47 protein-coding genes and 1 tRNA gene are annotated in these 45,348 nt (G+C 68.3%); 32 read left to right on the forward strand and 16 right to left on the reverse strand.

What is annotated here, in order from left to right:
- Positions 1-506 precede the first annotated feature (506 nt).
- Both M3195_RS16265 and M3195_RS16270 read right to left on the reverse strand, forming a co-directional pair.
- Complete coding sequence (locus tag M3195_RS16265; protein ID WP_251589103.1) at positions 507-1,739, reverse strand: ATP-binding protein; 1,233 nt, start codon at positions 1,737-1,739, stop codon at positions 507-509.
- Positions 1,740-1,906: 167 nt separating this feature from the next.
- Positions 1,907-4,735, reverse strand: a complete 2,829-nt coding sequence (locus M3195_RS16270; RefSeq protein ID WP_251589104.1) for an FAD-binding and (Fe-S)-binding domain-containing protein — start codon at positions 4,733-4,735, stop codon at positions 1,907-1,909.
- Between the two features lie 67 nt (positions 4,736-4,802).
- Between M3195_RS16270 and M3195_RS16275 the strand changes: the two genes are divergently transcribed.
- The 8 genes from M3195_RS16275 (at position 4,803) to M3195_RS16310 (ending at position 12,827) form a co-directional block, all read left to right on the forward strand.
- Positions 4,803-5,474, forward strand: coding sequence for a GntR family transcriptional regulator (locus M3195_RS16275; RefSeq protein ID WP_251589105.1), 672 nt, complete (start codon positions 4,803-4,805; stop codon positions 5,472-5,474).
- Between the two features lie 209 nt (positions 5,475-5,683).
- Positions 5,684-7,129 carry an APC family permease gene (locus M3195_RS16280; RefSeq protein ID WP_251589106.1) on the forward strand — a complete coding sequence of 482 codons (1,446 nt, stop codon included), beginning with the start codon at positions 5,684-5,686 and terminating at the stop codon, positions 7,127-7,129.
- Between the two features lie 39 nt (positions 7,130-7,168).
- Positions 7,169-7,927 (forward strand): DeoR/GlpR family DNA-binding transcription regulator, encoded by a 759-nt coding sequence (locus M3195_RS16285; protein WP_251589107.1) that lies wholly within the window; start codon positions 7,169-7,171, stop codon positions 7,925-7,927.
- 16 nt (positions 7,928-7,943) lie between these two features.
- Entirely contained in the window at positions 7,944-9,440 is a 1,497-nt protein-coding gene (locus M3195_RS16290; protein WP_251589109.1) for a GMC family oxidoreductase, read from the forward strand.
- Entirely contained in the window at positions 9,440-10,459 is a 1,020-nt protein-coding gene (locus M3195_RS16295) for an SIS domain-containing protein (protein WP_251589111.1), read from the forward strand. The genes M3195_RS16290 and M3195_RS16295 overlap by 1 nt, the downstream gene beginning before the upstream one ends.
- Before the next feature lie 7 nt (positions 10,460-10,466).
- Positions 10,467-11,378: an ROK family protein gene (locus M3195_RS16300; RefSeq protein WP_251589114.1), complete on the forward strand. Its 912-nt coding sequence runs from the start codon at positions 10,467-10,469 to the stop codon at positions 11,376-11,378.
- Between the two features lie 86 nt (positions 11,379-11,464).
- Positions 11,465-11,815 carry a hypothetical protein gene (locus M3195_RS16305; protein WP_251589115.1) on the forward strand — a complete coding sequence of 117 codons (351 nt, stop codon included), beginning with the start codon at positions 11,465-11,467 and terminating at the stop codon, positions 11,813-11,815.
- A gap of 37 nt (positions 11,816-11,852) precedes the next feature.
- The gene (locus M3195_RS16310; RefSeq protein WP_251589117.1) at positions 11,853-12,827 is read left to right on the forward strand and encodes an NAD-dependent epimerase/dehydratase family protein; all 975 of its coding nucleotides are present in this window, start codon (positions 11,853-11,855) and stop codon (positions 12,825-12,827) included.
- Here M3195_RS16310 and M3195_RS16315 read toward each other — a convergent pair.
- Positions 12,824-13,222, reverse strand: a complete 399-nt coding sequence (locus M3195_RS16315) for a VOC family protein (protein ID WP_251589119.1) — start codon at positions 13,220-13,222, stop codon at positions 12,824-12,826. The two genes, M3195_RS16310 and M3195_RS16315, sit on opposite strands and share 4 nt — an antisense overlap.
- Positions 13,223-13,384: 162 nt before the next feature.
- Between M3195_RS16315 and M3195_RS16320 the strand changes: the two genes are divergently transcribed.
- Positions 13,385-14,209 (forward strand): sugar phosphate isomerase/epimerase family protein, encoded by an 825-nt coding sequence (locus M3195_RS16320; RefSeq protein WP_251589121.1) that lies wholly within the window; start codon positions 13,385-13,387, stop codon positions 14,207-14,209.
- On the forward strand, positions 14,206-15,330 hold the full coding sequence (locus tag M3195_RS16325; protein ID WP_251589123.1) for a Gfo/Idh/MocA family protein: 1,125 nt from the start codon (positions 14,206-14,208) through the stop codon (positions 15,328-15,330). The genes M3195_RS16320 and M3195_RS16325 overlap by 4 nt, the downstream gene beginning before the upstream one ends.
- 54 nt (positions 15,331-15,384) lie before the next feature.
- Here M3195_RS16325 and M3195_RS16330 read toward each other — a convergent pair whose 3' ends face one another.
- The 4 genes from M3195_RS16330 to xylA all read right to left on the reverse strand — a co-directional run bounded on the left by M3195_RS16330 (position 15,385) and on the right by xylA (position 19,733).
- Positions 15,385-16,002, reverse strand: coding sequence for a TetR/AcrR family transcriptional regulator (locus M3195_RS16330; RefSeq protein ID WP_251589125.1), 618 nt, complete (start codon positions 16,000-16,002; stop codon positions 15,385-15,387).
- Positions 16,003-16,055: 53 nt separating this feature from the next.
- On the reverse strand, positions 16,056-16,994 hold the full coding sequence (locus tag M3195_RS16335; RefSeq protein ID WP_251589128.1) for an NAD(P)-dependent oxidoreductase: 939 nt from the start codon (positions 16,992-16,994) through the stop codon (positions 16,056-16,058).
- Between the two features lie 259 nt (positions 16,995-17,253).
- Positions 17,254-18,540, reverse strand: a complete 1,287-nt coding sequence (gene xylB / locus M3195_RS16340) for a xylulokinase (protein WP_251589129.1) — start codon at positions 18,538-18,540, stop codon at positions 17,254-17,256.
- A gap of 5 nt (positions 18,541-18,545) precedes the next feature.
- Positions 18,546-19,733 carry a xylose isomerase gene (xylA, locus tag M3195_RS16345; protein WP_251589130.1) on the reverse strand — a complete coding sequence of 396 codons (1,188 nt, stop codon included), beginning with the start codon at positions 19,731-19,733 and terminating at the stop codon, positions 18,546-18,548.
- A gap of 86 nt (positions 19,734-19,819) precedes the next feature.
- Here xylA and M3195_RS16350 point away from each other — a divergent pair, with 86 nt between their 5' ends.
- The 3 genes from M3195_RS16350 (at position 19,820) to M3195_RS16360 (ending at position 22,561) form a co-directional block, all read left to right on the forward strand.
- A complete protein-coding gene (locus tag M3195_RS16350) occupies positions 19,820-20,989 on the forward strand; it encodes an ROK family transcriptional regulator (RefSeq protein ID WP_251589131.1) in 1,170 nt (389 codons plus the stop codon).
- A gap of 12 nt (positions 20,990-21,001) precedes the next feature.
- The gene (locus M3195_RS16355) at positions 21,002-21,616 is read left to right on the forward strand and encodes a VanZ family protein (RefSeq protein WP_251589132.1); all 615 of its coding nucleotides are present in this window, start codon (positions 21,002-21,004) and stop codon (positions 21,614-21,616) included.
- Between the two features lie 81 nt (positions 21,617-21,697).
- Positions 21,698-22,561 (forward strand): AraC family transcriptional regulator, encoded by an 864-nt coding sequence (locus M3195_RS16360; protein WP_251589133.1) that lies wholly within the window; start codon positions 21,698-21,700, stop codon positions 22,559-22,561.
- Between the two features lie 491 nt (positions 22,562-23,052).
- Here M3195_RS16360 and M3195_RS16365 read toward each other — a convergent pair whose 3' ends face one another.
- The 7 genes from M3195_RS16365 to M3195_RS16395 all read right to left on the reverse strand — a co-directional run bounded on the left by M3195_RS16365 (position 23,053) and on the right by M3195_RS16395 (position 29,440).
- Positions 23,053-23,742, reverse strand: coding sequence for a Pr6Pr family membrane protein (locus M3195_RS16365; protein WP_251589134.1), 690 nt, complete (start codon positions 23,740-23,742; stop codon positions 23,053-23,055).
- Between the two features lie 373 nt (positions 23,743-24,115).
- Positions 24,116-24,727, reverse strand: coding sequence for a hypothetical protein (locus tag M3195_RS16370; RefSeq protein ID WP_251589135.1), 612 nt, complete (start codon positions 24,725-24,727; stop codon positions 24,116-24,118).
- Between the two features lie 23 nt (positions 24,728-24,750).
- Positions 24,751-26,109: a glycosyltransferase family 2 protein gene (locus M3195_RS16375; protein WP_251589136.1), complete on the reverse strand. Its 1,359-nt coding sequence runs from the start codon at positions 26,107-26,109 to the stop codon at positions 24,751-24,753.
- 255 nt (positions 26,110-26,364) lie between these two features.
- The gene (locus M3195_RS16380) at positions 26,365-27,054 is read right to left on the reverse strand and encodes an archaeosortase/exosortase family protein (protein ID WP_251589138.1); all 690 of its coding nucleotides are present in this window, start codon (positions 27,052-27,054) and stop codon (positions 26,365-26,367) included.
- Positions 27,055-27,212: 158 nt separating this feature from the next.
- On the reverse strand, positions 27,213-27,386 hold the full coding sequence (locus tag M3195_RS16385) for a hypothetical protein (RefSeq protein WP_251589139.1): 174 nt from the start codon (positions 27,384-27,386) through the stop codon (positions 27,213-27,215).
- An 87-nt stretch (positions 27,387-27,473) separates the two neighbouring features.
- Positions 27,474-28,694, reverse strand: coding sequence for an Ig-like domain-containing protein (locus M3195_RS16390; protein WP_251589140.1), 1,221 nt, complete (start codon positions 28,692-28,694; stop codon positions 27,474-27,476).
- Positions 28,691-29,440, reverse strand: coding sequence for a GntR family transcriptional regulator (locus tag M3195_RS16395; RefSeq protein ID WP_251589141.1), 750 nt, complete (start codon positions 29,438-29,440; stop codon positions 28,691-28,693). The genes M3195_RS16390 and M3195_RS16395 overlap by 4 nt, the downstream gene beginning before the upstream one ends.
- Positions 29,441-29,562: 122 nt before the next feature.
- Here M3195_RS16395 and wecB point away from each other — a divergent pair, with 122 nt between their 5' ends.
- From wecB to M3195_RS16435, 8 genes are all read left to right on the forward strand, one after another.
- On the forward strand, positions 29,563-30,705 hold the full coding sequence (wecB, locus tag M3195_RS16400) for a non-hydrolyzing UDP-N-acetylglucosamine 2-epimerase (RefSeq protein WP_251589164.1): 1,143 nt from the start codon (positions 29,563-29,565) through the stop codon (positions 30,703-30,705).
- 107 nt (positions 30,706-30,812) lie between these two features.
- A complete protein-coding gene (locus M3195_RS16405) occupies positions 30,813-31,634 on the forward strand; it encodes a S1 family peptidase (protein WP_251589142.1) in 822 nt (273 codons plus the stop codon).
- A gap of 78 nt (positions 31,635-31,712) precedes the next feature.
- Positions 31,713-32,384 (forward strand): GntR family transcriptional regulator, encoded by a 672-nt coding sequence (locus M3195_RS16410; protein ID WP_251589144.1) that lies wholly within the window; start codon positions 31,713-31,715, stop codon positions 32,382-32,384.
- A gap of 2 nt (positions 32,385-32,386) precedes the next feature.
- Complete coding sequence (locus M3195_RS16415; protein WP_251589145.1) at positions 32,387-33,070, forward strand: GntR family transcriptional regulator; 684 nt, start codon at positions 32,387-32,389, stop codon at positions 33,068-33,070.
- 50 nt (positions 33,071-33,120) lie between these two features.
- Positions 33,121-33,213: a hypothetical protein gene (locus M3195_RS17160; RefSeq protein WP_251589165.1), complete on the forward strand. Its 93-nt coding sequence runs from the start codon at positions 33,121-33,123 to the stop codon at positions 33,211-33,213.
- A gap of 136 nt (positions 33,214-33,349) precedes the next feature.
- Positions 33,350-33,583 carry a hypothetical protein gene (locus M3195_RS16425; protein ID WP_251589146.1) on the forward strand — a complete coding sequence of 78 codons (234 nt, stop codon included), beginning with the start codon at positions 33,350-33,352 and terminating at the stop codon, positions 33,581-33,583.
- A gap of 88 nt (positions 33,584-33,671) precedes the next feature.
- Positions 33,672-34,301, forward strand: coding sequence for a GyrI-like domain-containing protein (locus M3195_RS16430; RefSeq protein WP_251589147.1), 630 nt, complete (start codon positions 33,672-33,674; stop codon positions 34,299-34,301).
- Positions 34,302-34,368: 67 nt separating this feature from the next.
- Positions 34,369-35,166, forward strand: a complete 798-nt coding sequence (locus tag M3195_RS16435; protein ID WP_251589148.1) for a DUF1206 domain-containing protein — start codon at positions 34,369-34,371, stop codon at positions 35,164-35,166.
- A 6-nt stretch (positions 35,167-35,172) separates the two neighbouring features.
- On the opposite strand, the gene M3195_RS16440 is transcribed toward M3195_RS16435, so the two are convergent.
- On the reverse strand, positions 35,173-35,820 hold the full coding sequence (locus M3195_RS16440) for a LysE family translocator (protein WP_251589149.1): 648 nt from the start codon (positions 35,818-35,820) through the stop codon (positions 35,173-35,175).
- Positions 35,821-35,874: 54 nt separating this feature from the next.
- Between M3195_RS16440 and M3195_RS16445 the strand changes: the two genes are divergently transcribed.
- The 9 genes from M3195_RS16445 to M3195_RS16485 all read left to right on the forward strand — a co-directional run bounded on the left by M3195_RS16445 (position 35,875) and on the right by M3195_RS16485 (position 43,709).
- Positions 35,875-37,197: an aminotransferase class V-fold PLP-dependent enzyme gene (locus M3195_RS16445; RefSeq protein WP_251589150.1), complete on the forward strand. Its 1,323-nt coding sequence runs from the start codon at positions 35,875-35,877 to the stop codon at positions 37,195-37,197.
- Positions 37,194-37,628 (forward strand): Fe-S cluster assembly sulfur transfer protein SufU, encoded by a 435-nt coding sequence (gene sufU / locus M3195_RS16450; RefSeq protein WP_251589152.1) that lies wholly within the window; start codon positions 37,194-37,196, stop codon positions 37,626-37,628. Before M3195_RS16445 ends, sufU begins: the two co-directional genes overlap by 4 nt.
- A gap of 46 nt (positions 37,629-37,674) precedes the next feature.
- Entirely contained in the window at positions 37,675-38,619 is a 945-nt protein-coding gene (locus tag M3195_RS16455; RefSeq protein ID WP_251589154.1) for a GNAT family N-acetyltransferase, read from the forward strand.
- 27 nt (positions 38,620-38,646) lie between these two features.
- On the forward strand, positions 38,647-39,288 hold the full coding sequence (locus tag M3195_RS16460; RefSeq protein ID WP_251589156.1) for an NADPH-dependent F420 reductase: 642 nt from the start codon (positions 38,647-38,649) through the stop codon (positions 39,286-39,288).
- Positions 39,289-39,355: 67 nt separating this feature from the next.
- A complete protein-coding gene (locus tag M3195_RS16465; protein ID WP_251589157.1) occupies positions 39,356-40,015 on the forward strand; it encodes a GntR family transcriptional regulator in 660 nt (219 codons plus the stop codon).
- 61 nt (positions 40,016-40,076) lie between these two features.
- A complete protein-coding gene (locus M3195_RS16470) occupies positions 40,077-40,286 on the forward strand; it encodes a heavy-metal-associated domain-containing protein (protein ID WP_251589158.1) in 210 nt (69 codons plus the stop codon).
- Positions 40,287-40,293: 7 nt separating this feature from the next.
- Complete coding sequence (locus tag M3195_RS16475) at positions 40,294-42,528, forward strand: heavy metal translocating P-type ATPase (RefSeq protein WP_251589159.1); 2,235 nt, start codon at positions 40,294-40,296, stop codon at positions 42,526-42,528.
- A 72-nt stretch (positions 42,529-42,600) separates the two neighbouring features.
- Positions 42,601-42,846, forward strand: a complete 246-nt coding sequence (locus tag M3195_RS16480; protein ID WP_251589160.1) for a hypothetical protein — start codon at positions 42,601-42,603, stop codon at positions 42,844-42,846.
- Positions 42,846-43,709: a hypothetical protein gene (locus M3195_RS16485; protein WP_251589166.1), complete on the forward strand. Its 864-nt coding sequence runs from the start codon at positions 42,846-42,848 to the stop codon at positions 43,707-43,709. Before M3195_RS16480 ends, M3195_RS16485 begins: the two co-directional genes overlap by 1 nt.
- A 1-nt stretch (position 43,710) precedes the next feature.
- Here the strand turns inward: M3195_RS16485 and M3195_RS16490 are convergent, their stop codons facing one another.
- Complete coding sequence (locus M3195_RS16490; protein WP_251589161.1) at positions 43,711-44,409, reverse strand: phosphotransferase family protein; 699 nt, start codon at positions 44,407-44,409, stop codon at positions 43,711-43,713.
- A gap of 90 nt (positions 44,410-44,499) precedes the next feature.
- Between M3195_RS16490 and M3195_RS16495 the strand changes: the two genes are divergently transcribed.
- Positions 44,500-45,084 (forward strand): asparagine synthase, encoded by a 585-nt coding sequence (locus M3195_RS16495; RefSeq protein ID WP_251589162.1) that lies wholly within the window; start codon positions 44,500-44,502, stop codon positions 45,082-45,084.
- A 66-nt stretch (positions 45,085-45,150) separates the two neighbouring features.
- Positions 45,151-45,223, forward strand: a tRNA-Arg gene (locus M3195_RS16500).
- Positions 45,224-45,348: the final 125 nt, after the last annotated feature.

Consider the following 45,348-nt stretch of genomic DNA (forward strand, 5'->3'; position numbering starts at 1 on the left):
CACGGCTTTGATCAGGATCTCGTACTTGGCCACCGTTCACGATGTCCTGAGACATCCCCGCGACACCAGATGAACTGTTCACGATGTCCCGAGACACCCGTTCACGATGTCCTGAAACCAGACACCCTCGTCTCCGCAGAGAATCCCTCGCTTCGGCGGGGGATTTCTGCGTTTTCGGGCTGTGAAATCCCCGGCCCCGAAAACAGCGATCCCCCTCACGGTTCGGGCCGTGAGGGGGATGCGGTATCTCGCTGTGTATGGGGGGCGAGCGGACGCTGTCCTGACATGGGATCCCCATCCCGCGTCGCCGATCCCCAGAACGGCCGGAAGCATTCGCTCCGTCGTTGGAGACGTTTCACCTTCCCATGCATCCGCATGGGGTTGCGCAATCTTTGTTCGCATCCACCAATCGAACGTCTAGCCGCGGCACTACTTGTGTCTAACCTCTACTAGCCAAAGGTCTAGGGTGCGGCTGTACTATCGACCAGCAGCCGCGACCTCCGCGCTCAGCTCCGCGGCCAGTCGCTGGTCAGGTACGCCTCGACGGCGCGATGCCGAAACGTGTACGGCTTGCCCCGGTCGATGATCCCGCGCACGGTGTCCAAGCGCTGCGCCGTCGGCCCGACCTCGGTCACCTTCGAGAAACCCATCGCCTCTGCGATGCGCGTAGCTGTGCGCTCGCTCGTGGGAAGGCCGGCCATCGCCTGCAGGAGCTGTCGCTCGCGCGGGGGAAGTCGCTCGAGTATTCGCTCGACATGCGCGGTGGCCTCGCGCTGTGCGCCGCGCCACCCCTGTCGGACCTGCGCCGCCGTGATGGTGGAAGAAGTGCCGGCGTACCATGCCTGCTCCCCGGCGAGTTGGAACAGGAACGGCTCACCGCGGCAGAGGTCGACGATCGCGGCGGCGGCGCCGGGCTCCATCCGCACTCGGCCCGCACTGCCCCCCGCATCGGCGACCTGCCATCCATCGAGCACGAACTCCTGCAGTGCTTCCGCGAGATCCTCGTCGTCGATCGCGGAGAGGGTGGTCGTCTTGAAGCGACGCGCGAAGGTCGCGCCCTTGCGTGCACCTGCCATGTCTTCGAAGTCGGGGAGACCCGTCAGGTAGACCGCGATCGGCAGCGAGCGACTGACTCGAGCACCGCCCGGCACCTCGACCTCGATCTCGTGGGACAAGGCGTCGCCGAGAGCGATGAGCAACTGGGAGAGCGCCTTCTCGTCGGTGATGTTCTGCACCTCGTCGATATGGATGAGTGCCACCACCCGTCCGTTCGCGACTGCCGCGGTCCCGACTTCCACAAGCAGTTCCGTCAACGCCGCGTACGGCTCGCGGCCGTCCGCCCCACGGAGGGTGAGCGAGATGCCGGAGACCGCGACGGCCTGCACGCGGGCGATCGCGTCGTTGATCCGCTTCTCCCGGGCGGAGGGGAGTCCGGCAGCGTTCGCGAGACCGAGCACCGCCTCGGCGACGAGCTTGAGCGGGTCGGCACCCGCCGGGATGCGGAGCTGCGGGGTGGCCCAGTCGCCGGCGCGAGCGGAATCTTGGGCGATGCGTCGCACGAGGCTCGACTTGCCCAGCCCGGGTTCACCGAGAATCGTCCGGCCGCGTTCCGGGAGTCCTGCTAGTCGGCGAGGCCGCACGACGTCGCGCCAGTCACTCAGCTGCTCGGTGCGGCCGGCCCAGACCTCCGGAATCGTGTCGGAGCCGGGACTGAAGGGATTGTCGAGAGCAGTGCGCACGGCGATAACATTATCAGCGATCGACCACCTTGATAAGGTTATCAGGCCGGGTGCCCAGAACCTCTCACGCAGATGGTCGCACAGGCACCTCAAGTGGCACCTCTTGCGGGAATTCGCGCGGAATCGCGGCAGGAGATGTCAACTCGACGGCGAGACCGAGAGCATGCTCAGCGGGTGATCTCCTCGAGCACCTCGATCACGTGGCGGTACGGTTTCCCGGTGGCCCGGCTCATGCCGAGCTCGCACGTGCGGTTGGCGGAGACGTACGCGTCGAACCCGCCCGCGCGCTCGGCCTCCGCGACCTCCGCGGATTCGACGGCGGTGGCGCTCGCGGTGAGCTCGGGGTGCAGCATCCCCCGGTCGCCGGCGAACGCGCAGCATCCCCATCCCTCCGGGATGAAGACGTCGTCGGCGACGGCGTTCGCGATCGCCGCGAGGTCGCCGTTCGCTCCCAGTGCCGTCGTGGAGCACGTCGGATGCACCGCGATGCGCGGCAGCTTCTGCGTGACCGCGAGCTTCGGCAGCAGCTCTCGAGCGACGTAGGTCGTGGCGTCCTCGATCACGATCCCCGCGTACTCCGGATGCTCCTCCGCGCGCTTCGTCAGCATCACGCGCAGGCCCTCGGTGCAGGATGCCGCGTCGCACACGACCGGGATCTCACCGCTGCGACTCGCCTCCCACAGGGCGGCCAGAACGCGGTCGACCATTCGCTCGTACCCCGCCAGGTGTCCCTTCGACTTCCACGGGGTGCCGCAGCAGAGTCCGCCCGCATCGGCGGGGATCGCGACCGACACCCCAACGCGGTCGAGCAGCGTGCGGACGGCGTCACGGGAGCCGATGCCGTGGTCCTCCGGACCGAACATGGTGCCGACGCAGGCGCCGAACAGCACGACCTGCGCGTCGGTGGGGCGCTGCTCCTTCGGCGCCGCCGATCCGCCGCGGGGCAGCGCCGCATCGTAGAGCGGCACGACGTCGTCGCCGAGGATGCCGCGGCCGATCGCCGTCACGCCGCGCACCAGGGGTGCAGGCAGGGCGTCGGCGACGGTCAGCGCGACGCCGCCCAGGCGGGTCACAGCGCCCCATCCCTTGGCCGCGGCATCCCACGCGGCGTTCTCGATCTTCGAGGCCTCCTCGGCGCGAAGCCTGCGCACGAGGTCGCCGGTGTTGATGTCGACGGGACAGGCGACGGCGCACATGCCGTCGACCGCGCACGTCTGCACGCCGTCGTAGTCGTAGTCGGCGTGCAGATCATCGAGGAGCGCCGTGTCGCCCTGCTCTTCGGCCCACGCCATGTCGCGCCTCAGAACGATGCGCTGACGTGGCGTGAGCGTGATGTCCTTGCTGGGGCAGGTGGGCTCGCAGTACCCGCACTCGACGCAGCGATCGACCTCCTCCTCCACCCGCGGCACGCGCTTGAGGTCGTGGAGATAGGACTCCGGATCGTCGGACAGCACGACGCCCGGATTCAGGATGCCGTCGGGATCGAGCAGGTGCTTGATCTCCCACATCATGTCGGTGAGGACGTCGCCGTACTGGCGCCGAACGAACGGCGCCATGATCCGTCCGGTGCCGTGCTCGGCCTTGAGGGAGCCGCCCTGCGCGAGCACGAGGTCGACGAGGTCCGCGGTGAAGCGGCGGTACCGGGCCAGGCTGTCCGGGTCGTCGAAGCGCTCGTTGAGGAGGAAGTGCACGTTGCCGTCCTTCGCGTGCCCGAAGATGACCGACTCCTCGTACCCGTGCTCGGCGAACAGCTCGATGAGCCGCTGGCAGGTGACGAGCAGCCGGTCGACCGGCACGACGATGTCTTCGAGCAACGCTGTCGTGCCCGACGGACGTGCTCCCGCGACCGCGGTGTAGAGGCCCTTGCGCACGTGCCACAGCGAGGCGCGCTCGGCCGCGTCGGTGGTGAGGCGCGCGGGCGTCGCGAGGGGCAGCTCGGCGAACGCGGCGAGCGCGGCGGTCGTCGCCATCGCCAGCTCGTCGGCGTCGGCGGCGTGCGTCTCGACGAGCAGCGCCGCCTGGTCGCGGACGTCGATGTCGGCAATCGCCGCGGGCACGTCGCTCAGCCCCTGCGCGACACGCAGGGACGCGGCATCCAGCAGCTCCACGGTCGCGAGGCCCTGGGCGACGAGCCCGGGCAGCGCGGCCATCGCGTCGGCGAGCGTGGTGAAGACGAGCAGCCCCGTCGCGATGCAGGGCAGCACCGGCACGGTGCGGAATCGTGCCTCTGCGACGAAAGCGAGAGTCCCCTCGGAGCCGATCACGAGGTGCTCGAGGATCTTTACGGGGTCGTCGAAGTCGAGGAGGGAGTTGAGTCCGTACCCCATCGTGTTCTTCATCGAGAACTGCTGCTGCACCATCGCGACGTGCGCGGGCGAGGCGCGAAGGCGGTCGCGGAGGTCGAGCAGGCCCGCGACGATGGCCGGCTCGCGCTCGCGCAGCACGTCGAGCGCGTCGGCCGCGCCCGTGTCGAGTACGGTCCCGCTCGGCAGGACCAGCAGCAACGAGTCGATCGTGCGGTACGAGTTCTCGGTGATGCCGCACGCCATGCCGCTGGAGTTGTTGGCGACGACGCCTCCGATCGTGCAGGCGATCTCGCTCGCCGGGTCCGGTCCGAGCTTGCGACGGTGGCGCGCGAGTCGGGTGTTGACCTGGCGGACGGTGGCGCCCGGCTCGACACGGACCAGCTCGCCGTCCTCCTCGACGGCGATGCCGCGGAAGGCGCTGCGGGTGTCGACGAGGATGTCGCCCGACACGCCCTGCCCCGAGAGGCTCGTGCCGCCCGATCGGAAGGTCATGGTGCGGCCGGCCTGCCGGACGGCGGCGAAGGCGCGCGCGACGCCGGCGGCATCGGTCGGCGACAGTACGGCGTCTGGGATCAGCAGGTAGTGGGAGGCGTCATGTGCGCGGGCGAAGCGGTCGATGGAGCGAACCGACACGGACGTCTCCGGCCCGAGGGTCTCGTCGGACAGCGGGTGCGCGAGCGTGGTGGGCATGGGGCTCCTTCGCCAGAGATTGTCAGACAAGAATACTGAGAAGCCTACCGTCCTCTACGCTGGTGCCATGACCTCCGAACCCGCCGACCGCCTGGGCGTCGTCGGCGTCGTGGATGCCGTCACCCACCGCCTACGCGACCAGATCCTTCGTGGCGAGATCGGTGCCGACACCGCGCTCACCGAGGCGAAGGTCTCGGCGACGTTCGGCGTGGCGCGGCCGAGCGCGAAGGCCGCGATCGAGCAGCTCGTGGCTTCCGGCCTTCTGGTGCGCACCGCGCACCGGAGCGCGCGTGTGGTCGCGATCGCCCCGGAGATGGTCCGCGACGTGTACCGCACCCGGACGCGGCTCGAGAGCGCCGCACTGCGCGAGCTCGCGCAGACGCGCACGGTGCCGGATGCCGCGCGAGCGGCCAACGCGGAGCTGCTCGCCATGCCCGCCTCCGCCGACACGGCGACGGTCGACCCCGACCTCCGCTTTCACACGGCCCTCATCGATGCGGTCGGCAGCGAGCGCACCTCGCGCATGTACCGCAGCGTGCTCGATGAGGTGCGACTCTGCATGACGCAGGTGCAGGGCAGACGACTGCTGGAGGCCGCGGCGATCGCGCGGCAGCACGAGGCGATCCTCGATGCGGTCGCGGCCGGCGACGCCGACCGGGCCGCGGCGCTGCTCGGCGACCACCTCGTCGCCGCGGAGGAGCGTCTCGTCGAGGCGCTGGTCGATTCCACGACGCGGTGAACTGCGCGTCGAGGGTTACGGCCTCGTCGAGCATCGGCACCTGATCGACTACCCGTCGAGACCGACGAAGACCCGCTGCCGATGTATGCCGGTGCGAGTCCGACTATGTTCGAAGCGAACATCTATTTTGTGTATATAGACAGACAGTGTGTAAGGTTTTCGTCATCACCCGCTTGCCCCCACAGCCAGGCAGTTCGAAGGAGAACCCGATGTCCGACCTCCACGCCGACGCGCCAGCGCGTGCGGCATCGCCCCTGACCTCCACGTTGCGAACCGGATCGATCGGTCTCGGCGGAACCCTCATGCAGTCGATCGCGCAGATCTCGCCCACGCTCGGCATCTTCTACACGATCGCCTTCACCACCTCGCAGGCCGGCGGCAGCGCACCTCTCACGTATCTCGCCGCATTCGCGCTGTGCCTGATGCTCGCGATCCCGCTCCGCGGCCTCGCACGGCACCTCCCCTCCGCGGGAGGCTTCTACACCTACGTGTCGAACGGCATCGGACCCCGCGCAGGGTTCATGACGGGATGGCTGTACGCGGTCATGGTCACGATCGTCCCCGCAGCACTCGCCTCTTTCACCGGCGCCATCCTGCACGACGCTCTGAGCGCCAAGTACGGCATCGGCGTGCCGTGGTGGGTCTACGCGGTGGTCATCCTGGCCGTGTGTTTCGCCTGCGCGTATCGCGGCATCGTGATCTCCATCAAGTTCCTGGTCGTCATGACGATCTTCGAGATGCTCGTCGGACTCGCGCTCGCCGCGTGGGGCGTCGTGAACCCGGGCCCGGGTGGGGTGAGTTTCGAGGGCTTCAACCCGGCAGGGATCGAGAACGGTTCCGGTTTCTTCCTCGCCGTCGTTCTGTCGATCTTCGCTTTCACGGGATTCGAGAGCGCCGCAGCGGTCGGCGAGGAGTCTCGCGACCCGAAGCGGATCATCCCGAAGGCGATCATCGGCTCGCTCATCCTCATCGGCGTGTTCTACGTCGTGACAGCATGGGGGCTGCAGATCGGCTGGGGAGTGGACGACCTGGACGCGCTGGCAGAATCCCCGACGGCCCCGGCCTTCGTTCTCGCCGACCGCGTCTTCGACGGCGGATCCCTCATAGTGCTCATCGCGCTCGTGAACTCCGGCCTGGGGGTCTGTATCGCGTGCACGACCAGCGCGACCCGCACGGTATACGGCATGGCCCGGACCGGGGCGCTCCCGACCGTGCTCGCCACCGTTCAGCCGAAGCACCGCACACCGGTCGTCGCGGTGTACGTGCAGTCGGCGCTCGCGCTCCTCGTCTGCCTCGCGATCGGGATCCCGATCGGTCCGTACAACCTCTTCAACGTGTTCGGCACCACCGGGACGTTCGTGTACATCCCGATCTTCGTGCTCATGAACATCGCGGCATACCGGTTCTTCCGCACCAAGCGCCCGGAGGAGTTCAATCCGTGGGCGTACGTGGTGGCACCGATCGTGTCCACGATCGCGCTGGGACTGATCGCCTTCTACAGCCTCAATCCGCTGCCCGCGTTCCCGATCTCGCTCGCGCCGTTCATCGCGCTGCTGTACATGGTGATCGGACTCGCGATCCTGTTCGGCCGCAATCTCCGCCCCGGAAAGCGCGCGTGGATGGCACAGGCGGGCGAGCTGCCTGATGTTGACTGATCTCGAGAAGTGTCACCCACCGACCGAGAGGACGACATCATGAACGCGGAGCAACGACAGCAGGAGATACTCGCGCAGCTCGCCGACCAGGGCGAGGTGAGCGTCGCCGACCTCAGCGCTCGCTTCGAAGTCTCCGAGATGACGGCTCGACGCGACATCATCCAGCTGGCGGCTGCGGGTCTGCTCGTCCGCACCCACGGCGGTGCGGTGTCCGCCGCGAGCCGCAGCTTCGAGCCGCTGTTCGCCCTGCGGAGCCGCACCAACGCCGACGCCAAGAGACTCATCGGTCAGGCCGTGGCGCGGGAGATCATCGACGGGCAGACCATCGTCCTCGACGGTGGTTCGACCGGGGTCGCGGTCGCCGAGGCGCTCGTGGGACGCAACCTCACGGTCTGCGCGCTGAACATCCGGGTCGCCGACATCCTGTCGGCGGATCACGCGACGCGACTGATGATCCCCGGCGGAATGGTGCGGACGGGCGAGTCCAGCATCGTCGGCTCGGACGCCGAAGCGGCGCTGCGGCGATATCGCTTCGACACCTACGTCATGACGGCGTCGGCGATCGACGTCGGCGCTGGACTGACCGAATGGAACGTCGAGGACGCCGCGGTCAAGCGTGCGGCGCGGGAGGTCTCCCGCCGCACGGTCGTCGCCGTGGACTCGTCCAAGTTCGGACGAGAGGCGTTCGCCCGCATCTGCGGCCTGGACGAGGTCGACCTCGTGGTGACCGACGCCTCGGTCGCGAGCACGCACAAGAACGAGATCTCGGCTGCGGGGGCCGAGCTTCTCATCGCCTGACCCCGCTGGTGGAACCATGAACACTTCTCTCCCCTCACACGTCGACACCCTGGTGATCGGCGCCGGACCCGGTGGATCCGCCTTCACGGGCGTCTTCGCCGCCGGAACCGACTCGACGGTTCTGCTGGTCGAGGCCGGGCCCGACTACGGCGCCCACGCCGACGGCCATTGGCCCGCCGACATGCTCGATGCTCGGACCATTCCGCTGTCGCACGACTACGACCTGCACACCACGCGCACTTCGGGAACCGGCACGCTCGACCTGCCGCGCGCCGCGATCGTCGGAGGATGCTCTGCGCACAACGGGTGCACGGCGTCTGTGAGCGCCCGCTTCGACTACGACGAGTGGGCAGCGCAGGGAAATCCCGGATGGTCGGCCGATGAGGTCGAGCCCCTGCTCGAGAGCGTGCGGGACGCGTTCCGCGTGCGGCGCTACACGATGGAGGAGCTGACCCCTCCGCAGCGCGCGTTCGTCGAGGCGGGACTCGCGGCGGGTCTGCCGTTCGCAGACGACCTCGACGACATCGAGGCTGCCGAGGGAATAGGTCCGATGCCCGTGAACGTGGTGGACGGCGTCCGATGGAACAGCGCCTTCGCGTTCCTCGACGAGGTGCGCGTCCGCCCGAACCTGACGATTCGCGGCGGAGCGCGTGTGCACCGCCTGACGTTCGAGGGCACGCGCGCGACCGGAGCCGAGATCGAGGTAGACGGCGAAGTCACGCTCGTCCACGCTGGACGCGTCGTCGTCGCCGCCGGCGCCTACCACTCGCCGGCGATCCTGCTGCGTTCCGGTGTCGGACCCGCGAACGAACTCGACGCGCTCGGTATCGACCTGGTCGCGGACGTGCCCGGCGTCGGCAAGCACCTCCTCGACCACGAGTGCGTGCAGCTGGACTTCGAGGGCCGTCCGGGCCTGCTGGACGAACTCGCCGCTCGTGGGTGGAGCCCCGACGAGCAGACCATCGGCCGTGCTCGCTCCAGCCTGTGCGACGACGGACCCTACGACATCCACGTGTTCATGGTCGCCGGAGCCAACAGTGGTCACCCCGGTCTGCCGCCGATCTCGCTTTACGGCGGTGCCATGCGCGCGCGGTCGGAGGGCACCGTCACATTGGCACCGGATCTCGACGTCGTGAACCCCGTGATCGATCACCGCTACGGCACCGATCCCGACGGACACGACCGCACCGTGCTCGGGGAGGCTCTCGCCTTGCTTGAGCGCATGGTCGAGCAGCCGGTACTCGCCGAGGTCCTCGGCCCGCGCGTGGGAGATTCCGACCCGCTCGACGACATCGTCAACTACTGTCACCCGGCCGGCACCTGCAAGATGGGCCCGGCCTCTGACCCGCTCGCCGTCGTCGACAGCACCGGACGCGTCCGCGGCGTCGACGGCCTCTACGTCGCCGACGCCTCGATCATGCCGTCGATCACCCGCGGGAACATCAACTTGCCGACCGCCATGATCGGCGCCAACATCGCACGACTCCTGCTTCGAGAGGACACCATCCGATGATGAACACATCACCGTTCGAACAGAACATCAGGGAGCAGCCCGAGGCGCTGCGCGCTCTCGCAGGGGAGGGGCCGGACGAGCGGCTCGCGCAACTCTGCGACCGTTCCTGGGAGCGCATCGTTCTCACCGGGATGGGCAGCTCGCACACGGTCGGTCTCCCCACCTGGCGGGCTCTGACACGCCACGGACGAGCCGCCTGGAACGTCGACGCCGGGCAGCTTCTCGATGCACCCGAGCTCATCACGCCCGACACGCTCGTGATCGCGACGTCGCAGTCGGGGGCGAGCGCGGAGATCGTCGAACTGCTCGATCGCGGAACCCGCGCCGGTGCACTCATCGGCATCGCGGCGGATGAAACGAGTCCGCTCGCGCAGGCCGCGGACCTCTACCTGCCGCTGCGCAGCGGTGAGGAGGCCACCGTGAGCACGAAGAGCTATCTCAACTCGCTCGTCGTACACCACCGGATCGCCGCATCCTTCGGTGCGATCGACGGTCTCGCGGTCGAAGCGCAGCTGACCGCATCTCCTCACGCCATCGAGGCGCTGGTCGACCTCGATCTGACGGGGATCGCGCAGAGCGCGCTGGCCGCACAGAGTCCACGTCTCGCGACGATCGGCTGGGCGGATTCCGCGGCGACCGCGCTGTTCGCTGCTCTGATCGGCAAGGAATCGTCGAAGGTCCCTATCGAGGGCTTCGTCGGGGGAGAGTTCCGGCACGGCCCTTATGAACTGGCGGGGCCCGGATTCACCGGCGTCTTCTTCGGAGCGTCCCGCGAAGATGTCGACGGGCCGCTCGGTCGCATCGTGCGCGACCTCCTCGCCTCGGGTGCCTTGGTGGTGCTCGTCGGCGATCTGCAGATCGAGGGCGCGACAACCGTCGATGCGCGAGCGGATAGATCGCTGAGCGCTCTCCTGGAGCAATCCGTCGTGGCGCAGAGGCTCGCGGTGGCGATCGCGCGCGAGAACGGCGTCGTGCCCGGGGCATTCGCGTACGGCAGCAAGATCACGGCGACACTGTGAGGCACCTATGACCGAGGATTTCCGAGTCGGTATCGATCTCGGCGGGACCGGCACCAGAGTTGCGCTCGTCGCGTCCGACGGATCCGTCGTCGACCGGCTGTCCTACGCGACGGCCACGGGGCGCGCATTCGCCGTGCGTGGCCTCATCGATGCCGTCCGCAGCGTGATCGGCACAAGGCAGGCCGTGTCGATAGGCATCGGTGCGAGCGGCCCGGTCGACCGCGCAGGCATCATCCGCAATCCGGCGACGCTCCCGGCCTTCACCGGGGTCGACCTGCGAGCCGTGCTCCGCGAGGAGTTCGATGTGCCTGTCGCGATCGACAACGACGCGGTCGCGGCCGCGGTCTACGAGTCGAAGGTCGGGGCGGCGGCCGGAGCAGAGTCACTGTTGATGGTGACGCTCGGCACCGGGGTGGGCGTCGCCGCGCTCTCGCGGGGTCGGCCTGTGCGAGGCGCTGATGGGGAGCATCCCGAGGCTGGGCATCGCTTCATCGAGGGGAAGACCGCAGCGTGCTATTGCGGGCGCTCCTCGTGTTGGGAGCAGGCGGTATCGCGCACGGCGCTGCAGAGCGCGGCCGAGACGACGAGACCCGAAGGCTCCGAACCTTCGGCGGCGCTCTCCGACCTCGCGGCGCGAGCGCGTGATGGCGACGACGACGCACGGTCGATTTTCGCGGAGTTCGGGCGGCTGCTCGGCGCAGGACTCGCTGACCTTCAGACGGTCTTTCGCGTCGATGCGATCGTGGTCGGCGGCAGTGCCTCTCAGTTCGCCGATCTCATCGGCGAGTCCGCGCGCCGCGAGTTCCGTCGTCTGGAGACTTATCGCTCGGAGCCGGCGCTCGCATACTCCCGCGCCGGGGAGTTCGGCGGTGCGGTGGGAGCCGCGTTGCTGCATCCGCGCTGGAGCGACGGCTCGTAGGGCGCGGCTCTGGAGCACGTTCACACAGAGACCCGCATCGGCGCAAGCCCGAGACCGCGAGCGCCGGGCGGTGGCAAGCTATGGTCATGAAGCTCGTCTCGTATGCAGGTCAGCAGCTGGTCACCACTGACGATGTCGCGGACGCCCTCGTGGTGCTGGCGGCGGCGATCGCGAACGAAGGTGAATCCGATGCACTGCAGATCCCGATCCTCGTGAACGGTCGGGAGGACACCGCCGAGCTCGTGGTGGGGCTGGGCAACGACGTCCTCGTGGGGCCGAGTGCCTCGGAAGGCGCCGACCCCGACTTCTCGGAGGACGCCGCCCGCCTTCGCGGACACCACAGGTTCCCGCGACAGGAAGCCGGCGGCGCGACCACGCCGCCGATGGAATGGGGCATCGACGTGATCGACGACCTCGACATCGATCTGCGTCCCTGACCGCGACTGCCTGCCGGACCCCAGAAAGGGAACCGATATGTCTGCGACGAAGGTGCTGTTCATCGGCGGGACGGGGATCATCTCGTCAGCCGCGAGTGCGCTGGCGGCGGAGCGCGGCATGGAGGTGACGCTGCTCAACCGCGGCCGATCGCAGCGTGAACCGGCCGAGGGCGTCGAAGTGCTGACCGCCGACATCGCCGACGACGCGGCTGTCGACGCCGCGCTCGCCGGCCGCGAGTTCGACGTCGTCGCCGACATGATCGCGTTCACGCCCGACCAGGTGCAGCGCGACATCGACCGCTTCGAGGGGCGCACGGGGCAGTACGTCTTCATCAGCTCGGCGTCGGCGTATCAGAAGCCGGTCGCGCACCTGCCGATCACGGAGTCGACGCCGCTGCGGAACCCGTACTGGCGATACTCGCGTGACAAGATCGCGTGCGAGGAGTTGCTGACGGCGGCGTACCGCGACCGCGGCTTCCCGGTCACCGTCCTGCGGCCTTCGCACACCTACGACGAGTGGACCATCCCGGCTTTCGGCGGATGGACGGCGATCGACCGCATCCGTCGTGGCAAGGAGATCGTCGTGCACGGCGACGGCACGTCGCTCTGGACTCTCACGCACTCCCGGGACTTCGCCGTGGGGTTCGTGGGCCTCTTGGGGAACCCGCTCGCCTACGGCGACACGTTCCAGATCACGAGCGATTTCGTCTACACGTGGAACGAGATCTACGGAATGCTGGGCCGCGCTGCCGGCGCCGAGCCGCGCCTGCGCTACGCCACGAGCGCCGCGATCGAAGCGGAGCTGCCGGATCGCGCGGGGCAGCTGACCGGCGACATGGCCCACTCGGTTGTCTTCGACAACACGAAGATCCGACGGCTCGTACCGGACTTCGCGCCCAGGATCGGGCTGCACACCGCTGTGCGCGAGATCATCGACCGGCACGACGCCCACCCCGAGCTGCAGCGGGTGGACCCCGCGGTGGACGCCGCCTTCGACCGACTGCTCGCCTAGTTCGGCGCGAGCACCGCGAGCACGTTGCCGGCCGGGTCCCTGAACCAGGCGATGTCGGGACCGCGACCCGGCTGTCCGTGAGAGATGCCCTTCGCGTCGGTGCCGAGCTGCGGGTCATCGTAGATCTTCGTGACCACGCCACGGGCGTTGAGCTCGTCGACCGCCGCCTCGACGTCGTCGACGGGGAAGTTGAGAATCGTGTAGCTCGCCGGCTCGTGGTTCGGCTTGGCGTAGACGAGGATCGAGCCGCCGCCGCCGCCGAGCGCGATGTCCAGGAATCCCATCTCGTTGGTGGTCACGTCCATCCCGAGGACGTCGCCGTAGAACGCTCGGGCTGCGTCGATGTCATCGACGCTGAAGCCGCTGAAAGCGTGGGTGCTGTTGAATGCCGTCATGCGTTCAGCATGCGCCTCCGGCGAGTCGGTGTCCACCCTCCATCCGATGCTCCGTGCGGGTGGAATCGTCGCGGAGACTCATTACTTCCGCATGGAGGTTTCTGCTAGTCTGACCGCGGGCAGAACGTGCTGCCCGCTCCCGCACTACGAAGGAAGGTCACCGTGGCCCTGCCAGAAGCATCGGTCCAGCTGTACACGCTCGCGGCGGAGTTCTCCGCCGACATGGAGGGCTCGCTCGACAAGCTCGCCGCGATCGGGCTGCGCAACGTCGAGGCGTTCGACTTCGTCGGTCGCCCCGACCAGATCCGCGCCGCGCTCGACGCTTCGGGCCTCGCCTCGCCGACCGGCCACGCGCCGCTGCTGTCGGACGAGCTGTGGACGCCCGACGGCTCGATCCCGACGCCCGCGCCCGAGGTCGTCTTCGAGGCGGCCGCAAAGGTCGGGATCAAGACGGTCATCGATCCGTTCGTGCCGACCGACCGCTGGCAGACGCTCGAGAGCGTGACCGACATCGCCGAGCGGCTCAACACGCTCACCGAAACCGCCGCAGGGTTCGGACTCGAGGTCGGCTACCACAACCACGCCCAGGAGTTCGTCGCGGACTTCGACGGTCAGACCGCCTACGAGCGCTTCATCGCCCTCACCGACGAGCGCGTCGCCATCGAGCTCGACCTGTACTGGGCTCTCGTCGGCGGGCAGGATGTCACCGCTCTCGTCTCGCTGCTCGGGGATCGGCTCGTCGCCGCCCACGTCAAGGACGGCATCGCGCCCGCGAGCAACCCGTTCGCGCCGGGCGCCGAGAGCTTCGGCTCCGAATCGCTCGACCAGCGCCACGCCGGCACGGGTGACGTGCCCCTCGCCGAGGCGCTGCGCGCGGCATCCGACCTGAAGTACGCGGTCATCGAATACGACAACGCCCCGGGCGACGTGTTCGCCGACATCGCCGCGAGCTACGCGTTCCTCGTCGAGGGAGGTTTCGCCCGATGAGTGCGGTCGGCATCGGCATCATCGGCGTCGGAGTCATCAGCGATACCTACCTGCAGAACCTCTCGTCGTTCCCCGACACCGAGGTGCTCATCGTGGGCGACCTGCTGCTCGACCGCGCCCAGGCGCAGGCCGAGAAGTACGGTGTTCCGGCGTTCGGTTCCGCGGAGGACGTGCTCGCACACCCTGGCGTCGACCTCGTCGTGAACCTCACGATCCCCGCCGTGCACATCGAGGTCTCGCGAGCCGCGATCGCCGCCGGCAAGCACGTCTGGACCGAGAAGCCTCTCGGTCTCGACCGTGACGGGGCGGCGCTGCTGCTCCGTGAGGCCGAGGCTGCCGGGCTGCGTGTCGGATCCGCTCCCGACACCCTGCTCGGCCCCGGATTCCAGGCGGCGCGTCGTGTCATCGAGAGCGGCGTGATCGGGCGCCCGTTGTTCGCGCAGACGACGTTCCAGACGCAGGGCCCCGACCTGTGGCATCCGAACCCCGGGTTCCTCTTCGCGCAGGGAGCCGGCCCGCTGCTCGACATGGGCCCCTACTACTTCTCGGCGCTCGTCAGCCTGCTCGGCCCCGTCGATCGCGTCGCGGCCGTGGGCTCCAAGGCGCGCGAGGAGCGCGAGATCCACACCGGGCCGCTGGCTGGCACGACGTTCCCGGTCGAGGTGCCGTCGACCATCCAGATCGTGACGGCGTTCGAGGGCGGCGCTCAGGCGCAGAGTCTGCTGAGCTTCGACTCGGCTCTCGAGCGTCACGGCATCGTCGAGATCCACGGCACCGAGGGCACGATCGTGCTGCCGGATCCCAACACCTTCGCCGGCCGCATCGCCTACGTGAAGCCGCTCGGCGTCATCCGCGACGGCATGTCGTTCCAGCAGGAGTGGATCGAGGTCGAGCACGACGACGTCGAGGTGGGCCGAGGTCTCGGCGCGCTCGACATGGTCCGTGCGATCGCCGAGGGGCGCCCGCACGTCGCCTCGGGCGACCTCGGGTACCACGTGCTCGACGTGCTGCTCTCGGCGCAGGAGTCCGCGCTGTCCGGCACGACGGTGGCGGTCGAGAGCACTGTGGCACCTGTGCCGCTGCTGCCGGAGGGCTTCGATCCCTTCGCCGCAACGCTCTGACGTCTGTGGTCCCTGCGGGTCCGTCGGCTTACGCCGGCGGGCCCGCTCCGTCTTTCAGCGGGGGTCGCGGCTCCCGGCGAGCAGGGCGTCGAGCATCCCCAGCGCGGCCTCGTGGTCGACCGACGGGTCGAGCAACCACTGCGTCTGAAGGCCGTCGGACGCGGCGATGACGAGCGACGACACGAGCACGGCATCCAAGTCTCCACGGATCTCGCCCGACGCCTGCAGCTCTCGCACCCGCTCGGCCATCTGCTCGCGCAGGCGCGAGAAGCGCTTCGTCGCGAATTCGTACGCCGCTGGGTGTCCCTCTTCGAGCGCGTTCGCGACGAGCGTCGAGTAGAGCTGCACGAGTCCGGGGATGTTGCGGTTCTCCTCGGCCGACACGCGCATCATCATGGCCGGACTCAGGCCGGAGGGCTCGGGATGCTCGGTGTCGTTGCGCCGCTCCGACTCGCGGTACACGGCGACGAGCAGCTCTTCCAGCGATCCGAAGTAGTGGGTGAGGGCGGCGTGGGTCACGCCGACCTCTTGCGCGATGGCCCGCAGGCTCGTGCGCTTCGACCCGCGTTTCGCGAACACCTCGATGGCCTTGTCGAGGATCTCCTGCCGGCGGGCGATGCCCTTCGCGTAGCGCCCCGGACTGCGGGTCTCGTCGTCGGAGGGAGCGGCCATGATCCCGATGATACTCACGCGGAGGCGAAAACCTCCGATTGGAGGTTCGGATGCTACGCGGGGCGCACCTGGTTCACGAGCGGCTCCTCGGCGGCGAGACGGGCGACGTTGTCGTCGATGAGACCGCTCGCCCCAACCGGGCGGTTGCCCGCCACGTGCGGCGTGATGAAGAGGTTCGGCGCGCTCCAGAGGGGGTCGTCCGAGGGTAACGGCTCCGCCTTCGCGACATCGATCGCGGCCGCGCGGAGGTGCCCCGATCGCAGCGCGTCGGCGAGGGCGACCTCATCGACCGTGGCGCCGCGACCCACGTTCACGAAGGCGGCTCCCTCGGGCAGGGCAGCGAAGACGGCGCTGTCGAAGAGGTCGGCGGTGGAGTCGGTCGCGGGCAGCAGCGAGACGAGGATGTCGGTGTCTGCCAGCACGGCGTCGGCGTCGGCATCCGCGTGCACGGGGAAACCGGCGCGGTCGCCGGCGCTGCGCGCGATGCCGCGCACCTCGGCGCCGAGCCGCCGCAGCACCGGGGCGAGAGTCGTGGCGATGGATCCGAATCCCCAGATGGTGACGCGGGCCCCCGAGAGCGTGAACTGCGCCCGCGTCCCTGATGCGCTCTGCTCCTCGTTGTACGCCTCGTCCCACCGGTGGTCCCGCTGCGCGTCGCGCAGGCGGTCGAGTCGACGCACGACCGCCAGGATCAGCGCCAACGTGTGCTCGGCCACGGGACCGTCGTGCAGGGAGCGCCCCGAGCATATGCGCACCTCGGGGGCGAAGCCCGACCGCAGGACGACATCGGCCCCGGAAGCCAGAGCCTGCACGAGTCGCAGCCGGGGCAGCTGACCGGCGGCCTTCTCGAGCCACGCGCCCGAGTTGTGCCAGACGACGAGCACCTCGGCGTCGCGGTGCTCTTCGGGGATCTCACGCGTGATGTCGTAGACGACCGCTTCGGCGTCTCCGCTGAGCTGCAGGTCGATGGTGTCGGGGATCAGGATCTTCATTTCGCCTCCGGTTCCACCGTAGTCATGCGGCGTCGTCTGGACGTCACCGCGTTTCGTCTCGCTCCGCTCGCTCAACGACCGACGGGGTGCTCCGGGACTCGCCACCCCGCCGAGGCCCACCACCCCCGCCGAGACCCACGCTCCGCGACGTCGTTCGTGGTGGGTCTCGACGCGCGTGGTGGGTTTCGGGGCAGGGAAACTTCGCTCGCCCGACGACCCGCGCGGGCACAACTCCGTCTCGGGTGCTCCCGGCCGCGGGCTAAGCGACGATCGCTGCGGCCTGCTTCCCCGCGCCCAGCGCGACGTACTCGCCGGGCTCCGGCACCTCGACCGGCAGCCCCAGCACGTCGGGTGCGATGTGGCGCACGGCCTCCGACTGTGCGCCGCCACCGATGAGCAGCGCGCGATCGAGAGGGATGCCGAGGGCCCGGAGCGCGTCGAGGCCGGCGCCGAGTCCGCGCAGCATCCCTTCCACCGCCGCCCGCGCGAGATTCTCGCGTGTGGTGGAGGCGAGCGTCATCCCGCTCAGGGTCGCGGTCGCGTCGGGCAGGTTCGGAGTGCGCTCGCCCTCGAAGTACGGCAGCAGTGTGAGTCCGCCGGCACCGGGCTCCGCAGCGAGCGCGAGAGCGCTGAACTCGTCATGCGTGACGCCGAGCAGAGCGGCGGTGACGTCGACCACCCGGGCGGCGTTGAGCGTCGCGATCAGGGGCAGGAAGAGTCCGGAGGCATCCGCGAAGCCCGCGACCGTACCCTCGGGGTCGCGCACCGGTTCGCGACTCACGGCGAACACCGTGCCCGAGGTTCCGATCGACACCACGACGTCGCCGGGCTCAGCGCCCAGCCCGAGCGCGGCACCCGCGTTGTCGCCGGCTCCCGGGCCGACACGGCGCCCCGCGGCATCCGTCACCCATTCGTCGGCGCCGAGCACACGAGGCAGGATCGCATCGTGTCCGAGCGCCGCCACGAGCAGCTCCCGGTCGTACTCGCCGGTGGCGGGGTTCCAGTATCCGGTGCCCGAGGCGTCCGACCGGTCGGTCACGAGCTCGTCGAGCACGGGGTTCTCCGGGCCGAAGCCGCGCAGACGCCAGGTCAGCCAGTCATGCGGCAGTGCGACGGCGGCGACCCGCGCCGCGTTCTCCGGTTCGTTGTCACGCAGCCAGCGGAGCTTGGTGATCGTGAACGACGCCACCGGGACGAGGCCCGTCCGCACCGCGAGCGCCGCCGCGCCGAACTCGTCGATCAGGTCTGCCGCTGCTCTGGCCGAGCGGGTGTCGTTCCACAGCAGTGCGTCGCGGATGACGTGTCCCTGCGCGTCGAGCGCGACGAGGCCGTGCTGCTGGCCGCCGATCGACCAGGCGGCGATGTCGTCGAGCGAGCCGGCCTCCGCGACCGCGTCCTGCAGTGCACTCCACCAGGCCTCGGGGTCGACGGAGGTACCGTCGGGGTGAGCGGCGCGACCAGTGCGGACGACCGCACCGGTCGCACTGTCGACGACGACGACCTTGCACGACTGGGTCGACGAGTCGACCCCGAGCACCAGGGGCATGGCGATTAGCGGGCGCCGAGCAGGTGCTCGGTGGCGAGCTGCTGCAGACGCACGAAGCCGAAGCCCTTGCCGCCGAAGTACGCGTTCGCGTCGAAGTCCTCGTAGGCGCTGCGGTCGGCGAGGAAGTCGTCGTACGACTCGCCCTCGGCGAGGGTCGGCGTCGAGAGCTCGTCGACGCGGGCGGCGGCCAGAGCTTCCTGCACCTCGGGGTCGGAGCGGAAGGCGGCGGCCCGCTCCTTCAGCAGCAGGTAGGTGCGCATGTTCGCGGCTGCCGAGTCCCAGACGCCGTTCTCGTCCTCCGTGCGACTCGGCTTGTAGTCGAAGTGACGGGGACCGTCGTAGGCGGGCACGCCACCGGGGCCGCCGTTCTCGAGCAGGTCGACGAGCGCGAACGCGTTGTGCAGGTCACCGTGGCCGAACACGAGGTCCTGGTCGTACTTGATGCCGCGCTGGCCGTTGAGATCGATGTGGAAGAGCTTGCCGTGGTACAGCGCCTGCGCGATGCCGGCTGCGAAGTTGAGTCCAGCCATCTGCTCGTGACCGACCTCGGGGTTGAGGCCGACGAGCTCCGGGCGCTCCAGTGAGTCGATGAACGCGATCGCGTGTCCGAGAGTAGGGAGGAGGATGTCGCCGCGCGGCTCGTTCGGCTTCGGCTCGATCGCGAAGCGGATGTCGTAGCCCTTGTCGGTCACGTAGTCGCCGAGCAGGTTCACGGCCTCGCGGTATCGCTCGAGCGCAGCCCGGATGTCTTTCGCCGAGTCGTACTCCGCGCCCTCGCGACCGCCCCACATGACGAAGGTCTTGGCGCCGAGCTCGGCGCCGAGGTCGAGCTGGCGGAAGACCTTGCGCAGCGCGTAGCGGCGCACGTCGCGGTCGTTGGAGGTGAAGCCGCCGTCCTTGAAGATCGGCGCGCTGAAGAGGTTGGTGGTGACCATGGGGACGACGATGCCGGTGTCGGCGAGAGCTCCCTTCAGGCGGTCGATCTGGGTCTGCCGTTCGGCGTCGGTCGAGCCGAAGGCGAAGAGGTCGTCGTCGTGGAAGGTGAGTCCGTACGCGCCGAGCTCGGCGAGATTCTCGACGGCGTGCACGACGTCGAGCGCGGGGCGGGTCGGACCGCCAAACGGGTCTGCGCCGTTGTATCCGATGGTCCAGAGGCCGAAGGAGAACTTGTCGTCGCGAGTGGGGGTGGGCATGGCTGCTCCTGTGCAGGTCATCGAATAAGTTGTGTCTGACAACATATCTCATGACAGAGGGAGCGTCCACCCCCTACAGTGAAGGGATGCCGTCTCCGACGAGTCCCGCCACCGGAACCCGCCCGCACAATCTGGCGCGCGTCCTGCGGCTCGTCCACGAGGAGGGCGCGCAGTCCCGCGCGGCGCTCACCGAGCGCACCGGACTCAATCGGTCCACGATCGCCGACCTCGTCGCGGAACTCGTCCGACGCGGGCTCGTCGATGAGCGCGTGCCCGAGGTGCCGGGGCGGGTAGGGCGCCCGTCGCCGGTCGTCACGGCATCCGCGCGCGTCGTCGCGATCGCCGTGAACCCCGAGGTCGACGCGATCGAGATCGCCGCGGTCGGGCTGGACCGCAGCATCCTCGTCCGTGAGCGGATCGACAACGACACCGTACCCACGCCCGAGGCAGCCGCCGCCGTGGTCGCCGACCGGATCGCGGCCTGGCGCGCCGATGCTCTGGCCGGCTGCCGCATCGAGGCCGTCGGCATCGCGGTGCCGGGGCTCGTCCGCGCGAGCGACGGGGTGGTGCGCAACGCTCCGCACCTGGGGTGGGTCGACGTGCCGCTCGCCGAGCTCGTACGCGCGGCGACCGGGGTGGCCGTGGTGGTCGACAACGATGCGACGCTCGGTGCGATCGCCGAGCACCGCTATGGGGCAGGCCGGGGCATCGACGACCTCGTGTACCTCAACGGAGGGGCTTCGGGCATCGGCGGCGGGCTCATCATCCACGGCATCCCGGTGACGGGAGCGGGCGGATACGCCGGCGAGTTCGGTCAGAACCGTCCGCGCATCACCGACGACGCCGATCGCCGCACGGCCGACGGGGTGCTCGAAGCGGAGGTGAGCCGGCGCCTCCTGCTCGATGTCACCGGTCTCGATCAGGCCGACGACGACACGCTCGACCGTGAGCTCACGGCATCCGATTCCTCCGAGGTCGAAGCGGAGGTGGTGCGTCAGGCGCGCGTGCTCGCGAGCGCGCTCGCCAATGCGGTGAACGTGCTGAATCCGTCGGTCGTCGTGCTCGGCGGCTTCCTCGCGACGCTCGCCGACCTGCATGGCGAGCGCCTTGCAGACGACGTGGCCGCGCTGGCGATGGCGGAGAGCGCCGAGGGGCTGGAGATCCGACCCGCTGCCCTCGGGGCGGACCGCCTGTTGATCGGCGCCGCCGAGCTCGCGTTCGCCGAGCTGCTCGCCGACCCGGGCGAGCGAGGCTGAGGTTCTCGCACCGTGAAGGTCGTGGATCTCGTCATCATCGCTTCGCTCGTCGTCGGGGGCGTCGTACTCACCTGCTGGCGATTGGTCGTGGGAGACAGATTCACCCCGGCGCGGCTGTTCAGCGGCATCGCCGCGACCGTCTATTGCGCCGGTCTGGTCTTCTTCACCTTCCTTCCCCTCAGCATCGGTCCTTCCGAGTATGAGAAGCCGTGGTGGATCTGGATCGGCGTCGTGCCGTTCCAGGACCTCGTCGACGACCCGATCGGGCTGATGCTCAACGTGGCGCTCTTCGTGCCCCTCGGCATCCTTGCGCCGCTCCTCCTGCGCACGTCGACCTGGCTGCGGACGGCTCTCGTGGGACTCATCGTGAGCGGCACGATCGAGATCGTCCAATTCATCGGCGATATCACCATCAGCCCGGGCCGCGTCGCGGACATCGATGACCTCATCACGAATGTCCTCGGAACGGTGGTGGGTTATCTCCTCCTGCGCCTGGCCATGCTCGTCACTGCGCTCCGCCGTGTCGCAGATCTGGTCTCGTGGCCCTCACCGGGTGCGACTGACCGCCACGATGAGGAGTCGCTATCGATTCCGGGATCGGGATCGGGCTCTTCTCTGTCCACGTGATCGCCCCCGATCGCATCGGACGCGGATGATCGGGTGCAGGGATACGCTCGAGCCGCACGATGGTGAGGAAAGGAGGACCTCATGATCGGAACGCTCAACGCGCTGGTGGATCGGATTGAGGCAGCAACGGGCGATGAGCTCGATGTCGCGGACTTCGCCCGAGCGCACAGCACGACCGAGTACCACCTGCGCCGGATGTTCTCGGCGCTCGCGGGCATGCCGCTCTCGGAATACATCCGTCGGCGGCGCATGACGCTCGCGGGCGCGGAGCTGGCCGCGGGGGCGCCGAGTCTGCTCGACGTCGCTGTGCGACACGGCTACGGATCGGTGGAGGCGTTCGGTCGGGCATTCCGTGCCGTGCACGGCATCTCGCCGGCGGACGCGCGCCGAGATGGGGGACCTCTCCGCACACAACCCACGCTCCGGTTCCGCCTGAGCGTCGAAGGGAGAAGTCCGATGGACGTCACCATCACCACCGCATCCGAGCTCGTGCTCGTCGGGCATGCCGTCGAGGTCCCGCTCATCCACGAGGGTGTGAATCCGCACATCCAGCAGCACATCGCAGGAATCCCCGCCGAAGAGCATGCCCGGCTCAAGGCGCTCAGCTCCGCGGAGCCGCGCGGCATCCTCGCCGTCACCCGTGACACTCCGCCGGACGCGCCGGAGGGCACGATGCTCACCTATCTGCACGGAGTCTCCATGCCGGCGGATGCCGAGGTGCCGGCCGATCTCGACGCGATGCGCGTCGACCCGGGAGCATGGGCGGTGTTCACGGCGAGCGGCCCGTTCCCGGAGACGCTGCAGAGCCTCTGGGCCGCGACGGCGACCGAATGGTTCCCGTCGAACCCGTGGCGTCTGCGGCCAGGGCCGTCGATCGTGCGCTACCTCGAGTTCACGGGAACGCATGCCACGTGCGAGCTGTGGTTGGCAGTCGAACCGGCGTGAGGGTGGAGGCCGGGGTGCTGTCCACCTGCCGGATGGCCCGGCCGCGGGCTGACTAAGCTGGCGCGATGGCTGCTCCCGAGAAGATCAGCTCTTCGGCGACCGGATGACAGTCCGGCTCCCTAGCGCCGACGGCTACGTCGCCAGTCTGGTCCGTGAGGAGCAGACCCTCGCGATCCTGGGCTCCCGCTTTCGCGTCGCCATCCCGCGCGTCGTCGCGTCGGGGCTCCCTCGCCGGTCCTCGGCCGACCGTGGTCCGTTCGGCAGTGGATCGAGGGGCGGACTCCAATCGCGGTGGACCGGCTGAGCGCAAGAACAGGCAGCTATCGATGACCGCCGTTGACGACCACGGCCGGTCCGCTGAAGCGACCTGAGAGAGAAGGCAGATCAGCCTTGCCGAAAACGATCGTTTGCGGCAAGGGTGCGGGTCGTACGTCCGAGCGGCCGCCGTAAACGATTGCCGTAATCCGATCTCGCTGGAGTTGCGGGCGGTGTTACTTGTCGCCGAAGTCGTCTAGGGGCGACGAAGCCGCGGTGCCGGCGGGGCGGCGGGAACTTATCCTGTTTCTCCAGTTTCCAAGGGAACGGACCGCGATTGCGAGGGCGATGAATGCGGCGATCATCCCGCCGCAGTACAGGGCGACAGCTCCGTAGCCGCCGATGGCGTCGGGGTTGAAGAACGGGTAGGGATAAAAGCCGGTGAGGGCGCCACGGACGATTGAGAAGGCGGCGTATGCGGCGGGAAAGATCATCCACCACAGGATCGCCCGCCGAGGGATGCGGTTCTGGGGCGGCCACAGGATCCAGTCGAGGATGCCGGCTAGGGGCAGCACGATGTGGAGAACGATATTGACCCAGGGGATGAGGCCGGAAAGATCGGCGTCGCGGAGCAGGGTGTTGAAGACGAGTCCCACGAAGGCGATGTAGACAACCGACGCTCCGCGAATTGCGGTGTCGGCTGTGGTGGCGGGCTTTCCTTGCCGGGTAGAGCGCAGTGCGGCGATGATGAAGACGGCGCTGAGGATGATGTTGGACAGGTTCGTGAAGTAGAGGAAGAAGTTGGGGACGCTGTATCCCAGGGGGATGTGGGCGGTGAAGAGCTGGTAGCCGAGGGCGACAAGTGACGCGCCGGCGAATGCGAAGCGGAACGTGATGGCGGCGGCGGTGCGTGTGCAACTCGGCATGGCGACATCGTACTGAGGTGGTGTCGTTCGCGTGGCACCGTGAGGGCGGGTCAGTCGACGAGCGTGGACTTTGGGGGAACGCGTTGATACCGGTGCCGGGCCGGGTTCTCGGGTGGTCTCGGGCGGAGGATGCGCACCTCGAGGGGGATGTCGCGGGCGGGCATGAGGAGGGCGCGCGCGTAGAGGTGACGGGCGGCTGCGGATACCTGCGAGAGGGTGCTGACACGCGTGCGGGTCCGGATGTCGGTTGCGGTGACGATCCACCATCCTCGTTCGAGATGCGCGGTGACTTTGTAGGGGAATCGTGTTGGTGCTGTTTGTGCGTGGTGGGGCTGCTGGCCGGGGACCATGTGGCCGTCAGGGTGTGCGCGTGTCACTGGCCTTGGGTGAGTCGGCGGGTGCGGGACGGGGCAAAGAGGGAGACGGCGACGGTCAGGATGAGGGGGGCGACGATGAGGAGGAGGAGGGGGTTGAGAAGGGAGGGCATCCAGTGGTGGATAGGGGCGGTCACGACGACGGCGACGACGGCGAGGATTGCCATGAGGAGGCGGTGTACTTCGAGTGAGCGGAGTTTGCGTCGTACGACGCGAGTGGTGTCGGTTTTCCGTATGCCGGAGTTGCGGGCGGTGAGGACATCGGTGAGCAGTTGCAGGGTGGCGGCGACGAGGAAGCACAGGGCGGAGAAGGTTGCGGCCCACCCCAGAAAGTAGTCGTTGAGAACAAGCCACGCGGCCGTGACCCCGGCGAGGAGGACCGCTTCGAGGAGTGTCACGATCTTGTCGCTTGTGGGGTCGTGGGGGCGTTCGATGGGGCGCTGGGCGGCGGCCAGTTGGCGCAGCACGAGGACGATGATGCCGATGAGGAGGAAGAGGGCGAAGCCGTACCAGGGTCCGTCGACGACGGTGGTGCCGCCGTTCCACCAGAGCAGGAGGGTGCCGGCGGCGGCGAAGGTGATGTCGCAGAGAAGGACGCCGGTGGTGCGCATCAGTCGGTGTGTGCTTTTCATTGTTAGACCTCCACGGCGACGGAGCCGCCGACGTAGACATGGGCTTCAGCGTTGCGGCGGGTCTTGGACCAGCCGTTCTTGCCGCGGACGATACGCAGGAATGCTCGTGCGATGCAGATGTACATGTAGTAGACGTAGAGCCAGACGCCGATACCCCATCCGAGGGCGGTGAGCCAGCTTGCTTGCGGTTCGCAGCGGACCTTGTAGACGAAGCCCCAGATCGCGAAGGGCGCGATGGAGAACATTGCCATGAGTCCCGCGATGCCGAAGAGGCTGTTGACGGCGGCGTGGAAGAGGGCGGGGTCGTGTATCCAACTGTTGACCTGCGCGCCGACGAGGATGGCGAAGGCGAGCCCGCCCAGCATCTGCAGGAACGGCAGGATCAGGTAGTAGGTGGTTTCGATAACGCCGGCGCTGTCGATGTGCCGGGACTTCACGACTTCCCCGATGTACTTGACGCACTGGATGTTGCCCTGCGCCCAGCGGGTGCGCTGGGTGAGGAGGCGCCGGATCGAGGGCAGCGCTTCCTGGTGGACTTGAGTGTCGTAAACGTGCTTGACCTGGTAGCCGGCGAGGACGACGTGTACGCCGAGCTCGTAGTCCTCGAGCAGCGCGCCGTGCCAGGGTTCGCCGTACTGGGCGCCGATGGCGTCAAGGACGGAGAGGCGGGTGAACTGGCCGTTTCCACCGAGGCCGACGGTGCCGGTTTTGGCTCGGAGGGATTGCATGGCGGCGATGGTGGTGCGGAATTCGAGGTCCTGCATGCGTAGGAGGTAGCGGGCGAAGGCATTCGCGAGGCGGCCACGCTGGGGGTACGGTTTCGCGTCATCTCGGTTCTTCATCCACACGGCGATCTGTGCGGCGCCGACCTCGGGGTCGCCGAAGATGTCATCGGCGGAGCAGACCTCGAGCGCGTTCGGTTCCATCTCTCCGTCGGCGTCGATGACGACGACAATGACGCGCTCCGGGTCGGCCTCGGCGGGCAGCCAGCCGAGGAGCTGGTGGTAGGCGGCGTTGAGTGCATCGCCCTTGCCGGTGCGGGCTTCGGGGCGGCGACGCTGGACGAGGTGGACCTGAGGGTCAACCTCTGCGAAGCGCGTGACGATCTCTGCGGTGGCATCTTCACTGTCGTCGTCGATGACCCAGACGTGCGCGCCCGGAAAGTCGCGCCGGGCTCGGGTGACGGTTGTCTCGATGACGGCTTCTTCGTCACGGCAGGGGATGAAGAAGTGCCATTCGAAGTCATCCGGGTTACCCGGGACGACCTTGGGGTAGCGGAGGTAGGGGATGAGGATGAAGGTCACGTAGGTGACGAATGCCACACCGAGCAGCACGGTGAATGCGTTGAGGATCGGGAACATCTCATGGCCTCTCGATAGTGATGCGCCGCCCGGATGGCTTCGTATCTAACATCTTATATTTTGCCACGATGTGCGGCTCTTTAGCTGGGAAGATGCTGCGAGCGGCAAGGCTCGGCGAAGGAAGGCTGGGCCCGCCACTGTGAGGCGGGCCCAGTGAGCATCGTGGGATGCTCTCGAACGAGCGCACAGGCCTCCGAAAGCGCGGCGTGTGCGCGGGGTCTTCCCACCCCCGGGTCGCTCGAGTCGTGAAGCGGACTACCGCCGGTTAGAACGATCGCGTCGCGTGGGGAGCGCGGCCGTGGGTGAAGCGGCGTTCTGGCCTCGACGGTATTGCGGCCCCTCTGCCGAGGCGGCATCGCGGGGGGCGGGGCGTCGCAGTCCGCGGGGCTTTTTCACGCCGATGATGAGGAACAGAGCTGCTAGGCCGAGGGCGTAGCCGAGGATGCCGACGACGGAGCCGACGAAGGTGTGGCTGACGGTGTATCCGGGGTCCAGACCCCAGGTCTGGGTGGCCCAGCCGATCAGAGTCAGACGTGAGGCGTTGACGAGGACGACAATGGCCCACATGGTGATGGTGGCCAGGAGGATGCGTCCCCAGCGGGCGCGGGTGGTGGCGAGGATGACCGCGGCGATGAGTGTCAGCGGAACTCCGATGAGGAGGGCTGTGCACTCGACGGTGACCTGGAGGGCGATGAGTTTGTCATCGCCGGTCCACACGAAGTAGCGGTCGAGGGAGGCGTCGATCTGGTCGCGGGTGAAGGGCGATAGAAACCAGCTGGCGATCATCGCCTCGATGCCTCGGACGGCATTGTTGATGGTGACAAGGGCGATGCTGCCTGCGCTAAGTGCCATGGCGATGAGGATGCGCAGGGCTCGGTCGAGGCGGGGAAGAAGAGGGCGCTGACGCAGTGTGCGCCGGCTGAGGGGAAGAGCGGAGGTAGTCATGGTGTCCTGCTTTCGGAAGGAGTAGTCGGGTGAGATCAGTGAGGTGGCCCGGCTCCCGGGGAAGCGGGAGAGGATCGGGTGGTACGGGTGGGGCGCTTCGCGCCCCACCCGGGCGTGGGGAGTCGTGGGGGGTCTGGTGGTTGGGTCGTTGGGGACGTTTAGTCCGTGGTAGGGGCGGTGCGGGTGATCCAGCGGCGGCGGGCGATGAGGAGTCCGCCGATGACGATGGAGAGGATGGCGATGGTGAGGGGGAAGATCGGGTCGGCGCCGGTGGTAGCCAGCACGCTGGTGCCGATTCCGCCGACGATGGGCGTGGGTCCGCCGTTGTACATGGGTGCTCCTTGAGGGCGACGATGAGAAGTGGAAGGGGGCGGGGAGGCGTTCGGGGAGGGTGCCTCCCCGCCCAGAACTCCTAGGGGTTAGGAGTCCTTGCGGCGGCGCAGGGTGGCGCCGCCCAGGGCGCCCAGGGCGCCGATTGCTGCGATCGCGGCGATGCCGGGAGCCACGATGGGGCTCTCAACGTCCTTGTCCACGATCACGATGTCGACCTTGTCGGTCGTGACCTTGCCGTTCTTGTCGGTCTGCGACGCGGTGACGGTCTCCTCACCCAGGTCGAAGTCCTTCTCCGGGGTGACCGTCCAGGTGCCGTCCGCGCCGACCGTGGTCGAACCCATCACGACGCCGGCGCCGCTGATGATCTCGACCGTCGAGCCGGGCTCGCCGGTGCCGGTGAACACCGGGCGGGTCGTCTCGACCGTGGCGTCCTGCTCCGGACCGGTGATGTCAACCGGCTTCAAAGCCGCAGCAACGATGTTGATGCTGACGCGGTCAGTGGTCTTGCCACCGTTCTTGTCCGTCTGGGTCGCGGTGACCGTCTCCTCGCCCAGGTCAAGATCCTGGCTGGGGGTGACGCTCCACTTTCCGTCGGCACCGACCGTGGTCGTGCCAAGCACCACGCCCGCGGCGCTGGTGACCACGACGGTGGCGCCAGGCTCGCCCGTGCCAGAGAACACCGGACGCGGGTTCTCCAGGTTCGCACCAGCCGTAGGACCGGTGATATCCACCGGCTTGACCGCAGCGACGACCGGCTTCAGTAGCGAAGTCACGGCATTGTCCTGTCCAGCAGACTCAGTCGGTGTGGCGACGTGGACGCGGCTGCCATAGAGCGAGAGGCTCCTGTTTCCTGAGAAGTGAAGCGACTGGATCGGGCCCTCACCAGCGGGCATGCGCCACTTCTGCTTACCGTCGTTCGGGTTGCACGTGGCAAGGATTGTTTCGTAGCCGCGAAAATCGCCAGCACTGTCGCGATACTCCGCTCCGACGGAAACGCACTTTCCATCGATTTCGATGGGGCCGTACGTCCCAGGGGCGGGGAAGGTGCCCCGCACGGAGTTCGCTCCTGCCTCTGCAGCCGTCCGGTATCCGGAACCAGATTTGATCGGCGTGCCGCTCTTGACTGAGTAGAAGTAATCTGCCGTGGTTGCCGAACGGAACACTAGGGGTCCTTCGACGCGGTCGCCCTGGGCGGCGATGGTGATGTCGTCCTGGGCTGGGGTGGCGGCGTTGGCGGGGGCGGCGAGGCCGATGAGGCCTGCGGTGATGAGGCCGGCGCTGAGGGCGACCTTTCCGAGCTTGTTCATGGTGTCCTTTCGAGGTGCCGTGTGTGGGCGGCGGGTGTGTGTGTCGCGGGTGCGACGTGGGAAGTGGCGTACTCGGGTTGGTGTGTTGCCCGGGTGTCGGACCCGAAACCGACGCGCGGGAGTGTGAGGGCGACGCGGAGCGCGTCGGCGTAGTGGGCCAGGGCGCGGGAGGCGCCTTGGTTGTCTCGGTCGGCGAAGGCCTCGGTGGCCTGGGTCAGGTAGCGGCGGCGGGTCGCTTCGCCGGTGGCGTGGTCGACGCCGTGAGCGTCGAGGATGTGGTCCTGCGCGAAGACGCGCAGCGGCCCGAGGATCCCGCGCTGTGTGTAGTTACTCAGGCGGGGGACGCCCTGCTTGACCATCTCGGATGCGAGATCGAGGTAGCGGCGCATGTCGGAGGTGTACTCGGCGCGGACGTACTCCCGCACGGTCACTGAGTCCGCAGACAGCGCGAGGAACGACACCAGGCGACCCAGCACGACGACGCGCTCGCGCATGTCCTCGACCGACCAGTCCGCGACAACCGTCTTCGCGTTACGCGTGACGTCCACGAACCCGATTTGGGAGAGCGCCTGCAGCGCCTCCCGCACCGGAGTGCGAGACACCCCGCATTCCGTGGAGATCGCATCCAGGCTGAGCTTCTCGCCCGGCGCATACCGCCCGCTGATGATGTCGCTCAGCAACCGATCGTGCAGCAGATCACTCAGAGTCGCCGGCCGTACTACCCGGTCCGCAGCTCGTGTGTCCATCGCTCTACCTCCAATCTGGTGATCTAAAACCTGATATTTCGCTTACGAGAAGAACTATGCCATACTCTCCATCTAGACGCAAACGCATCTAATATTTCGGACGAAAGGTAGGCGTCATGGACATGAAGAAGGTGGCTGTTGTTCTGGGAACGCGGCCGGAGATCATCAAGCTCGCTCCCGTGATTCGCGCGCTGGGCGACCACGCGTACGTGATTCACACGGGGCAGCACTACGACCGCGAGCTGTCTGGGCAGTTCCTTGAGCAGTTCGGCCTCGGAGACCCCGACGTTGTACTCGAGGGCGTCGGGGGAGCGGACCGGGGCACGCAGATCGGAACCGCGATGCTCGCGCTCACCAGAGAGTTCCAGGCTCGCCGGCCTGCAGCTGTCATCGTGCAGGGGGACACCAACGCCGTCTCCGCCGGCGCGCAGGCGGCGAACTACCTCAACATTCCGGTGATTCACGTCGAGGCCGGGCTGCGATCATACGACCGTGCAATGCCGGAGGAGCTCAACCGTCTCGTCGTGGGCACGCTCGCCGACGTGCACTGTGCGGCCACCGCCCACAACGCTGACAACCTGCGCGGCGAGGGTGTGGACGACAGCCGGATCATCGTCACCGGAAACACGATCGTCGAGGCGACGTTGGCGTCCCTCGAGCAGGGCAGCGGCCTCATCGGCCATCACTTCCCGGACGGGCAGGCCCCCGAGAAGTTCGTCCTCGCTACCATCCACCGCCCCGAGAACACGGACACGCGCGAAGCCCTCGAGCGAGTACTCCGCGGGCTGGTGAATATCGGACTGCCGGTGCTGTTCCTCGCGCACCCCCGCACCCGCCACGCCGCACAGCGCTTCGGCTTGAGATACCTTCTCGATCAGCTTCACACCATCGAATCGGTCGGCCACTCGGAGCTTCTGGATCTCGCCCAGGCCGCCACTCTGTTGGTGTCCGACTCCGGCGGCCTCCAGGAAGAGACCACTGTTCTCGGCAAGCCGCTTCTTGTGATCCGCCGCTCAACGGAGCGACCGGAGTCCATCGACGCGGGATTCGCTCGTCTCCTCACCTCCGAGCAGGACATCGCCAGCACGGCGGGGCGCGCAATCGCTGAGGGGGGCTTCGGAGTCGACCTGGCCGAAGCCCGATCCCCGTACGGAGACGGTTCCGCAAGCGAGCGCATCGCGCGCATCGCGCTGCGAATCGCCGCCGGCACGGCCGTGGCTGCAGCGGTCGAAGAAGAAAAGCGGACGATGCTGGTGACTGCCTGAGAGACGAGGATCTGCAGCCACGCTCGGACAGCGTCTCCATCTGGAGGGGGAGGTGCGGAACTAGGATGAGAGTGAAAGGCGCCGCCTCGATCCGGTGCAACTAGTACATGAAACGACTCGTGATCATCACGGCAGTCCTCATGGCACTGGGAGCCGTCCTCGCGCATCCCGTCTCCGCCTCCAGCGACATCGCCAACCACGACGAGCCCTGGTCGTGGAGCACCGCCACGCACCCCACCGGGAGCGCGGCCGTCGCCGGCGGATCTTCGGGCGGCGGAATCTGGCGATGGAACGGCGTGGACTTCATCCCCAGCGTGGGCCACATGAACCTCTCCCTCACGAGTTGGCGATCGGAGACAGCCCCCACAGGACAAGGAGTGCTCGGACGGGTGAGCCACACAACAGGCGCACGCACCGGCCCACCCGACCTGGCCCTCATCGCCACCGGCCCCGCACCGCTGAATCCCCTGCTTCGGGTGTCCGACCAATGGACCAATGCTCCGCTCTCCGACGTCGCTCACGGTGATATCCGGAAAGGCACCCCCTTATGCCACTCCGGATTTTCCGCCTCCACGCAGTCCGCCGGCGGATACCAATGCGGCCAGGTGTACGCCACCTGCACCATCGCATCAGGATCCCGATGCATCATCGTCAACGACCAGGGCATCGCAAGCGGAGGCGACTCAGGCGGACCCGTTTGGGCATACGACGGACGGGGAGGTGTCATCCTGTACGGCTGGGTCAGCGGCACGCTCCAGATCGGTGACAACGCGTCCAACGGCACCTACAAATACCTCACCTTCGAACCGGTCTGGAACCTCCAGAACAAAGACTGGAGGCCCGACGAGACCTGGACCGCGGGCGGCTTCCTGAGTGGACCCGCAACCCTCGGGTGCTTCGTCACCACCCGAGGGTGCATCCGGAGCTGACACTCTTCGAGCTGTCCCTGCTCTAACGTCGTGTAATCAAATATTAGACATCACGTGCGAAGATTGATAGATTAGAGTATGCCCGTTCCCAAAAATTCCGCCCCCACAACGCGGGTGCTGCTCCGCGACGTGGTGTTCGACCGCCTCCTGGACGCCATCGTCCGCGGCGAGCTCGCTCCGGGCGAGACACTCCGTGACAACGAAATGGAAGCGTGGGCGGGAGCATCGCGGACTCCGGTGCGTGAAGCTATCGACCGCCTCGCCAGTATGGGGCTCGTGGAAGTGCTCCCGCAGAAGGGGACGCGTGTCGCTCCTATCGAGGCGGCCGCTTTTGCCGACCGCCTCGAAACGCTCTGGGCCATCAGTGAAGGCGTCGCGGAAGACGTCGTCCCCTTGCTCACCGATGACGACGTCGCCCTGCTGACCACAACCATCGCCCGTCTGCACCGCCCCGATGGTGACCAAGCCGACATCCCCGCGGTCACAAGTGACCTCTTCGCCGTCCTGCTGAACACCTGGGCGAACACGTACGTGCTCAAAATCTACGACACCGTCATCCCCCATCTTCGACGGGAAGCCACAGCCCTTGCCGCCAAAGACGACGCTTACTTCATGACTTCCTCGGAGCTCGACGGTCTTGCCGGCGCCATCCGGAACCGCGATGGGGAAGCGGCGGCAGCGTCCATCCGGCACCATTGCGAACGCGTTGTCACCCACACCCGCCAGCAGGCAAGCCTGGTGAAGGAGTAATCATGCCTCTCCCCCTCAACACCGACGTTGAATCGCGCAGGCTCCTCCGCGACGACGTCTACACCTCCATCCTGAACGCGATCGTCGACGGCACCCTCGAGGCCGGCGAACACCTCCGGGACGAAGACCTCATCTCCTGGCTCGGGGTCTCCCGCACGCCCATCAGACAAGCCCTCAACCGGCTAGAAGAAGTCGGCCTCATCGAGATGGTCCCCGGACGCTACACCCGTGTCGCACCGTTCGATGAAGACAACATCACCCAAGCGATCTACGCCACACAGGTCATCCACCTGTTCTCCGTGCGCAAGACCGCGGCAACCCTCACCAACGAACAACTCACGCAACTCGATGACCACATCGAACGCGCGCGTCACGCGGCAACAGGACAGGACCGGCTCGGACAGCTCAATGCCCTCGGCGGATTCTTCCGCGTCTTTCACCTGGCCACAGGCAACGACGTGCTGTACCAAGCGGTCGAGAAAACCAACCCCATCCTGTTCCGTGCATTCCTACCCACCGAGGGCGTGATGAGCGGCAACGCAATCACGGACGCACTCACCGCCATCGCCGACGCTGCGCGGCGACAAGACGCTGCCGGAGCAGTAGCGGGAGTACGCGCCATGATGCCGTTCTGGCGGGATCAGTTCATCACCACGATCCGCCCCCGCCTTCTCGCCGAGCGCTGACACCAGCAGGAACCTTCATCATCTTCGGGCTCTTCGCGGTAGCCGCCTTCATCTTCGTCGTCTGGCTCGCTCCGGAAACTAAAGGCCGCCCCTTGGACGACATCAGCAAGTACTGGGAAAATAGAGGACGTTGGACGCGCTAGCGCGCTCGTTGTGAAGCTCGCGGTCACTATCCCTTCGCGTAGGCGCAGGGGCGCGGTATCCGCGGTCCCGAACGTCTCGTGGACCAGATCGCCGCGATCGGGCAGGTCGGCGTCGAAGACGCGGCCGGTCGCGACAGTGCCCCGCGTCAAGGTCAATCTTCGTGAGCGGCAGCTGCCGAAAACGATCGTTCCCGGCGGCCTCGCCGACGTCGACGACCGGGTGCACAACACGCCGAGGAACGATCCGCCGAAACCTCTTGCCGAAACCGGATCCGGCCGAAACACCGGAGTATCGTTTTCGGCATGCCGGAGCGCTGGCCTCGACGGGCTGCATCTCAGCGAGATCCTGGGGAGCCCTTCTGCCGAGTGATCACCGAAACGGGACCGGCACTCGTCCGCCCGGTGTCCGTGCCTCATGGCACGATGAACGCACCGTCGATAGCAAGAAGAGGTGCACGATGCCGATCGACCCGAAGAAGACGCTCGATGCGTACCGGGCGAAGCGGGGCGAGTTCCGCCTCGTCGAGGTGCCGCCGCTGCAGTACCTCATGGTCGACGGCGCGGGAGACCCGAACACTGCGAAGGAATACACGGATGCCGTCGCCGCACTCTTCCCGCTCGCGTACACGCTGAAGTTCGCGGCCCGCGCCGAACTCGATCTCGATGTCGTCGTGATGCCGCTCGAAGGCCTCTGGGATGCGCCCGACAAGGAGTCGTTCACGACCAAGCGCGACAAGTCGGCCTGGCTGTGGACGATGATGATCATGGTGCCTGGCCAGGTGACACCGGAGATGTTCGCGGCGGCCGTCGACAAGGTCGAAGCCAAGGCGGCGGCGAAGAAGGAGCCCCTGCCGGCGCTGCGGTCGGTGCGACTCGAGACTCTCGACGAGGAACTGAGCGTGCAGACATTGCATGTCGGCTCGTACGACGACGAAGCCCCGGTGCTGGCCGAGCTGCACGACGCGTTCATCCCCGAGAACGGCCTCCGCATGACCGGACGTCACCACGAGATCTACCTCGGCGACGCTCGGCGGGTCGCTCCCGACCGTCTGCGCACGATCCTCCGGCAGCCGGTCGAACGCACGTGACTGCCGCACGGCGCCGTCGGGATCAAGCCCCTCCGGCCCATCGCTCCCACGGCGATATCCTGCATCGATGACGACAGCGAAGTCCGCCGCGCACGAGGCCAGGGGATCGGACGCCTTCCGACGTGTCGCTCGGGCCGGCTTCGGGGTGATCGGTCTCGTGCACATCATCATCGGAGCGCTCGCCGTGTCCATAGCCTCGGGCGGTGGCGGCGATGCCGATCAGGACGGCGCGATGCAGCAGATTCGATCGACGCCCGTGGGAGGGCTCATCCTGGCTCTCGTCGCGGCCGCGCTCCTCGCCCTCGCGGTGTGGCAGGTCGTGAGCGGCGTCGTCGCCGTCGGCGGCGAGGTGAAGAAGTGGGGGCAGCGCATCAAGCTCTTCGGAATCGCTGTCGCGTACCTCGTGATCGCCGGACTCGCGGTCATCTATGCGTTCGGAGGCAATGCCGAATCCGAGAAGTCGTCGAAGTTCGTGAGCGAAGTGCTGCTAGGAGCGCCCGGAGGAATCTTCCTCCTGGTTGCGGTCGGCCTCACGGTGGTCGGCGTCGGCATCGGCTTCGTCGTGAGCGGCTTCACGACCGGTTTCCGCAAGACGCTCGACCTGCCGTCGGGCGCGGGGCGTCCGCCGATCGTGGTGCTCGGGGTCATTGGCTATATCGCGAAGGGCATCGCCATCGCCCTCACCGGCATCCTGTTCGTGGTCGCGGCCTGGACGCACGACCCCGACAAGGCCGGAGGTCTCGATGCTGCGTTGCGCAGCCTCACCGACCTGCCGTTCGGGCGGGCCGTGCTGTGGGTCGTCGGCGCCGGACTCGTCGTGTACGGCGTGTTCTCGATGTTCCGCGCCCGCTACGCCCGCATGTGACCCGGGTCAGGTCGTCGCGGGCTTCTCGCTCCACAGGAGCAGGAACGCGCCGAGCCCGATCATGAGCGCACCGCCCGTCGCGCCCATCGCCTCGATCCGACGAGGCGAACGCCCGAACCACTGCCGGGCGGCGCTGGCGAGCACGACCCAGATCGCGTCGCAGGCGACGCCGATCGCGACGACGATCACTCCCAGCACGAGCAGCTGCATCGGCACGGATCCCCCGTGCAGGTCGACGAACTGAGGCAGGATTGCGAGAAAGAACGCGATCGACTTCGGGTTGGTGACGCCGACGACGAACCCCTCCGCGAGCAGGCGCAGACCCGAGCGACGCGGCTGCGGTCCGGTCGCGATCGCGGCGGCGTCGTTCCGGTGGCGGATGGCCTGGATGCCGAGGAAGACGAGGTACCCCGCACCGATCACCTTCACGATCGTGAACAGCACGATCGACTGCGCGATCACCGTGCCGACGCCGAGCGCCACGGCCACGACGAGCAGGATCGACCCGAGAGCGGTGCCGAGGATGCTGAGGAATCCGCCGATCCGCCCGAGCGCCATCACGCGCCCGATCGTGAACAACACCGTCGGGCCGGGGATCACGACCATGATGAACGCCGCGACCACGAACGTCGCGAGGGTGTCGGCGCTGAACATGGTGCGAGCCTAGTGCGCGACCCGCGCGACGGCGTCGGATGAGAAGCTAGAAGGATGAGCTCGACCTCTGCCTCCGACGTGATCACTGCGCCTGCGGACAGCCCGCTGACGGATGCTGAGGTGCGGCGCCTGCGCGAGGACTTCCCGATCCTGGGTGTCGAGGTGAACGGGCATCCGCTCACCTACCTCGACTCCGGCGCGACCTCGCAGCGCCCGCTCGCGGTGCTCGATGCCGAGCGGGAGTTCGCGACGACGCTGAACGCCGCCGTGCATCGCGGTGCGCACACGCTCGCCGCCGAGGCGACGGAGGTGTTCGAAGACGCTCGTGCGACCGTCGCCCGATTCATCGGCGCCGACGAGGGCGAGATCGTCTGGACCTCCAACGCGACCGAGGCCATCAACCTCGTCGCCTACGGAATCTCGAACGCATCTCTGGGGCGCGGGGGAGCGGCCGCCGAGCGCTTCCGCCTCGGCCCCGGCGACGAGATCGTCACCACGGAGATGGAGCATCACGCGAACCTCATCCCGTGGCAGGAGCTCGCTGCGCGCACGGGCGCAACGCTGCGGGTGATCCCGCTCGACGACGAAGGAGCGCTGCGGCTCGACGTCGCCGCTGAGCTGATCGGAGAGCGGACGAAGCTCGTCGCCGTCACTCACGTGTCGAACGTGCTGGGCGTGATCAACCCCACAGACCGGCTCGTCGACATGGCCCACCGTGTCGGCGCCCTCGTGCTGCTCGACGCCTGCCAGTCGGCGCCGCACCTGCCGCTCGACGTGCGCGCCCTCGACGTCGACTTCGCCGTGCTGTCCGGTCACAAGATGCTCGGCCCCTCGGGGATCGGCGCGCTCTACGGACGCCGCGAGCTGCTCGAGGCCCTCCCACCCTTCCTCACCGGTGGGTCGATGATCACGACCGTCACGACCACCGAGGCGGAGTATCTGCCGCCGCCGCAGCGCTTCGAGGCGGGGACGCAGCGGGTGTCGCAGGCCGTCGCGCTCGCGGCGGCGATCGACTACCTGTCGGCGGTCGGGATGCCGCGCATCGCCGCCCACGAGGCCGCCTTCGGCCGCCGCCTGGTCGACGGGCTGATGGCGATCGACGGCGTGCGCGTGCTCGGCGCCGGCATCGATCTGCCGCGGGTCGGCCTCGCGAGCTTCGATGTCGACGGCATCCACTCGCACGACGTCGGCCAGTACCTCGACGACCTCGGCATCGCGGTGCGCGTCGGCCACCACTGCGCGCAGCCGCTGCACCGTCGACTCGGCATCACCTCGTCGACCAGGGCGAGCACCTATCTCTACACGACCGAGGACGAGGTGGATGCCGTGATCGCCGGCGTCGCCGGAGCCATCGACTTCTTCCGGAGGGGCGCATGAGCGACCTGCAGAACCTGTACCAGGAGCTCATCCTCGACCACTCGCGCACACCGCACGGGTTCGGGCTGCGCGACGAGATCGCGGCGCAGTCGCATCAGATCAACCCCACGTGCGGTGACGAGGTCACCCTGCAGGTGCACCGCGCGTCCGACGGCAGCGTCGAGGCGATCGCGTGGGAAGGGCACGGCTGCGCCATCTCGCAGGCCTCGGCGTCGCTCCTCGCCGAACTCGCCGAAGGGCTCACCGTCGATGACCTCGAGGTGCGGATCGACGCGTTCCGCACGGCGATGCGCTCGCGCGGGAAGATCGAGCCCGACGAGGAGCTGCTCGGCGATGCCGCAGCGCTCGGCGGGGTCTCGCGCTACGTCGCGCGGGTGAAGTGCGCGATGCTCGCGTGGGTCGCCGCCGAGGACGCGCTGCACAAGAGCTGACACCGGCGCCGTCGAGACGGCAGGAGCCGAGGTGCAGGATGGGACCATGGCCCTTACGCTGACGCCGCTCGACCCCGACCGCTTCGACGATTGGCGGTCGGCTACCAGGCTGCGTCTCATCGCCCTCCGCCAGGACTCGGGGCTGCTGGTCGGCGACGACGCCGTCGCGCACGCTGACGCCTTCCTCGACCAGCTCCTGCCTGACGGAGCCGAGACGCAGACATCGGTCATCTTGTCGATCCGCGACGGCGGTCCCGAACTGGGCACGGTGTGGCTCGCGTCGATCTCCGGCATCCTCATGATCCTCGACCTGTCTTTCGCGGGCCGGCCCACCGTCTCGCAGGAAGACGAGCTGTTCACCGCCCTGGTCGAGATGGGGCGTGCGCACGGAGTCGACCGGCTCAGCATCTCGGTGTACGCGACCGACGCGGCGAGCCGGTCCTTCATCGACGATCGGGGGTTCGCGTGCGCGTCGATCCAGATGCTGCTCGAACCGCTCCCCGACCGCGAGCGTGCGCCCGTGGTGAAGGTCGAGCCGATGACGGCGGAGCGCTATCCGTCCTTCGTCGCCGCATCGGAGGCGGCCTTCGCGGAGGAGCTCGCTGCCTCAGGCCGATACTCGATCGACGACGCCCGCGCGGAGTCGCACCGTCAGATGGTGGAGGAGCTGCCCGACGGCGTCGAGACAGTGGGCCAGCAACTCTTCACTGCCACGGTCGACGGAGAGGAGGTCGGCATCCTCTGGGTCGGCCTCCGAAGCAGAGGTGATAGGCCGCACGCTTTCATCCTCGACATCGAGGTCGCCGAATCGCAGCGACGCAAGGGATACGGCCGCGAGTTGATGCGCGCCGCCGAGCAGGTCGCGCGGGAGCACGGTGCGGACTCCGTCGGCCTGCACGTGTTCGGCGCGAATGAGGGTGCGATCGCCCTGTACGAAGGACTCGGCTATCGCCGCGTCGAGGAGAGGCATCTGCTCCACATCGCGGAATAGGTACCGCCGCGGGACGTTGACCCTCACATGACCACTCTCGGAATCATCGGTGCAGGACACATCGGCAGCCAGGTCGCGCGCGCGGCGGTGGCGCACGGCTACGACGTCGTGATCGCGAACTCCCGCGGGCCGGAGACGCTCGCCCCACTCATCGCCGAGCTGGGTGAGAGGGCGCGTGCGGCGACCGCCACCGACGCGGCCGCAGCGGCCGACATCGCCGTCGTGACCATCCCGCTCGGTCGGATCGACGAGCTTCCGGTCGAGGAGCTGGCGGGGAAGATCGTGCTCGACACGAACAACTACTACTTCGAGCGTGATGGCCACATCGACGAGCTCGACAAGGGTGAGACCACCACCTCGGAGATGCTGCAGAAGCAGCTGCCGACCTCGCGCATCGCGAAGGCGTTCAACCACATCCCGGCCCGCGACATCACGACCGACGGAACCCCGGCGGGGACGGCGAACCGTCGTGCCCTCGCGACGGCCGGCGACGACGCGGAGGCCGTGCAGTTCGTCACCCGGTTCTACGACGAACTCGGCTTCGACACCGTGAACATCGGCCCGCTGAGCGAGTCGTGGCGCGTCGAGCGCGACCGCCCCGCCTACGTGGTGCGGCAGAACGCCGAGGAGTTGCGCGCCAACCTCGCCATCGCGAACCGCCTGCCCTGATCTCGATGTCCGCGCACCGTGGGATACCAAACTTGTCCCTCCGGTGCGCGGATGAGACAATCCCGATATGGCGGAGGTGGGGGCTGCCGGCGAACTCGAGTCGGTGAGAGTGACGCGCATATTGCGCGATGACATCGTCTTGGGTCGGAGGCTTCCGGGATCCCGGCTCGTCGAGCGCGACATCGCGGCGGATCTGAACGTCTCTCGTCTTCCCGTCCGCGAGGCGATTCGCACCCTCGTCTCCGAGGGGGTCGTGGTGGCGCGTCCGCGCACCTGGGCGGTCGTGCGGGAGTTCTCGCGGCAGGATCTTCAGGACTACGGCGAGGTGCGCGAGGCGATCGAGACGATGATCTTCGTCTTCGCCGCACAACGCGGCACGCCGGAGGGACACGCTCGACTCCGCTCCGCCTACGATCAGGAGCTGGCGGCCGCCGCATCCGGCGATGTCGAGGGTGCACGCATCGCGGCGAGCCTCTTCCACGAGGTCGCGGCGCACCTCGCAGGGAACCATATGATCGGCGAATTCGTCGGCGTTTTCGCGACCCGCCTGAAGTGGCTCTTCGGCCAGCACGACGACCTCGTGGAGACGGCGGAGGAGCATCGGGTGATCCTCGAAGCCGTCGAGGCGCAGGATGCCGACGCGCTGCGCGTGCTGATCCCGCAGCACACCGCGAGCGCCGTGGCGTCTGCCGCGCGCCGCCTCGAAGTCCGCGCGGAATCTGTCTGATCTCGAGCCCAAGGATACCCCTAGGGGGTATGGTGGAGATGTCATCGACGAAAGGATCGACATGACCACGACCACCTACACCGTAACGGGCATGACCTGCGGGCACTGCGAGGGCTCCGTGCGCAGCGAGGTCTCGAAGCTGCAGGGCATCACCGCCATCGACGTGAGCGCGGCATCCGGCCGACTCGTCGTCACCTCCGAGTCCCCGCTCGACGACACCGCCGTTCTGGCGGCGGTCGACGAGGCCGGGTACAGCGCCGCGCGCGCCTGATGCGCCCATGAGCGAGCATCTCGCCTCGTACGATCTCGAGATCGGCGGGATGACGTGCGCGTCCTGCGCCGCGCGGATCGAGAAGCGCCTCAACCGGATCGACGGCGTGACGGCATCCGTCAATTACGCCACCGAGAAGGCGCACGTCGAGGTCGCGGGAGACGTGCTCGCGGACGACCTCATCTCCGAGGTCGTCCGCACCGGCTACTCCGCCGCGTTGCCGCGCGAGACCGAGTCCAGCGAGACCGACCCGGCGTACGACGTGCTGCGCCGACGCCTCATCGTCGCCGTGGCTCTCGCGGTGCCCGTTATCGCGATGGCGATGGTCGAGGCGCTGCAGTTCCCCGGCTGGCAGTGGGCGTCGCTCGCTCTCGCTCTCCCCGTCGTCACGTGGGCGGCATGGCCGTTCCACCGCGCAGCCGTGCTCAATGCCCGCCACCGCACCGTCACGATGGACACGCTGATCTCGGTCGGCGTCTCGGCGGCGTTCCTCTGGTCGCTCTATGCGCTCGTCTTCGGCACGGCGGGGATGTGGGGCATGACGCATCCGTTCCGGTTCACGATCGAGCGCGGTGACGGACTCGGAACGATCTACCTCGAGGTCGCCGCGGGCGTCACGATGTTCCTGCTGCTCGGACGCTTTCTCGAGCAGCGCTCGAAGCGCACCGCCGGGGCGGCCCTGCGGGCGCTCGGCGAGCTCGGTGCGAAGGACGTCTCCGTGCTGCGCGACGGCGTGGAACAGCGGATGCCGCTGGCTCACCTCGTCGTCGGCGACGTGTTCGTCGTGCGCCCGGGAGAGAAGATCGCGACCGACGGCGTCGTGCGCGAGGGGTCGTCGGCTGTCGACGCGTCGATGCTGACCGGCGAGTCCGTGCCGGTGGAGGTGCGCGCGGGAGACGCGGTGACCGGCGCGACGGTGAACGTGGGCGGCCGCCTGGTCGTCACCGCCACGAGGGTCGGGGCCGACACGCAGCTCGCGCGCATGGCGCGGCTCGTCGAGCAGGCGCAGTCGGGCAAGGCCGAGGCGCAGCGCCTCGCCGACCGGCTCTCGACCGTGTTCGTGCCCATCGTGTTCACGATCGCCGCGGTGACGCTCGTCGCCTGGCTGATCGGCGGTGGGGGAGTCTCTGCGGCTTTCACGGCGGCCGTCGCGGTGCTGATCATCGCGTGCCCGTGCGCGCTCGGGCTCGCCACGCCGATGGCGCTGCTCGTCGGCACCGGACGCGGTGCACAGCTCGGCGTGCTCATCAAGGGACCGGAGGTGCTCGAGTCGACCCGCCGCGTCGACACGGTCGTGCTCGACAAGACCGGCACCGTCACGAGCGGACGCATGACCCTCGTCGACGTCATCCCTGCGGACGGCGAGGGCGAGGCCGAGGTGCTGCGCCGCGCCGCCGCGATCGAGGACGCCTCAGAGCATCCCGTCGCAGCCGCCATCGTGCGCGGCGCGGTGGAGCGCTTCGGCGACCTTCCGGCGGTCAGCGAGTTCCGCAGCATCCAGGGCCGCGGCGTCGCCGGCGTCGTCGACGGAGTGCAGGTCACGGTCGGTCGGCCCGCGTTTCTCTCCGACGAGTCGGCGCCGCTCGACGGTCGTCTGCTCGCCGCCTTCGAGACCGCCGAGGATCGCGCGCACACCGCCGTGGTGGTCGCCTGGGGTGGACGCGCGCGCGGAGCGCTCGTCGTGTCGGATGTCGTCAAGCCCGATGCCCGCGAGGCGATCGCCGCCCTGCGCGACCTCGGTCTCGAGCCCGTGCTGCTCACCGGCGACAACCAGCGCGCCGCCGAGGCCGTGGCGGCCGAGGTCGGCATCCGGTCCGTGCGCGCCGGCGTGCTCCCCGAGCAGAAGGTCGCCGAGGTCGAGGCGCTGCAGCGGCAGGGAAAGGTCGTGGCGATGGTGGGAGACGGGGTCAACGATGCGGCGGCGCTCGCCGCATCCGACCTCGGCATCGCGATGGGCACGGGAACGGATGCGGCGATCGAGGCGTCCGATCTCACCCTGGTGCGCGGCGACCTGTGGGGCGCGGTCGACGCGATCCGTCTCGCCCGGCGCACCCTCGCGATCATCCGCGGCAACCTGTTCTGGGCACTCGCGTACAACGTCGCGGCGATCCCGCTCGCCGCGCTCGGACTGCTGAACCCGATGCTCGCCGGAGCCGCCATGGCGTTCTCCAGCGTCTTCGTCGTGCTGAACAGTCTGAGACTGCGGCGTTTCCGCAGCGCCGCCCCGCGCGCGATCCGGTAGTCGGGGCGCTTCCGCCTGGATATATTGAGCGTACGGAATCGTTCCGGAAGTGCGTCGTGTCTGGGGAGCGATATGCGCAGACTCGCGGTCGTCGTCGGAGGGCTGCTGCTCGTCGGCGGAGCGGTGATCGTCGTGGTCGCAGACCAGCAGCGCGTCGCCGCGCTCGCCGAGGCGAAGGTCGCGGTCGTGCGCGCCGAGGAGAACCTCGCGGCCGCGCGGGCCGCCAACTACGACCTCGCTGAGCAGCTCATCGCCCTGCGCGCGCTGATCGCCGAACAAGACGCACAGCTCGCCGACTCGACAGGCTTCCTCCCGTGATGCTGCGCCGCGTGTTCTCCGTCACGGTCGTGGCCGCCGTGCTGCTCGCCGCCGGTGTCATCGGCCGGGCGGATGCGCTCGACGACGCTCGGGCCGAGGCCGTCGCCGAGCTGCAGCAGATCGCTCAGCAGACGAACGACGCGCAGATGCGCTCCGACCACCTGCAGGGGCAGGTCGAGGCCGCAGAACGAGACACCGCCGACCGCGCAGCCGTGCTCGAGGTGCGCCCCGCCTTCGTGCAGGAGATCGCGTCGCTGAGCGCGGCGATCAGCGCGGCCGAGGGCAAGGTCGACACCGCCGCGCACCGGGCGGCGGCGCAGTCGGCCCAGCAGACCGTGCTCGCCGAGAAGTCCGAGCCGGCCGTGGTCGTCGCCGCGACAGCGACCGTGCATGCGCTCACGGAGAAGGTGGGCGAGGAGGTCTCGACCTGGCAGGCGGCGCAGTACGCCCGCCCGACGGGGCCTGCCTGGTCGTCGAGCGGGCCTGACGGCTACGCGCGCGTCCGCGCCGCGCTCGACAGGGTCGGCGGAGCGGGGGTCGGCCTGTACGAATCGTCGTCGTGCGCCGGAGGCACGGCGCCCGCCTGCGCCAACAGCAACGGGTACATCAAGTACCGCGGAGACATCGCCGGGTGGAGCACGGATCGACTGAACTGGGCCATGGCGCACGAGCTCGCGCACATCTACCAATTCCAGGTGTGGGGATCGCTCAACGCCTCGGGTTCCTACGACGCCCTCTTCGGCGGCGACCCGGAGTTCCTTGCCAACTGCATGGCCGTCGTGCGCGGGTACCCGGGATCCGTGGGCTGCAACGGCGACCAGCAGGCGTGGGCATCGGGGATCTGGGTCGGCGTGGTGCGCTGACTCAGGTCTCCCACACCCGCAGCTCGGCGGTGAGTCGGGCGAGGTACTCGGGCGGGCCGGCCTCGGCGAACCAGAGCCACAGCTCGGCGGCGTGGATCGCATCCCACCGGTGCACCTCGTCGGCATCCGCCCCGTAGGCGTCGATCAGGGCGGTGGACGACCGCGGATCCTTGCGGCCTGCGCCCCAGGCGGCGCGGGACAGCTCGCGGAGCGGGTCGCCGACGTGCGATGCCTCCCAGTCGACGATCCCGGTGATCCGGCCGTCGGCGAAGAGGAGATTGCCGTCGGTCCAGTCGCCGTGGCAGAAGACCTGGCCCGACGATGGCGGGATCACGAGCGGCAGGGGCGGACCGTCAGAGGCGCGGTAACGGGCCACGATGGTCGCGTCGTCGGGGCGCGGGGCGAGACCTGCGGGTGTCTGCACCTCGTGCAACCGGCGGAGGAGGGATGCCGAGGCGCTGAGCCCGGCGAGGCGGGTCTCCGCGTCGACCTCGTCGAGGCGTCGTCCGGGCATCTCCGTCATGAGGATCGCCCACGGCGCGTCCTCGACGAGCTCCGGGGTGGGCAGGTCGTCGGATGACAGCGCCTGCAGCGCGCGGACCTCGGTGCGGTGACGCTCGGCATCCGGCATCCGCTTCTCGATGAGGCGGACGCCGTCGCGCGCGACGAGCCGCACGGCGCCCACCGCTCCCTGTCGCATCATCGTCTCCGTCGCTCGGGCGGGCTCCGCTCCATTCTCGCCGACCGCCGCGAGGCCCGAAACGGGTACGCTCGAAGGGAGGAGGAACGGGTGGGACGAACTGCGGATGCCATCGCCGAGGGCGTCGCGATCGCGACCGCCGCGGCGCGCCTCGCCGTGAAGAACCACATCCTCATCGGCACGATCGCGGAGGGCGGCGTGTTCGATACGCAGAAGTACATCGCCGACGCCCGGGAGGCGCTGCGGGCGATGGCCGAGGAGTCGGAAGAGGCCGAAGAGAACCTCACCGCCCTGCGCAAACGCGCCCGCGGACGCCACTCCGACCCGTCCGGGACACACGACTACCGCGACCGCGACGTACGCAACCTTCGCCGTCGCGCGAAGCAGTCGCACGGTGTCGCGACCAGGCTGCGCGAGATGATGGAAGACGAGACGGCGCTCAGCGCGATCGTCGAGGAGGCGCGCGCGGCGGCCTGGTCGGACGTGCGCCACAACCTCGACCGTCGTCTGCGCGTCGAAGGCATGCGCCCCGACCAGGATCCCGACTACGAGCGCATGCGCGACGCACGCATGCAGGCGCTGCGGCTCGTCGACCTGCAGGCCCTGTCGTCGCAGCAGCGCGCCCGCGCGAAGCGCAAGAAGAAGCAGGAGAAGGTCGCCGAACGCGCCGACTGACCCCTCGATTCGCAATCACCTGACGACTGCTATAAGCTGTTCTACGGCCCGCTGAGCGGTCCAGGAGCGCCCGTAGCTCAATGGATAGAGCATCTGACTACGGATCAGAAGGTTAGGGGTTCGAGTCCCTTCGGGCGCACATTGTGTTGAGTCGCGACATAGGCGACGTGTGAGTCGCGACATAGGCGACTAGTTGGAGGAAGAGCTCGGCCATCGGCCGGGCTCTTTCTGCGTGTTGCGCCAGTAGGTTTTGGTGGGGTCGAT

The organism is Microbacterium hydrocarbonoxydans (assembly GCF_023715885.1).
In the GTDB taxonomy this organism is placed as follows: domain Bacteria; phylum Actinomycetota; class Actinomycetes; order Actinomycetales; family Microbacteriaceae; genus Microbacterium; species Microbacterium hydrocarbonoxydans_C.

Bases quoted from the DNA above. Each gene is read 5' to 3' on its own strand.
- M3195_RS16395 (WP_251589141.1), bottom strand. From the start codon at position 29,440: ATGGACACACGAGCTGCGGACCGGGTAGTACGGCCGGCGACTCTGAGT.
- M3195_RS16285 (WP_251589107.1), top strand. From the start codon at position 7,169: ATGAACGCGGAGCAACGACAGCAGGAGATACTCGCGCAGCTCGCCGAC.
- M3195_RS16410 (WP_251589144.1), top strand. From the start codon at position 31,713: ATGCCCGTTCCCAAAAATTCCGCCCCCACAACGCGGGTGCTGCTCCGC.
- M3195_RS16295 (WP_251589111.1), top strand. From the start codon at position 9,440: ATGAACACATCACCGTTCGAACAGAACATCAGGGAGCAGCCCGAGGCG.
- M3195_RS16365 (WP_251589134.1), bottom strand. From the start codon at position 23,742: ATGCCGAGTTGCACACGCACCGCCGCCGCCATCACGTTCCGCTTCGCA.
- M3195_RS16275 (WP_251589105.1), top strand. From the start codon at position 4,803: ATGACCTCCGAACCCGCCGACCGCCTGGGCGTCGTCGGCGTCGTGGAT.
- M3195_RS16330 (WP_251589125.1), bottom strand. From the start codon at position 16,002: ATGGCCGCTCCCTCCGACGACGAGACCCGCAGTCCGGGGCGCTACGCG.
- M3195_RS16490 (WP_251589161.1), bottom strand. From the start codon at position 44,409: ATGCGACAGGGAGCGGTGGGCGCCGTGCGGCTCGTCGCGCGCGACGGC.
- wecB (WP_251589164.1), top strand. From the start codon at position 29,563: ATGAAGAAGGTGGCTGTTGTTCTGGGAACGCGGCCGGAGATCATCAAG.
- M3195_RS16470 (WP_251589158.1), top strand. From the start codon at position 40,077: ATGACCACGACCACCTACACCGTAACGGGCATGACCTGCGGGCACTGC.
- M3195_RS16415 (WP_251589145.1), top strand. From the start codon at position 32,387: ATGCCTCTCCCCCTCAACACCGACGTTGAATCGCGCAGGCTCCTCCGC.
- xylB (WP_251589129.1), bottom strand. From the start codon at position 18,540: ATGCCCCTGGTGCTCGGGGTCGACTCGTCGACCCAGTCGTGCAAGGTC.
- M3195_RS16290 (WP_251589109.1), top strand. From the start codon at position 7,944: ATGAACACTTCTCTCCCCTCACACGTCGACACCCTGGTGATCGGCGCC.
- M3195_RS16310 (WP_251589117.1), top strand. From the start codon at position 11,853: ATGTCTGCGACGAAGGTGCTGTTCATCGGCGGGACGGGGATCATCTCG.
- M3195_RS16465 (WP_251589157.1), top strand. From the start codon at position 39,356: ATGGCGGAGGTGGGGGCTGCCGGCGAACTCGAGTCGGTGAGAGTGACG.
- M3195_RS16445 (WP_251589150.1), top strand. From the start codon at position 35,875: ATGAGCTCGACCTCTGCCTCCGACGTGATCACTGCGCCTGCGGACAGC.
- M3195_RS16305 (WP_251589115.1), top strand. From the start codon at position 11,465: ATGAAGCTCGTCTCGTATGCAGGTCAGCAGCTGGTCACCACTGACGAT.
- M3195_RS16300 (WP_251589114.1), top strand. From the start codon at position 10,467: ATGACCGAGGATTTCCGAGTCGGTATCGATCTCGGCGGGACCGGCACC.
- M3195_RS16315 (WP_251589119.1), bottom strand. From the start codon at position 13,222: ATGACGGCATTCAACAGCACCCACGCTTTCAGCGGCTTCAGCGTCGAT.
- xylA (WP_251589130.1), bottom strand. From the start codon at position 19,733: ATGCCCACCCCCACTCGCGACGACAAGTTCTCCTTCGGCCTCTGGACC.
- M3195_RS16360 (WP_251589133.1), top strand. From the start codon at position 21,698: ATGATCGGAACGCTCAACGCGCTGGTGGATCGGATTGAGGCAGCAACG.
- M3195_RS16385 (WP_251589139.1), bottom strand. From the start codon at position 27,386: ATGTACAACGGCGGACCCACGCCCATCGTCGGCGGAATCGGCACCAGC.
- M3195_RS16280 (WP_251589106.1), top strand. From the start codon at position 5,684: ATGTCCGACCTCCACGCCGACGCGCCAGCGCGTGCGGCATCGCCCCTG.
- M3195_RS16390 (WP_251589140.1), bottom strand. From the start codon at position 28,694: ATGAACAAGCTCGGAAAGGTCGCCCTCAGCGCCGGCCTCATCACCGCA.
- M3195_RS16375 (WP_251589136.1), bottom strand. From the start codon at position 26,109: ATGTTCCCGATCCTCAACGCATTCACCGTGCTGCTCGGTGTGGCATTC.
- M3195_RS16485 (WP_251589166.1), top strand. From the start codon at position 42,846: ATGCTGCGCCGCGTGTTCTCCGTCACGGTCGTGGCCGCCGTGCTGCTC.
- M3195_RS16335 (WP_251589128.1), bottom strand. From the start codon at position 16,994: ATGAAGATCCTGATCCCCGACACCATCGACCTGCAGCTCAGCGGAGAC.
- M3195_RS16370 (WP_251589135.1), bottom strand. From the start codon at position 24,727: ATGCGCACCACCGGCGTCCTTCTCTGCGACATCACCTTCGCCGCCGCC.
- M3195_RS16270 (WP_251589104.1), bottom strand. From the start codon at position 4,735: ATGCCCACCACGCTCGCGCACCCGCTGTCCGACGAGACCCTCGGGCCG.
- M3195_RS16455 (WP_251589154.1), top strand. From the start codon at position 37,675: ATGGCCCTTACGCTGACGCCGCTCGACCCCGACCGCTTCGACGATTGG.
- M3195_RS16430 (WP_251589147.1), top strand. From the start codon at position 33,672: ATGCCGATCGACCCGAAGAAGACGCTCGATGCGTACCGGGCGAAGCGG.
- M3195_RS16380 (WP_251589138.1), bottom strand. From the start codon at position 27,054: ATGACTACCTCCGCTCTTCCCCTCAGCCGGCGCACACTGCGTCAGCGC.
- sufU (WP_251589152.1), top strand. From the start codon at position 37,194: ATGAGCGACCTGCAGAACCTGTACCAGGAGCTCATCCTCGACCACTCG.
- M3195_RS16350 (WP_251589131.1), top strand. From the start codon at position 19,820: ATGCCGTCTCCGACGAGTCCCGCCACCGGAACCCGCCCGCACAATCTG.
- M3195_RS16480 (WP_251589160.1), top strand. From the start codon at position 42,601: ATGCGCAGACTCGCGGTCGTCGTCGGAGGGCTGCTGCTCGTCGGCGGA.
- M3195_RS16460 (WP_251589156.1), top strand. From the start codon at position 38,647: ATGACCACTCTCGGAATCATCGGTGCAGGACACATCGGCAGCCAGGTC.
- M3195_RS16405 (WP_251589142.1), top strand. From the start codon at position 30,813: ATGAAACGACTCGTGATCATCACGGCAGTCCTCATGGCACTGGGAGCC.
- M3195_RS16475 (WP_251589159.1), top strand. From the start codon at position 40,294: ATGAGCGAGCATCTCGCCTCGTACGATCTCGAGATCGGCGGGATGACG.
- M3195_RS16435 (WP_251589148.1), top strand. From the start codon at position 34,369: ATGACGACAGCGAAGTCCGCCGCGCACGAGGCCAGGGGATCGGACGCC.
- M3195_RS16325 (WP_251589123.1), top strand. From the start codon at position 14,206: ATGAGTGCGGTCGGCATCGGCATCATCGGCGTCGGAGTCATCAGCGAT.
- M3195_RS16440 (WP_251589149.1), bottom strand. From the start codon at position 35,820: ATGTTCAGCGCCGACACCCTCGCGACGTTCGTGGTCGCGGCGTTCATC.